Origin of the sequence: Flavobacterium aquicola, from assembly GCF_003385115.1 — a bacterium.
GTDB lineage: Bacteria > Bacteroidota > Bacteroidia > Flavobacteriales > Flavobacteriaceae > Flavobacterium > Flavobacterium aquicola.
Genome location: NZ_QUNI01000002.1, coordinates 1 through 57,671 on the forward strand (window position 1 = coordinate 1; position 57,671 = coordinate 57,671).

At 33.9% G+C, this 57,671-nt stretch carries 58 protein-coding genes (1 of these 58 running past the window's edge); 27 read left to right on the forward strand and 31 right to left on the reverse strand.

The genetic code is table 11. The features are described from left to right. The first annotated feature begins 447 nt into the window (after positions 1-447). From C8P67_RS22405 to C8P67_RS02630, 11 genes are all read left to right on the forward strand, one after another. The gene (locus C8P67_RS22405) at positions 448-582 is read left to right on the forward strand and encodes a hypothetical protein (RefSeq protein ID WP_262511444.1); all 135 of its coding nucleotides are present in this window, start codon (positions 448-450) and stop codon (positions 580-582) included. 854 nt (positions 583-1,436) lie between these two features. Beyond that, the gene (locus C8P67_RS02585; RefSeq protein ID WP_115810120.1) at positions 1,437-2,048 is read left to right on the forward strand and encodes a hypothetical protein; all 612 of its coding nucleotides are present in this window, start codon (positions 1,437-1,439) and stop codon (positions 2,046-2,048) included. Positions 2,049-2,208: 160 nt separating this feature from the next. After that, positions 2,209-2,673: a hypothetical protein gene (locus C8P67_RS02590; RefSeq protein WP_147298187.1), complete on the forward strand. Its 465-nt coding sequence runs from the start codon at positions 2,209-2,211 to the stop codon at positions 2,671-2,673. Positions 2,674-2,835: 162 nt separating this feature from the next. Next, the gene (locus tag C8P67_RS02595; protein WP_115810124.1) at positions 2,836-3,510 is read left to right on the forward strand and encodes a DUF6630 family protein; all 675 of its coding nucleotides are present in this window, start codon (positions 2,836-2,838) and stop codon (positions 3,508-3,510) included. Between the two features lie 153 nt (positions 3,511-3,663). Further along, positions 3,664-4,860, forward strand: a complete 1,197-nt coding sequence (locus tag C8P67_RS02600; protein WP_147298188.1) for a hypothetical protein — start codon at positions 3,664-3,666, stop codon at positions 4,858-4,860. Positions 4,861-5,018: 158 nt separating this feature from the next. After that, positions 5,019-5,615 carry a hypothetical protein gene (locus tag C8P67_RS02605; protein ID WP_115810128.1) on the forward strand — a complete coding sequence of 199 codons (597 nt, stop codon included), beginning with the start codon at positions 5,019-5,021 and terminating at the stop codon, positions 5,613-5,615. A 173-nt stretch (positions 5,616-5,788) separates the two neighbouring features. After that, positions 5,789-6,412 (forward strand): SMI1/KNR4 family protein, encoded by a 624-nt coding sequence (locus C8P67_RS02610; protein WP_115810130.1) that lies wholly within the window; start codon positions 5,789-5,791, stop codon positions 6,410-6,412. 185 nt (positions 6,413-6,597) lie between these two features. Next, positions 6,598-7,104: a hypothetical protein gene (locus tag C8P67_RS02615; protein ID WP_115810132.1), complete on the forward strand. Its 507-nt coding sequence runs from the start codon at positions 6,598-6,600 to the stop codon at positions 7,102-7,104. A 310-nt stretch (positions 7,105-7,414) separates the two neighbouring features. Then, a complete protein-coding gene (locus C8P67_RS02620) occupies positions 7,415-7,909 on the forward strand; it encodes a hypothetical protein (protein ID WP_170141398.1) in 495 nt (164 codons plus the stop codon). Between the two features lie 154 nt (positions 7,910-8,063). After that, entirely contained in the window at positions 8,064-8,663 is a 600-nt protein-coding gene (locus tag C8P67_RS02625) for a hypothetical protein (RefSeq protein WP_115810138.1), read from the forward strand. 194 nt (positions 8,664-8,857) lie between these two features. Further along, positions 8,858-9,244, forward strand: coding sequence for a hypothetical protein (locus C8P67_RS02630; protein ID WP_245980361.1), 387 nt, complete (start codon positions 8,858-8,860; stop codon positions 9,242-9,244). 64 nt (positions 9,245-9,308) lie between these two features. Here C8P67_RS02630 and C8P67_RS02635 read toward each other — a convergent pair whose 3' ends face one another. Beyond that, positions 9,309-9,887: a DUF4142 domain-containing protein gene (locus C8P67_RS02635; RefSeq protein WP_115810140.1), complete on the reverse strand. Its 579-nt coding sequence runs from the start codon at positions 9,885-9,887 to the stop codon at positions 9,309-9,311. Between the two features lie 208 nt (positions 9,888-10,095). On the opposite strand from C8P67_RS02635, the gene C8P67_RS02640 reads away from it, so the two are divergent. Further along, entirely contained in the window at positions 10,096-10,827 is a 732-nt protein-coding gene (locus C8P67_RS02640) for a DNA-formamidopyrimidine glycosylase family protein (protein ID WP_115810142.1), read from the forward strand. Continuing rightward, positions 10,824-11,555: a DUF72 domain-containing protein gene (locus C8P67_RS02645; protein ID WP_115810144.1), complete on the forward strand. Its 732-nt coding sequence runs from the start codon at positions 10,824-10,826 to the stop codon at positions 11,553-11,555. Before C8P67_RS02640 ends, C8P67_RS02645 begins: the two co-directional genes overlap by 4 nt. On the opposite strand, the gene C8P67_RS02650 is transcribed toward C8P67_RS02645, so the two are convergent. The 4 genes from C8P67_RS02650 to C8P67_RS02665 all read right to left on the reverse strand — a co-directional run bounded on the left by C8P67_RS02650 (position 11,552) and on the right by C8P67_RS02665 (position 16,424). Further along, the gene (locus C8P67_RS02650) at positions 11,552-12,406 is read right to left on the reverse strand and encodes an SDR family oxidoreductase (RefSeq protein WP_115810146.1); all 855 of its coding nucleotides are present in this window, start codon (positions 12,404-12,406) and stop codon (positions 11,552-11,554) included. The genes C8P67_RS02645 and C8P67_RS02650 overlap by 4 nt on opposite strands. A 99-nt stretch (positions 12,407-12,505) precedes the next feature. Beyond that, positions 12,506-13,378 carry a hypothetical protein gene (locus C8P67_RS02655; RefSeq protein WP_115810148.1) on the reverse strand — a complete coding sequence of 291 codons (873 nt, stop codon included), beginning with the start codon at positions 13,376-13,378 and terminating at the stop codon, positions 12,506-12,508. 462 nt (positions 13,379-13,840) lie between these two features. Next, positions 13,841-14,263, reverse strand: a complete 423-nt coding sequence (locus C8P67_RS02660) for a DUF2541 family protein (protein WP_115810150.1) — start codon at positions 14,261-14,263, stop codon at positions 13,841-13,843. A gap of 235 nt (positions 14,264-14,498) precedes the next feature. Beyond that, positions 14,499-16,424, reverse strand: coding sequence for an LTA synthase family protein (locus tag C8P67_RS02665; RefSeq protein ID WP_115810152.1), 1,926 nt, complete (start codon positions 16,422-16,424; stop codon positions 14,499-14,501). 192 nt (positions 16,425-16,616) lie between these two features. Between C8P67_RS02665 and C8P67_RS02670 the strand changes: the two genes are divergently transcribed. The 3 genes from C8P67_RS02670 to C8P67_RS02680 all read left to right on the forward strand — a co-directional run bounded on the left by C8P67_RS02670 (position 16,617) and on the right by C8P67_RS02680 (position 21,032). Further along, entirely contained in the window at positions 16,617-17,294 is a 678-nt protein-coding gene (locus tag C8P67_RS02670; protein ID WP_115810154.1) for a response regulator transcription factor, read from the forward strand. Further along, complete coding sequence (locus C8P67_RS02675) at positions 17,287-18,546, forward strand: sensor histidine kinase (RefSeq protein ID WP_115810156.1); 1,260 nt, start codon at positions 17,287-17,289, stop codon at positions 18,544-18,546. The genes C8P67_RS02670 and C8P67_RS02675 overlap by 8 nt, the downstream gene beginning before the upstream one ends. A gap of 74 nt (positions 18,547-18,620) precedes the next feature. Beyond that, positions 18,621-21,032 carry a TonB-dependent receptor domain-containing protein gene (locus C8P67_RS02680; RefSeq protein WP_115810158.1) on the forward strand — a complete coding sequence of 804 codons (2,412 nt, stop codon included), beginning with the start codon at positions 18,621-18,623 and terminating at the stop codon, positions 21,030-21,032. A 114-nt stretch (positions 21,033-21,146) separates the two neighbouring features. Here the strand turns inward: C8P67_RS02680 and C8P67_RS02685 are convergent, their stop codons facing one another. The 7 genes from C8P67_RS02685 to C8P67_RS02715 all read right to left on the reverse strand — a co-directional run bounded on the left by C8P67_RS02685 (position 21,147) and on the right by C8P67_RS02715 (position 27,217). Beyond that, positions 21,147-21,899 carry a COG4705 family protein gene (locus tag C8P67_RS02685; RefSeq protein WP_115810160.1) on the reverse strand — a complete coding sequence of 251 codons (753 nt, stop codon included), beginning with the start codon at positions 21,897-21,899 and terminating at the stop codon, positions 21,147-21,149. Positions 21,900-21,909: 10 nt separating this feature from the next. Further along, positions 21,910-22,674 carry a phosphatase PAP2 family protein gene (locus C8P67_RS02690; protein ID WP_115810162.1) on the reverse strand — a complete coding sequence of 255 codons (765 nt, stop codon included), beginning with the start codon at positions 22,672-22,674 and terminating at the stop codon, positions 21,910-21,912. A gap of 203 nt (positions 22,675-22,877) precedes the next feature. Further along, entirely contained in the window at positions 22,878-25,328 is a 2,451-nt protein-coding gene (locus tag C8P67_RS02695; protein ID WP_115810164.1) for a TonB-dependent receptor domain-containing protein, read from the reverse strand. Between the two features lie 175 nt (positions 25,329-25,503). Further along, the gene (locus C8P67_RS02700; protein WP_115810166.1) at positions 25,504-25,881 is read right to left on the reverse strand and encodes a DoxX family protein; all 378 of its coding nucleotides are present in this window, start codon (positions 25,879-25,881) and stop codon (positions 25,504-25,506) included. A 6-nt stretch (positions 25,882-25,887) separates the two neighbouring features. Next, entirely contained in the window at positions 25,888-26,391 is a 504-nt protein-coding gene (locus C8P67_RS02705) for an SRPBCC family protein (RefSeq protein WP_115810168.1), read from the reverse strand. A gap of 6 nt (positions 26,392-26,397) precedes the next feature. Next, positions 26,398-26,898 (reverse strand): SRPBCC family protein, encoded by a 501-nt coding sequence (locus tag C8P67_RS02710; protein ID WP_115810170.1) that lies wholly within the window; start codon positions 26,896-26,898, stop codon positions 26,398-26,400. 1 nt (position 26,899) lies between these two features. Continuing rightward, entirely contained in the window at positions 26,900-27,217 is a 318-nt protein-coding gene (locus C8P67_RS02715; RefSeq protein ID WP_115810172.1) for an ArsR/SmtB family transcription factor, read from the reverse strand. Positions 27,218-27,503: 286 nt separating this feature from the next. Here C8P67_RS02715 and C8P67_RS02720 point away from each other — a divergent pair, with 286 nt between their 5' ends. Beyond that, the gene (locus tag C8P67_RS02720) at positions 27,504-27,863 is read left to right on the forward strand and encodes a hypothetical protein (RefSeq protein WP_115810174.1); all 360 of its coding nucleotides are present in this window, start codon (positions 27,504-27,506) and stop codon (positions 27,861-27,863) included. Positions 27,864-28,071: 208 nt separating this feature from the next. Further along, positions 28,072-28,569, forward strand: coding sequence for a DUF6624 domain-containing protein (locus tag C8P67_RS02725; RefSeq protein ID WP_147298189.1), 498 nt, complete (start codon positions 28,072-28,074; stop codon positions 28,567-28,569). A 249-nt stretch (positions 28,570-28,818) separates the two neighbouring features. On the opposite strand, the gene C8P67_RS02730 is transcribed toward C8P67_RS02725, so the two are convergent. Both C8P67_RS02730 and C8P67_RS02735 read right to left on the reverse strand, forming a co-directional pair. After that, positions 28,819-29,823 carry an NADP-dependent oxidoreductase gene (locus C8P67_RS02730; protein WP_115810178.1) on the reverse strand — a complete coding sequence of 335 codons (1,005 nt, stop codon included), beginning with the start codon at positions 29,821-29,823 and terminating at the stop codon, positions 28,819-28,821. A 16-nt stretch (positions 29,824-29,839) separates the two neighbouring features. Then, on the reverse strand, positions 29,840-30,640 hold the full coding sequence (locus tag C8P67_RS02735; RefSeq protein WP_115810180.1) for an SDR family oxidoreductase: 801 nt from the start codon (positions 30,638-30,640) through the stop codon (positions 29,840-29,842). A 98-nt stretch (positions 30,641-30,738) separates the two neighbouring features. Here C8P67_RS02735 and C8P67_RS02740 point away from each other — a divergent pair, with 98 nt between their 5' ends. From C8P67_RS02740 to C8P67_RS02750, 3 genes are all read left to right on the forward strand, one after another. Further along, positions 30,739-31,167 (forward strand): winged helix-turn-helix transcriptional regulator, encoded by a 429-nt coding sequence (locus C8P67_RS02740; RefSeq protein ID WP_115810182.1) that lies wholly within the window; start codon positions 30,739-30,741, stop codon positions 31,165-31,167. A 106-nt stretch (positions 31,168-31,273) separates the two neighbouring features. After that, entirely contained in the window at positions 31,274-31,693 is a 420-nt protein-coding gene (locus C8P67_RS02745; RefSeq protein WP_115811016.1) for a VOC family protein, read from the forward strand. 151 nt (positions 31,694-31,844) lie between these two features. Further along, complete coding sequence (locus tag C8P67_RS02750) at positions 31,845-32,399, forward strand: DUF4142 domain-containing protein (RefSeq protein WP_115810184.1); 555 nt, start codon at positions 31,845-31,847, stop codon at positions 32,397-32,399. A gap of 108 nt (positions 32,400-32,507) precedes the next feature. On the opposite strand, the gene C8P67_RS02755 is transcribed toward C8P67_RS02750, so the two are convergent. From C8P67_RS02755 to C8P67_RS02770, 4 genes are all read right to left on the reverse strand, one after another. After that, positions 32,508-33,938: a TolC family protein gene (locus C8P67_RS02755; RefSeq protein ID WP_115810186.1), complete on the reverse strand. Its 1,431-nt coding sequence runs from the start codon at positions 33,936-33,938 to the stop codon at positions 32,508-32,510. Beyond that, entirely contained in the window at positions 33,928-37,098 is a 3,171-nt protein-coding gene (locus tag C8P67_RS02760; RefSeq protein WP_115810187.1) for an efflux RND transporter permease subunit, read from the reverse strand. The genes C8P67_RS02755 and C8P67_RS02760 overlap by 11 nt, the downstream gene beginning before the upstream one ends. Positions 37,099-37,223: 125 nt before the next feature. Continuing rightward, positions 37,224-38,306, reverse strand: a complete 1,083-nt coding sequence (locus C8P67_RS02765) for an efflux RND transporter periplasmic adaptor subunit (protein WP_115810189.1) — start codon at positions 38,304-38,306, stop codon at positions 37,224-37,226. A gap of 196 nt (positions 38,307-38,502) precedes the next feature. Next, the gene (locus C8P67_RS02770; protein ID WP_147298190.1) at positions 38,503-38,865 is read right to left on the reverse strand and encodes a hypothetical protein; all 363 of its coding nucleotides are present in this window, start codon (positions 38,863-38,865) and stop codon (positions 38,503-38,505) included. Positions 38,866-39,211: 346 nt separating this feature from the next. Here C8P67_RS02770 and C8P67_RS02775 point away from each other — a divergent pair, with 346 nt between their 5' ends. Then, on the forward strand, positions 39,212-39,781 hold the full coding sequence (locus C8P67_RS02775; RefSeq protein WP_115810193.1) for a pentapeptide repeat-containing protein: 570 nt from the start codon (positions 39,212-39,214) through the stop codon (positions 39,779-39,781). A gap of 72 nt (positions 39,782-39,853) precedes the next feature. Here C8P67_RS02775 and C8P67_RS02780 read toward each other — a convergent pair whose 3' ends face one another. The 9 genes from C8P67_RS02780 to glyA form a co-directional block, all read right to left on the reverse strand. Next, on the reverse strand, positions 39,854-40,339 hold the full coding sequence (locus C8P67_RS02780) for a hypothetical protein (RefSeq protein ID WP_115810195.1): 486 nt from the start codon (positions 40,337-40,339) through the stop codon (positions 39,854-39,856). A 169-nt stretch (positions 40,340-40,508) separates the two neighbouring features. Beyond that, positions 40,509-40,967 (reverse strand): VOC family protein, encoded by a 459-nt coding sequence (locus C8P67_RS02785; protein WP_115810197.1) that lies wholly within the window; start codon positions 40,965-40,967, stop codon positions 40,509-40,511. A 225-nt stretch (positions 40,968-41,192) separates the two neighbouring features. Continuing rightward, a complete protein-coding gene (locus C8P67_RS02790; protein WP_115810199.1) occupies positions 41,193-42,932 on the reverse strand; it encodes an alpha-L-arabinofuranosidase in 1,740 nt (579 codons plus the stop codon). 212 nt (positions 42,933-43,144) lie between these two features. Beyond that, positions 43,145-43,891, reverse strand: a complete 747-nt coding sequence (locus C8P67_RS02795) for a LytR/AlgR family response regulator transcription factor (protein WP_115810201.1) — start codon at positions 43,889-43,891, stop codon at positions 43,145-43,147. Beyond that, a complete protein-coding gene (locus tag C8P67_RS02800) occupies positions 43,884-45,584 on the reverse strand; it encodes a sensor histidine kinase (RefSeq protein WP_115810203.1) in 1,701 nt (566 codons plus the stop codon). The genes C8P67_RS02795 and C8P67_RS02800 overlap by 8 nt, the downstream gene beginning before the upstream one ends. Before the next feature lie 119 nt (positions 45,585-45,703). Next, a complete protein-coding gene (locus tag C8P67_RS02805) occupies positions 45,704-46,201 on the reverse strand; it encodes a GNAT family N-acetyltransferase (protein ID WP_115810205.1) in 498 nt (165 codons plus the stop codon). Between the two features lie 150 nt (positions 46,202-46,351). Next, positions 46,352-47,392 (reverse strand): GMP reductase, encoded by a 1,041-nt coding sequence (locus C8P67_RS02810; protein ID WP_115810207.1) that lies wholly within the window; start codon positions 47,390-47,392, stop codon positions 46,352-46,354. A 201-nt stretch (positions 47,393-47,593) separates the two neighbouring features. Then, the gene (miaE, locus tag C8P67_RS02815; RefSeq protein ID WP_100430265.1) at positions 47,594-48,187 is read right to left on the reverse strand and encodes a tRNA-(ms[2]io[6]A)-hydroxylase; all 594 of its coding nucleotides are present in this window, start codon (positions 48,185-48,187) and stop codon (positions 47,594-47,596) included. A gap of 155 nt (positions 48,188-48,342) precedes the next feature. Next, positions 48,343-49,617, reverse strand: a complete 1,275-nt coding sequence (gene glyA / locus C8P67_RS02820; protein WP_115810209.1) for a serine hydroxymethyltransferase — start codon at positions 49,615-49,617, stop codon at positions 48,343-48,345. A gap of 107 nt (positions 49,618-49,724) precedes the next feature. Here glyA and fahA point away from each other — a divergent pair, with 107 nt between their 5' ends. Both fahA and C8P67_RS02830 read left to right on the forward strand, forming a co-directional pair. Beyond that, a complete protein-coding gene (gene fahA / locus C8P67_RS02825; RefSeq protein WP_115810211.1) occupies positions 49,725-51,008 on the forward strand; it encodes a fumarylacetoacetase in 1,284 nt (427 codons plus the stop codon). Positions 51,009-51,153: 145 nt separating this feature from the next. Next, positions 51,154-52,338, forward strand: coding sequence for a hypothetical protein (locus C8P67_RS02830; protein ID WP_115810213.1), 1,185 nt, complete (start codon positions 51,154-51,156; stop codon positions 52,336-52,338). 78 nt (positions 52,339-52,416) lie between these two features. On the opposite strand, the gene C8P67_RS02835 is transcribed toward C8P67_RS02830, so the two are convergent. The 4 genes from C8P67_RS02835 to C8P67_RS22040 form a co-directional block, all read right to left on the reverse strand. Continuing rightward, on the reverse strand, positions 52,417-53,592 hold the full coding sequence (locus tag C8P67_RS02835) for a porin (RefSeq protein ID WP_115810215.1): 1,176 nt from the start codon (positions 53,590-53,592) through the stop codon (positions 52,417-52,419). A gap of 50 nt (positions 53,593-53,642) precedes the next feature. After that, positions 53,643-54,311 (reverse strand): carbonic anhydrase, encoded by a 669-nt coding sequence (locus C8P67_RS02840; protein WP_115810217.1) that lies wholly within the window; start codon positions 54,309-54,311, stop codon positions 53,643-53,645. Positions 54,312-54,567: 256 nt separating this feature from the next. Further along, complete coding sequence (locus C8P67_RS02845; protein ID WP_115810219.1) at positions 54,568-54,999, reverse strand: hypothetical protein; 432 nt, start codon at positions 54,997-54,999, stop codon at positions 54,568-54,570. 340 nt (positions 55,000-55,339) lie between these two features. Then, positions 55,340-55,486, reverse strand: coding sequence for a hypothetical protein (locus C8P67_RS22040; RefSeq protein WP_170141399.1), 147 nt, complete (start codon positions 55,484-55,486; stop codon positions 55,340-55,342). Positions 55,487-55,690: 204 nt separating this feature from the next. Here C8P67_RS22040 and C8P67_RS02850 point away from each other — a divergent pair, with 204 nt between their 5' ends. The 3 genes in view from C8P67_RS02850 to argC are tightly spaced (at most 50 nt apart) and all read left to right on the forward strand, a layout consistent with a single transcriptional unit that may run on beyond the window. Then, a complete protein-coding gene (locus C8P67_RS02850) occupies positions 55,691-56,320 on the forward strand; it encodes a GNAT family N-acetyltransferase (protein WP_115810221.1) in 630 nt (209 codons plus the stop codon). 50 nt (positions 56,321-56,370) lie between these two features. After that, positions 56,371-57,570 (forward strand): argininosuccinate synthase, encoded by a 1,200-nt coding sequence (locus tag C8P67_RS02855; RefSeq protein WP_115810223.1) that lies wholly within the window; start codon positions 56,371-56,373, stop codon positions 57,568-57,570. Further along, positions 57,563-57,671, forward strand: the beginning of a protein-coding gene (gene argC / locus C8P67_RS02860; RefSeq protein ID WP_115811018.1) for an N-acetyl-gamma-glutamyl-phosphate reductase. The gene runs 869 nt beyond the window's last position; only the first 109 of its 978 coding nucleotides appear in the window; the start codon lies at positions 57,563-57,565; the stop codon falls past the right edge of the window. Before C8P67_RS02855 ends, argC begins: the two co-directional genes overlap by 8 nt.

Here is a 57,671-nt window from a genome sequence, read left to right on the forward strand (position 1 = left end):
ATTGGTGACACACGAAAAACAAGCTTTGGAAGTGAATACAAACGAATATAGACAGCCCATAACAGCCACTACAACGGATTTGGGCAATTGGCTTATTGGAAAGTTGGTTTTGTATTTGGAATCATTTGGCAAATCCGAAGAATGGGCCTAATTTAGTCCCAAACCCGCTGTAGTACCAGAACGTTAGGGTGTATAGCTGTTGACGATCAACAGTCGTTTTTAATCAGAAACTTTAGTTCGGAAAATTCATAACGAAGTAGAAACCGAGCCGACGAAATCTGAACCGAAATCTGAACCGAAATTGGAAACGAAATCTGAAGCTTAATTGTTGCGGACAAAGAAACGTGAACTGCTTTATGGAAAACCGAAAGCGGAATTTTTTTGTCGATTTTTTTTGAGGTTTAATTATCGCTTTTTCAATCTTTTTCTCCAAAAAGCAGAAACTAATTGGAACGGAAATCGAAAAGCGGAAAAACTTCCGCAATTGGAATCGATAATTGGAACGACAATTCATTCGTGCTCAGCAATCGTCAAGCTACACACCCTAACAGCCACTACAACGGATTTGGGCAATTGGCTTAATTGAATGATGGTTTTTGTATTTGGATGATTTGGCAAATCCGAAAATAGGGCTTAATTTAATCCCAAACCCGCTGTAGTGCCAGAACGTTATGTGGGAGTTGTGCCGAAATTACGCAGATAAAAACAATTAGAAAATAAACTTTTGTTTCCGCAAGATGTAGACAAAGCAGAAGCGTGAAAATCCTAATTTTGACAAAACAATGCATTTAGATTAAGCAGAAACAACTTTATAGTGTTTGAATATGAAACGAATATTAGCATTTGGATTTTTAAATAGTATAATACAAACTGTATTTTATTCCTTCCTCCTTGCATTAGTTTATATAACGATAACGCCAAATCAAAAACTAGTTATTGGAACTATATTTCCTTTTATCATACTCGCTTTTTTTATCATTGTATTAATTCAAAACGTGCTAACTTCAATATTCAATAGAAAAATATTTACGTGGATATTTTTTATTTTATCGATAGGATTATTTTCGTTACCGATTTTTAATCCATTTAGAATATTGCTTTCACTCTTATTCTGCTTACTAATCGTTTTGATTTTATTAATTCCCAGATTCATTAAGAAAAACTTCGGGGCAATTGAAATGGAAAACGGAAAATTATGAAGCAAAAAGCAGAAGTGTGAAAGTTGGATTTTGCCAACAGAATCGTGAAAAATTTGCGGTTAAATTGTAATTTCGTCAAAACAACCCCCACATAACAGCCACTACAACGGATTTGGGCAATTGGCTTAATGGAAAGATGGTCTTGTATTTGGGATGATTTGGCAAATCCGAATAATGGGCTTAATTTAGTCCCAAACCCGCTGTAGTGCCAGAACGTTGGCAGTAATAATACAGAAAATGAAGAAATTAATTATACTTATTTCAATTATTATTTTTAGTTGTTCTCAAAAAAGGAATGAAATTGACAGTATTGAAATTATGTCTTATTACTACGACCTAAACGATAGTCAAACAGAACTTAAATCGGAACCAGTCACTTACTCTATAATTGACGAAAATGGGAATGCGGAAACAATTCAGAAAACTCCTTTTTCAAAAAATAAATACTTGCATTTTAAATCAACAGTTGACAGTAAAATAATTGACAAAATATCTTTAAATAGCAAAAATAAAGACGAGAAGTTTTATAATGAAAAGACTAAAAATCCAAGTGTAGAACTTTCTTGTGGTCCGATAATTAGAGTCAAAATAAAATATAAAAGTCAAAAAGAAATTACATTCAATTCTTCTGATTTTAAAACTAATGCAAAACATAAAGATTTTATTGAATTACAAAATTTGATAAAAAATAATTATGCTGAAAAGAAATTCAACAAAATTGAAAATTCGTCTGAATTAGAAAAAAAAATGAAAGCTTTTGAAAAGTATTCGATGAATAAAGACACATTAGAATTACCTTTTCCACCGATGCCTATGCCAAATAGAAATCCAATAAAGTTTACTAAATAAAATTACTACTGCCAACAGCCACTACAACGGATTTGGGCATTTGGCTTAATAGAAAGAAGGTTTTGTATTTGGGATGATTTGGCAAATCCGAAGAATGGGCTTAATTTAGTCCCAAACCCGCTGTAGTACCAGAACGTTGGCAGTAATTAACCACGACCTCATGAAAATTAGAACTTTTGCTTTTTTATTGCTTTTTACTATGATGAGCTGTGATGGAACTTTAGCAGATTTCAAGATTATAAGTTTCCCCACATCAAAAAAGAAACTTGAAATTGCAATTGATAGTTTATATTCCAATTATCCTGAATATAGAATGCCTGAAAAATGGAAAGAACATGACAGTTGGTCGAAAAGAGGTTATGACTTTTTGGAAAGTAGAATATTTTACTTCAAGAATGAACCAGAAGAAATGTATTATGTAACTTTTGTTGGAGAAGAAGAAACTTTAAAAGATACAACGCATATTGACATTGCAATCAGCTCAGTTTATAGACGACGTACAGGAAATTGGAATGAAGAAGATTTCGATAAAGAAGAAAAAATCAGAATCCAGACAAGATTCAAAAGAGAAATAATATCAAAGCTGGAAAAATATACTAAAACTAAAGCGAAAGAAGAAAATTAACTACTGCCAACAGCTACTACAACGGATTTGGGCAATTGGCTAAATGGAAAGATGGTTTTGTATCTGAATGATTTGGCAAATCCGAAGAATGAGCTTAATTTAGTCCCAAACCCGCTGTAGTACCAGAACGTTGGCAGTAATTGTAAATGAGACACAGAATAAATGATAAAGAGAATAATTGACATACTGACTTTTCCGTTTTACTTTATTTACCTTTTGATATCATTTCCATTCAAAATCGTAAAAATTATTATAGACGACAAAATTGAAAAGCGAAGTAATAACGATAGTAAATTGTCAGTTAAGTCAAATGACAAAGAACTCATTGAAATTGGGACAATAATATTCCCAGAACTCAAAACAGATTTTGAAACTTTTTTCAACACATTTCTAAAAGACAAAAAGAGATTTATAACTGAAAACAAAGAACTTTTAGAAGACTATGACAACTTTAAATTAGGCAAACTAAATCCAATAGAAGTCATTTACATTTTTGGAGACAGTAAGGAAAAGCTATTGATGACGGATTGGCATGGAGAAGAGAACGAAAGAGAAATTGAAAATTTCCTTGAAAACAAGTTGCAGATTAAAACTGATTTGAAAAATGTAAACGAAATTAGAAAGGGTGTTGATAAAGAAAAGCAAAGAGATGGTAAATTTATAATTGACCTCTTAAAGACCATTGACAAAGACTTAGAACTCTTAAACAAAAAACTTATTTTTCTAGACCTCGATTGGGACGCTTATGTTTATACAGTTATTGACCAAGTTTCATATAAGACTATTACCGACAAGTTTGGGACACATTTTCACGGGACAGAAAAATTGAGAAAATGATAACAACTACTGCCAACAGCCGTTTGGCGAGATTGGGGGGTTTTAGGCTGAATTTAAAGATGGATCTGCATTTGGAAAATTTGTGTTTAACCGAAAAATATCGCATTTTTAATCCCCAACCTCGCCAAGCGCCAGAACGTTATGTGCAATATTATGAAGATCCCGAACATAATCATATTACTATTAATAACAAGCTTTGTTTTTGGACAGAGAAGCAACACCATTTTCAATACAGGGACAAATGAATTTCAAAAGTTTTCGAGACAAGACTTCATTGACAAAAATCTAAAAAAAGTATCAGCGTATTCATATACCATAAATAAAAAAGGGAATGTAAAAAAAGACAGTTTGCTTCTTTATAGACAACAATTCGATATTTCCAAAAATAAACTTTTCGGAGTGAACAGTACAACAGTTTGTCAATCTCACGAACCCTCATTCTTGACTTGGTTTGAATTTGAAACTTACTACAACGACAGCGGACAAATAATTAAAGAAATTAGTAAACCAAAGAATATTGAAAAGAAAGTCAAGTATGGCTCAACTAAATACAATATCGTAACTGATGAAACCGATTATGAATACGATAAAAAGCAAAGGGAAATCAGAAAAACTTACAAACAAATTAACCATTATTACTCCATATCAAAACATACTAAGGACACACTCCATTTGCATACCATTGAAAGGCCAAAAATTGATGAGTATGTCTATAACTCAGACAATCAAAGAATACAATTGTTTCATAAGGTTGATAGTACGAGATATTTAAAAACTGAAAGTTATAATCCAGACAAAGATTCAAATTCAGTTAAATGTTCCTATTGCGTTTCTAGGTATTTAAATGATGAATGGAAATACAATTCAGCTAAAAAAATAACAGAATGGATTTTCTATACAAGCGAGAATTTAATTCACACGAAACGGAATTATTTTTATGACGACCAACAAAGACTAATTAGGCAGATTGATTCAACGGGTTGGTATTTTAAAACTATCAAACCATATTGGGAATCAACTACAACATTTCAATATTCAGACACAGGTAAAATTGTTACAAAAATCAACAATACAAAAGAGAGATTTGCCAGCTCAACACCAAAAACAACTTCATACTTTGACAATGACGATAGACTTATTAAACAATGTGTGTTTTCTGATACCACAGAAGGTTGCACACAATATTCTTTTGCTTACGAAAAGAATAAAATAGTCAAAAAAGGAATAATTTTTAACGACGGAACCATTAGTTCAACAGAGTTTCATTATAATGACAAAGGACTTTTAAGGGAAGAACGGACATTTATAAATAACAAATTGACAACATTAATTCGATACTATTATGAGTAGAAATACTGCACCTAACAGCCACTACAACGGATTTGGGCAATTGGCTTAATGGAAAGATGGTTTTGTATTTGGAATGATTTGGCAAATCCGAAGAATAGGCTTAATTTAGTCCCAAACCCGCTGTAGTGCCAGAACGTTATGTGACACCTTTGAAAAAAATGAAAAGAAAATACATTATCTGTTTTTTAATATTATTTACGATTTCGACAATAAATGCGCAATCGAAAAGACAATTTAAAAAAGTTCAAAACTCTGTAAATGAGCAAAAACTGTATGAACTAGTAATTGAAAAACTAAATACTAAAAAAAAGAATGGCTGTCTAATTTACAAAAGAAATGACAACATTGCAGTTAAATATTGTGACAATAAATCTGAAGATAAATATTTAGAATTTGATGAACTTGGAAAAATTAAAAATACGGACATTATAGTTGTAAATAAGTTTACTAATAATGAAGAATTTTATATTTTGATTAATCCTAAAAAAAGTAAAACACTTACTCTATATGGTTTTCCTCTTAGGATTGAAAACACAAACAAGTATTTAGTTTACAATAATCCAACAACAAATATTCCTTACTCTATCCAAATATTAGAAATGAAAAACGGAGAATTGAAACTTATAACAGAAATATTATACCCAAGCAATATTAGTATTAAAAAAGTTTTGAGAGTTGACGATTCCGAAATCTATATTTTGGATAATAATAATCAAACTTGGAAAACAAGTATAAATAAAAAAGGCGTCACATAACAGCTACTACAACGGATTTGGGCAATTGGCTTAATGGAATAATGGTCTTATATTTGGGATGATTTGGCAAATCCGAAGAATGGGCTTAATTTAGTCCCAAACCCGCTGTAGTACCTGAACGTTATGCGTCATTTTAGCGCAGAACAAAACGAAAATAAAAAACAGAAACTTAAATGGTAATTGAAAAAGAACTTATTTCTAAGCTTAAAAAAATTGATGGAAATGGGTTCTTCAAGAAAAATCCATTTCAAATATTTGGTTCCAAAGAACATAAGTATAAACTAAATAATTGTTTGTCAGAGGAAAAAATCTTAGACTTCGAAAAAACAAATCAAATTGAACTACCATTAGAATACAGAAATTTTATAAAAAACATTGGAAATGGCGGAGTTGGTCCAGCGTACGGAGTTTTTAAGTTAGAAGATTGGAATTTTGAACTTGACATTGAAAACAAGAATTTTCTAAATGAAAATTTTCCACATACCGAAAAGTGGAATTTAATATATGGCGGAAATGACGATGATGACGATTATACTGAAAGTGAAGAATTTAAAAATTGGGAATTAGAATGTTTTAATGAAAAACATATTTGTGGCAGTATTAGAATTTGTCATTATGGATGCGCAATCTATTATTTTTTGGTAGTTTCAGGATTAGAAAAGGGAAATGTATGGATTGATGCAAGAGCAAATGATGAAGGAATATATCCATTGATAACTGAAACTAAATCGAGATATAATTTTGCAGAATGGTATAATGAATGGGTAAATGAAAGCTTGAAAAAACTGAATAAATAAAAAAACGACGCATAACAGCTACTACAACGGATTTGGACAATAGGCTTAATGAAAAGATGGTTTTGTATTTGGTATGATTTGGCAAATCCGAAGAATGGGCTTAATTTAGTCCCAAACCCGCTGTAGTACCAGAACGTTATGTGTAACTTGAAAACAACTTTATCTTAAAAAAGAAAAGTATAAGTATGAAAAAAATTATATTTCTCATTTTAATTATTTTTATTTCAGTTGTAACCTTAAAGCGTTTCTTCTATCCTGATTTTAGCAAAATAAAAACAGAACTAACTTCAAAAGAATATGTTTATAAGACCAAGGAAAATTGGAAAATAACTTACAAAACAGATGTAGAATTTGACAAACAAAATAAAATAGTTTTTCCACGTACTGAAGTTGCCAAAATAAAACTATACACAGGTTATTTTAATTTCTCAAAAGAACTAAATTCAATAGATTCTAAAGAAGTTGTAAAAATACTTAATGACTCATCATCGTATGAATGGGGAGAAATTGGAACATTTGAACCAAACAAACATCTTATATTTTATGATAGTAATGAAAATATAATTGGTATTACAGAAATAGATTGGGCTATGCGACAGACGTACTCAGCTCCAATGAACAGAACAATGAAATGGGGATTTTTAACCTATAATGGTCGAGATAATTTTTTTGAAATATTAGAAAAATACTAGGCAACAAGCTACACATAACAGCTACTACAACGGATTTGGGCATTGGGCTTAATGGAAAGATGGTCTTGTATTTGGAAGATTTGGCAAATCCGAAAAATGGGCTTAATTTAATCCCAAACCTCGTGTAGCGCCAGAACGTTAGTGATAATGCAACAAAACGATGGAGAGATTTTCAATTTATAATAAATCAGATAAATTTTATTGGAGTAATAATCGAATTATTTATCCAATTATTTTAATTTGTTTGACTATCCTACTGATAAATAATAAAGGTTCAATAATAGAAAAAAATTCCCTTAATAATATTCTTTTGAGTATAATGTTCTTTGCTTTTGTCGGCGGAATGATTTTAAGACTTATTGCCATTCCTAAAACCAAACCTTTACAAGGAAATATTGATGGATTTTTAACTTTCGATATGAACTCAATTCAAATTGACAATGAAGTATATTCACTTGAAATGATTAAAAACATTAAGATTTCTAACGATGATTATTATGGTAAATTAATTGCCTCTACAAAAGGAAACTTAAATAGTCCGCGCTCAAACGGAGTTGATAATTATCTAAAAATAAAATTATATTCAGGAGAAATAAAAATGTGTAATTATGAATTATACAACTCTACTGATTTACAAAAAATAAGACGTGAATTAATAAACTATTATCTTAACGGAAAAATAGAGTTTGAAAATTTAGCAAATGTTCTTGGCGAAAAGAATCAGAAGGAAATCAAAGAATTAAAACTTGAAATAGAAGCAATAAGCACTATCACTAACAGCCACTACAACGGATTTGGGCATTGAGCTTAATGGAAAGATGGTTTTGTATTTGGGATGATTTGGCAAATCCGAAAATAGGGCTTAATTTAGTCCCAAACCCGCTGTAGTGCCAGAACGTTACAGGTAATGCGCCAGCAGAACACAAGAAAATATACGGAATATTTCAAACCAAAAATTTATGGATGATAATTTAGATGATTGGGATAAAAAACGAAAAGGTTATTTAGCAGTAGCTATAATTTGTTTTATTATTGGAGCGTATTTATTCATTAGGGTTCATAGTGATAGTTACGTAATTAAATCATCGAACCTTAAAACTATTGGAAACTTAATAGCCTCCGACAAACCTAAATTTGAAGAAATTACTGGAAAACATGCTAGAAAATGGATCGAATTTAAATGTGCAGAAAACAAATCTACTTTCAAAATTGCTAATTTTGATTATAGATGCGTCAACGATGATGAAGTATTAAATGAAATAAATGTTGGTGATACAATTTCAATTCAGATTTTAAAAGATGATATAGAAAATTTTGACACAGAAACAACTTGTGAAATTCATTCGCTTGTAAAAAATAAAAAAGAATATTTAGACATTGAATGTAGAAATAAAAAAGAAAATAAAGATTCAGAGAACGTATATATAATCTTATTCTCAGTGACTATAATGACAGGAGGAGTATATTGTTTAATCAAAAAACCGAAGTTTTTTGATGAGGTTGATCCATGTGTTCCAATTTGGATTATAATAATAGTACTTTTTTTTGTTCTACATTAAATTACACAAAAAAAGCACTACCTGTAACAGCTACTACAACAAATTTAGGCAATTGACTTGAAAAATAGCTAATCATGACTTTCTATCTTTAAAAATGAAAAAAGTATAACATAATCAAGCAAATATATAATTGCATTTGTTACAAGGGCTTTATCTTTAGAGGCTAATTTTAGTTAGCACTAAAATCTAAAAGTATGCTGAACATAAAACTACAAATGATATGGCTTTTTATTCTTGCCCTACCTATTGCCTGCATTACATGGACAATTACTCATGAAGAAATTTTTAGAGAACCAAGAGATTGGTGCATAAAATGCTCACAGAACAGGCATACCATAATCGAACGGAAGTTTTTTTATCTCTTTACCTGCGAATATTGCTTTAGCCATTACATAACTATTTTTTTTCTGATAATTTGTGATTATAAGTTATTGCTGCCCGACTGGAGAGGATATTTCATCGCTGGTTTTGCTCTTGTTTTTATTGCTAATATCTACATGAGTCTATTTATACTTTTAAGACAGGCAATAAAAAAAGAGAAAGCTGAAATTGCAGAAATTGAAAAGAATCAGAATATTTAAAACCATTTTCCAAATAAAAAAGCTGTTGAATTCAACAGCTTTTTTTGGAATCTAAATGTATGTACTACTTAATTTTTTCCTTTAGTTTCTTAGCCTGTTCAAAGTGCGTCAGAAAAGTGCTTGTTTGACGTGAAGCCCAAAGTTTAAAATCCTCATTGGTTGCTTTTTGTGAAATTTCAGTCATTTTATCAACTGCTTTTTCGTGTCCATCGACCATCATATCAATAAATTCTTTATCAAACTCCACACCTGATTTCTCATTTAATTTATCATAATCCTCTTTTCCTTCGTTACTGATTGCTGCAGGAAGTGTTATTGTATTTTCATTTGCCACAGCTTTTAGTTCTTCCAAAGCTTTGGTATGGTCATCAATAAGCATCTGTGCATACTTTTTGATGTCTGTACTTGCTGCTTTCTGCTTGGCCAGTTTTCCAATTTCTATCTCCTTGATATTTATTTCTGTTGCTTCTGTTAAAAATGATGCATCATCCTTAACTTCGTTATTTTCAATTTTTTCATCGTTGATTTCTTCTGCAGCTTCTACTGGATCTTCCCGCTTAGGCTCTTGCTTGCAAGAGTTCATTGTAAATAATAACATCCCTGCGCCTAAAACGACTTTACTGAAATTGATTATTTTTTTCATCTTTCTATTTTTTTAAGTTGAACTCCAAAGTTATTTTTTTCAAAACTTTAGAGCTTACAGCTTTTCATCAAAATCTTACAATATTACAAGGACAAAATTTAAAATAAATAGCATTAAATGCAAATAATATAATCTTACTCATAAATAATATAAGGTCCGAAACAGTATCCAGTATTACTTTTAAAATGAATTACAACATGTCAACCCTATGCCAGAAGGTCCTTCAATAGTAATCTTAAAAGAAGCCGTGCAGCAATTTAGGGGGCAGAAAGTTATTTCTGTTTCTGGTAACAGTAAAATTGACATGGATCGAATAAGTAATCAGACTGTAGTTTCTTTTAAAAGCTGGGGGAAACACTTTCTAATCTGCTTTGAGGATTTCACACTGAAAGTACATTTGCTGATGTTTGGAACTTATCGGATTAACGAACGAAAAGACAGCACTCCCCGATTAAGTCTCGTTTTTGCTAATGGTGAACTTAATTTATATACTTGCTCGATAAAAATTTTGGAGGGCGATGTTAATCTGCATTACGATTGGTCTGCCGATGTTATGAATGAAGATTGGAATCCCAAACTAGCAAAGGAAAAACTCTTAAAAATGCCTCGGCAGCAAATTTGTGATGCTTTATTAGATCAGGATATTTTTTCGGGAGTTGGAAATATAATTAAAAACGAAGTGCTGTACAGAACTTTTGTCCATCCCGAATCTTTGGCTGGTAAAATCCCCGCTGATTTAGTGAATACTATTATTGACGAATGTTCAAAATACAGTTTTGAATTTCTGGAATGGAAAAGAAATTTTGTACTGAGAAATCATTGGCTGGTTTATACTAAAAGGAAATGTTCAAGATGCAATCTGCCAATTCAACATCGGAAAACTGGACTAAAAAACCGCAGAAGCTTTTACTGCGAAAATTGTCAAAAACTTTATTTATGAAAAAAAACACATACATTGGCTGTTCCAGTTTTTCTAATTCCTATTGGAAAAAAATATTTTATCCCGAAAATATGCCATCTTCAAAATGGTTCGAATATTATTGCACTCATTTCAATACTTATGAAATGAATGGGACATTTTACAAATTCCCAACTTTGAAAACAATGGACAATTGGTATAAAAAAGCACCTGAACATTTTTTGTTTTCGGTAAAAGCACCAAGAGATATCACGCATTATAAAAAGTTTGTAGACTGCGAAGAACAGATTAATGATTTCTATGCAATTTGTGATAATGGTTTAAAAGATAAACTTGGTCCTATTTTATTTCAGCTGCCGCCCAGTTATCAATATTCAGAAGAAAAATTACTTTCCATCATAAAACAGCTGGACCAGAATTTTGATAATATTATTGAATTCCGTCATCCAAGCTGGTGGATTCCGGAAGTATGGACAACATTGGATAAAAATAATATTACGTTTTGCAGTGTAAGTCATCCCCAGCTGCCTGAAACTATTTTCACTGAATTTCCTGTAACTTATATTCGGTTGCATGGACGTCCTACTCTATTTTATTCTGATTATGCTATAGATGAATTAAACAAAATAAACGATATCATTTCTCAAAATACAGCTAAGCCCAGCTTTATTTATTTTAATAATACAGCAAGTACCGCTGGTATTCTAAATGCAATAGAGATGAAAAAATTAAGCCAACAAAATGATTAACCGCCAACCATTTCTCCGCCGTTTATATGAATAAACTGCCCTGTTACATAACTGCTGTCTTCACATGCTAAGTAAACATAAGCCGGTCCCACTTCTGATGGCTGGCCTGCTCTTCCCAATGGAGTATTTTGTCCAAAGGTTGCAACTTTCTCTTTATCAAAACTAGCAGGAATCAGCGGTGTCCAAATGGGTCCGGGTGCGACTCCATTGACCCGAATCTTTCTTTCTGCAAGCGTCGCCGATAACGATCTTGTAAAACTGACAATTGCACCTTTTGTACTGGCATAATCAACCAAATGACCACTGCCTCTATAAGCAGTAACAGAGCTTGTATTAATGATACAGTCGTTTTCTTTTAGATGCGGTAATGCAAATTTTGTAATATAGAAATACGGATAAATATTGGTTTCAAAAGTAGTATGCAGCTGTATGGCTGTTATTTTCTCCAGCTGTTCGTTAGGGAACTGCACCGCTGCGTTATTTACAATTATGTTTAAAGCATTATAAGCTTTTATGCATTTCTTCACAGCGCTTTCGCAGAATTTAATATCTTTTAAATCACCGCTTATAATGAGGCACTGTCTTCCTTCTTTTTCAACTAATTGCTTGGTTTTTTCAGCATCTTTATCTTCTTTTAAATAAATAATAGCAACATTTGCACCTTCTCTGGCAAAATGAACAGCAACGCTTCGGCCTATACCGCTGTCCCCACCAGTAATAAGTGCTATTTTATCTTTGAGTTTACCGCTCCCTTTGTAATTTTTGCGAATAATTTCTGGTTCTGGAGTCATTTTATATTCATAACCTGGAAGAACCTGTTGTTGTTTTGGGAATTTCTTTGCCTTTTCCATTGTTTTAAATTTTAATTTGATAATCCCTAAGAAACAAGAAAACAGCTTGATTAGCTGTTTTCTTTATATATATTGCGTGCTGTTCCAGCTAACTCAAATCTAAATTCTTTCTCTTTCAATTCTAATGTATAGTAAAAATTCATGTACTGATCTTGTAAACATCAGTTTGAATTCTTTTTGCAGTTTGTTTGTTACTGTCATTGCCTTTTGAACTATAAAGTCGGTTGTAAATAATTCCAAAGACAGGTTCTTGATAAAACCAGATGTGCTTTTAATATGATCTATTTGTTTTAACGTAAAAGAATTGATCGTCTCTTCTAGTTTAGAAAAACTGTCAGTCTGCTGTTCTATTTCCAATTCCACAATTTTTTCTAGAATACGGTTTACCTCCATATTTCGAACAATTCCTTTATGAGGCATCGTGTTGAGCTCTTCAATTTTTTGAGAAATTTCAAAACACTGCGGACTGACATCCAAATAGTTTTCTTCTATTTTAGAAAATGTCTTTTTTAATTTGTTAGCAAACACAGCATTTGGTTCGTATGCTGCATTATGATTTGTTCCAATTGCAATTACATTAAATTTAATCGGGACATGTTTTTCAAAATGCAGTATGCTGTTTACATTTGAATTACTTTTAAGAATACCTGTCTGCTGTTTTTTAATGCTTTTTCTCTTGCCATGTTCTCCAAAACTGTGCTGAAGACTTCCATCCATACAATACGCAAGGAAAACAGGCGAATTGTTTAACGGCTCGATACTCATTCTCACATTATCATGAAAAATCATATCAAACTGCATATAAGTCATTCCTTCAGGAAATTCAATTCCTTTAATATTTCCTTTAGCAAAAACGGATGCAAAAGATACATTGAATTCATCATTTCCAGACGATAATATACCGTTGAAATTATCTTTCAAATCATTAAAAACATCTTGTGTTTTTCCAGCTTTTAGGTAAATATTCTTCATGTTTAATGTATTTAATTGATCCTTGTTTTTACTTTCAGAAAAATTATAAAACAGGATTAAAAATTATCCTATTTTGATATACCCAAATTTCGCAATCCATTCAGCAATAGCGTTATATAATTTCTGAATAAAGTTTCATAATTTTTATAAACGAAATATTAGGCCAAATTATAACCGTACATTTTCAAAGAAACATGAAAAGCAAAAAGGGTTAGAATTTTTCATTCTAACCCTTTTTTAAATTGACAGATTATTAATCAAGTCAAATTAATTCCACTTCAAAATATAAGCCATACCTACCTAGCTCATATCATCGTTGGAATTGACCGTTTCAATTATAATTCCTTGACGCAGTATTAACTATAGATACCCCCATATCCCATAGTTAATGTTAAGGATTACATCTTGAATCGGCCTTTTTCTTAGCTTTATCGGCCACAATTAAGCGGAAGCTAAAGAATATTATTTATTTGGATTAGTTTTTAACCCCCATAATTCAACATGAGCTTTTTTGCTTTTATCATCACCAATAGTATGATAATAAAATTCCACTTTCGTAATGTTTTTTTCTCCTCCAAGATCTACGACAGCTGTTTCTCCCTCATGTTTAATTTCCTGACCAATTTTAACATTCTTAGTTTGATTATTATCAAAGAAAATATCGAATGATTCTAAACGTATTGGAGCTTCGGTAACTTTAATTTTTACAGAAGCAAAACGATTGGCTCCAACAATTATAATTTTATCAGTCTCTTTATCTAAACTGACAACTGTCTCTCCTATTTTGTGCCATCCGTCTTTATCACTGATAACTACTTTTGGTGTCTGTGCCCAAACACTGGCAGAACTTACTGCAAGGAGCAGCATTAATATAAACTTTTTCATTTTTTCTCTTTTTTAATTAGTTGCAAAATATTTTGAAAATGAATCAACAAAATTTAACAATTCAATTTTCCCTTTTTTGATAATCCAAATTTATACTAACGATACCTGTGGTGATTTACATTACTTTATGTAATCGTTATATAATTTTCATATCAGAACTAATTTTGTAGCAATCAAAAAAGCTCTTCGCATTATAAAAATGTCAAAGAGCTTTTAATATGTTTTTATAAGCAATTTATTTAAGTCTGTACTTTCGGTGGTTGTATAAATAGTATGGGACTATTACGTGTGCCAATGCATCCTTTGCTAAATTATCATCCAATTTTTGGGGTGTAAAAATAGTATCCTTTTCAACATGAAACTGTTGCGGTTTTTTATTGGGCTGCATAATGACTACTTCGTTTTCTACACGAAATGCATTGATATCATTAAACTGCATTATGGCTCGTCCCGGAATTGAACCGGAAAGTTGAAACAGATTTCTGCCCGCCATAGGTGTTTTTATATCCATACCAATTTTCCCCAGCAATGTAGGCTGTATATCGATTTGGCTGCACAGCTTTTTGTATTTCTCATCTTTTGGAACATTTGGGCCAATAATCAGAGCAGGAATATGAAATTTATTTATAGGAACAAGATGTTTACCATAAGTTCTGGTATTGTGGTCAGCAATTACAAGAAAAATGGTGTTTTTATAATATTCCTCTTTCTGAGCCTGTTTGAAAAATTGTCCAATTGAATAATCAGCGTACTTCATTGCATTATTAACCGTATTTTTTTGTTTATCGTAAAACTTAATTCTTCCATCGGGAAATTCGAAAGGCTCGTGATTTGAAGAAGAAAAAACCAATGAAACAAAAGGTTTATCTCCAAGGCTTTTGAAATAATTATTGGCTTTTGCCATTACATCTTCATCAGACCAGCCCCAAGTTCCGTGAAAAGCAGATTTTTTGGAATCAAAATCATCTTCATCAATAATTTTATCAAATCCATTACCGCTGAAGAAAGCTCCCATATTATCAAAATTGGCCATTCCTCCATAAATAAAACTGGTGTCGTATCCTTTTTGTTTCAATAATGAAGCAATCGTATAGAAATCTTTCTGCGAATTATTTAGCTTAACCACACTTTCTGAAGGAGAAGGCAAAAAACCAGTCACAACCGCCTCAATACCCCGCACGCTTCGGGTTCCTGTTGAAAATAAATTTGTGAATAACGTTCCTTCTTTCGTCAGTTTGTCAAACTCGGGAGTAAGTGGCAGGCCTCCAAGCGAACCTACATATTCGGCTCCTAAACTTTCTTCCAGAATAATCACAACATTGTAAGGTCTCTTTTTAATGCTATCCGCTTTTTGAATATGCAATAACGGAATAGAATCATCCGTAAAATCGGCTGGCTTTACATCCATGTATTTTTTCACTCTCGAAATAGCTTCGGCATAATCCATTTTTCCATACATTTTTTCAGGATTTATTTCGTTTTTCATGGAATACAAAGCAAACGTAACTGTATAAAACGAATTAAGCCCAAGCGAATTGGTAAGGTGATCGGTCGAAAAAATAGCATTACTGGCGTTAATCGGTCTTTTGGAAGTCAGACTTGACCTTGCTCCGAAAAACACAAAAAAAGCAATTAGAGGAAATACCAATAATTTGGTTTTATAATTGGTTTCTCTAATTTCAAAAAGCGGTTTTCTATAACGGATTAATGCATAAACAAATCCAGCCAAAACAATTATAGTAACAAAAATTGATGAAAGATAGCTTTTGAGCAAAGTTCCCACGACTTCCTTAGGATAAATCAGATAATCTATGAATAATTTATTCGGTCTAACGTCATATTCATTAATAAAATCAAGCGTTGACAATTCTAAAAAAAGAATCAGTGTCAAAAACAAAATGAAATAGACAGTCAAAAAACCTTGTATTTTCTTTAGAAAAGAGTCTGGTACCAAAGCAATCAATGCTACAGGTAAAAAAAGAAGATAGCACAACGCTATAAGATCCATCCTTAATCCTATCGGAAAAATCAAACCATAATTTGGTGTTTCAGTAACTCGGCTCTTAAAAATAAAAAACAATATAAAGCGGCTTACAGTTAGGATTGATAAACCAATTAAGAGAAAATTAATGAACGGTTTGGAAAACTGGATTTTTTTCATATTTGGGTATAATTTGGCAATTTAATAATTTCACAAAATAATAATTTAATTTTGAATTAATTCTGAATTAACATTAAAAAAAAAGAATATAGCTACAACAATATAATAAACTCAACTCTTCACAAGAGATTAAAGTATAGTCATTTTAATATTATTCAAATTTTCTTCAAAATTGATTTTGTAAATTGCGATATGAAAATCTTAATTATAGAAGACGAGCAGGAAATTGCCCAAAGCATTGCGGATTATTTCAAGACTAACGGCATTCAATGTGAAACGGCTGGCAATTATGCATTGGCTTTAAACAAAATCAATAATTACGACTACGATTGTATATTATTGGACTTAATGCTGCCTGATGGCGACGGATTTGATATTTTGAAAGAATTAAAAAGCAAAAACAAAACCGAAGGCGTAATTATTATTTCGGCAAAAGAAACTTTGGACACCCGCATTGAAGGCTTCAATCTCGGTGCCGATGATTTTCTAACCAAGCCTTTTCATCTCTCGGAATTGCTGGTTCGCATGCAGGCACTCATCCGACGAAAGAATTTTCAGGGAAGCAACAGTATTGTTTTCAACGAAATCACTATTGATATTTTCTCCAAAACAGTTTCTGTCAATAATCAAAAATTGGATCTGACCAAAAAAGAAATCGATTTACTGCTGTTTTTAATTGGCAACAACAAAAAAGTTTTGTCCAAAGGTGCCATTGCAGAACATCTTTCCGGTGATATGGCCGATATGCTCGATAATCATGATTTTATATACGCCCATATCAAGAATCTAAAAAAGAAACTGCACGCAGCAGGAAGCGGCGATTACATCAAAACAATTTATGGCTTAGGCTACAAATGGGAAAATGAGTAAAAAACTATTACATAAAACCACCAGCAGCTTTCTTGCATTTGCCATTGTCATATTGTTAGTGTCTGCACCCGTGTTTTACTACATCAGCCAGTGGCTTTACATTTATGAAACAGATGAAGTACTGCATTTTCATAAAGGAGCATTTGTCAAGGAGAGTTATAAAAACTTCACGGAAGAAGACATCAAAGCCTGGAACAGATACAATCATAATGTCATGATTGTTCCCGATATGGGAAAAACTAAAGATTCCATTTTTGGCAAAATGCTATATGATTCTATTGCCAAAGAAGAAGAACCTTTCCGTGTTATTTATGCTCCCGTAACTATAAATGGTAAAAAATACACCTATACCGAAAAGATTAATCTCGTAGAAATGGAAGGAATGGTAATGAATATTGCCATCATGTTCCTGTGCATTATTATTATCCTGCTGATAGGAATTATTTGGATCTCAAAAAGATCTGCAGCGAAAATCTGGAGGCCTTTTTACAATACACTCGGTCAAATACATGATTTTGAAATCGATAAAAATAAGTCCCCAAACTTTGCCTCTACTGAAATCGATGAATTTAATCAGCTCAATAACAGCTTGGAACAGCTGATCGAAAAAAATACTGTCATTTATAAAAACCAAAGAGAATTTGTAGAAAATGCAGCGCACGAACTGCAGACACCGCTAGCTTTGTTTCAGACCAAAATTGATTCTTTATTACAATTGGAACTGAATGAAGAACAATCCTCTATTATAAGTTCTTTAAACAATGATGTTTCCAGACTTAATCGTCTTAACAAAAACCTGCTGCTCCTTTCCAAAATTGATAATGAAAACTACCTCGAGAAAAGCACTTTCGTTTTAAATGACTATATCGAAAAACATCTTGATTTTTTCACTGAACAGGCCGAAGCTAAAAATAGCAGCATTACAACTGAATTTTCTACAGCTCTTTCAATTACAGGAAATCCAGCTTTGACCGAAGTATTGATCAATAATTTATTTTTGAATGCCATTCGCCACAATGAGAAAAACGGAAAAATAATCATTCGCATTCAGGACAATCAATTGATATTTTCTAATACAGGACAGACTCCATTAGCCATTGAAAAACTGTTCAATCGTTTTTCTAAAATAAATCCTTCCTCACAGGGAAATGGCCTTGGTCTAGCGATTATAAAAAAAATAACTGAAATCAATCAATGGGAAATCGAATATGCTTTTGATAACCAATTGCACAGTTTCAGCATTACATTTTAGAAATTCAGACTTCCTACAGAATCGATTTTGACATTTGTACTTTCTTTTACTAACTTAAAATAGTACCTAATAAAATGAGATTCAAAATAATTTTACTACTGTCTTTTATATTAACTCCTCTTTTTGATATAACAGCTCAAAACACCACAGCCACTATTTCTGGCTTGATTAAAGATAAAACATCCAAAAATCCAGTTCCATATGCTAACATTGTTTTAAAATCTGCTAAAGACCAAAAAAGTCTTTTTGGAACCGTAACTAACGAAGAAGGAAGATTTAATTTCACAAGTGTACCATCTGGTAATTATTCATTGGAAATCAGTACAATTGGATACAAAACAATAACGCAAAAAATATTCGTTGGAAACCTGTCAAATTTTCTGAATTTAAATACTATCAATATTGAGGAAGACAGTACTACATTATCCGAGGTAGTTGTAACTTCTAAAACACAAGAAGTCAGCGCCAAAATGGATAAAAAAGTTTTCTCCGTAGCCGATAATATTGCTCAAAGCGGAGGATCGGTTTTGCAGGCAATGCAAAATTTACCCGGAGTCACCTCACACGATGGTAAAGTACAATTAAGGGGAAATGATAAAGTAATAGTATTGATTGATGGCAAACAAACCGCTTTGACTGGGTTTGGCAATCAATCGGGATTGGATAACATTCCTGCTTCTGCTATTGAAAAAATAGAAATCATCAACAATCCTTCGGCCAAATTTGATGCTAACGGAAATGCCGGAATCATCAATATCATTTACAAAAAAAACAAACAAGAAGGATTTAATGGAAAAATCGGAATAGCATCCGGTTATGGTGCGCTTTGGGTTCGTAAAGAAAACCTGCCAACTATTACACCGCAATATCAGGTGACTCCAAAAATAAATCCGTCGCTGTCTCTAAATTATCGCAAGAACAAAATAAACACCTATTTACAAGCCGATTATCTCTACACCGAAAACCTCAATAAAAATGAATTCGTAACCCGAACGTATGACGACGGAACCGTAATCAATCAGCAGACCAAAAGAAACCGTGACACCCATTTTACAACCATAAAAACTGGAATTGACTGGAATTATAACGACCAAAATACCTTTGCTTTTTCGGGTCTTTTTGGAAGTGAAAAAATCATAGATCACGGAGAAGAGCCTATTTTTAATGGCGATTATTCTCAGCGTCTTCGTCTTTGGCAGTTTTTGGAAGACGAACTAAAAACAACCGTTATGGCGAGTGTTTCCTATGAACATAAATTCAAGGAAGCAGGACATAAACTGAATGCAGGAATTAATTATACCTATCACCGAGAAGATGAAAAATACTTTTTTACGAATGTGATGCCTACTTTTACAGGACAAGACGCTTTCAAACTGCTTTCGGATGAAAAAGTTGTAGATGTCAATCTGGATTATGTTCAGCCCTTGAAATATGGGCGTTTTGAAACGGGTTTTAAATTTAGACACAGAGAAATCCCAACTAACATGCAATTTTTCCCTGGAGAAAACTCTCCTATTGATGCAAATGCAGGCGGTTGGGCGACTTATAAAGAAATCATTCCTGCATTGTATTCCACTTACATTTATGAATCAAATAAAATAGAAGCAGAACTCGGTCTTCGTTTGGAATATGTGGATTTAAAATATGACGTAAATCCCAATCATCCTACTTACAAAAGTGATGGTTATAATTACACCGAGCCTTTTCCAAATCTGAGATTGGGTTATAAAATAGATGACCAAAATAAAATAACAGCTTTTTACAACCGTAGAGTCGACAGACCTAATGAAGTGGATATTCGTATTTTTCCAAAATATGATGATGCCGAAATTATAAAAGTCGGGAATCCTGCGCTTCGTCCGCAATTTACGAGCGCTTATGAAATTGGGTATAAAAAAAGTATGGAGAAAGGCTATTTTACGTCTTCACTTTATTACCGAATCGTAGATGGAACCATTACGCGAATTGCCACTACTGCTCCTGACAGTAACATCATTTATAACGTATTCCAAAACGCAGACAAAAGCACCTCGGCAGGAATTGAAGCTGTATTTTCTAAGGAAATAAATTCTTGGTATTCATTTAATGTCAACGGAAATCTGTACCAAAATACGATCGATGCTTTTACGGTGACCAATTTATATCCTGTGCCTAGCACCTATACTGGTGAGCGTCAGCAAATGGTTTCCGGAAATTTAAAATGGAACAGTACTTTACAACTGGACAAAACCCTTAAAGGTCAGGTATCGGTTATTTATCTTGCACCAGACATTATTCCACAGGGAAAAGTAAATTCAAGATTTTCTGTCGATGCAGGAATCAAAAAAACAATCCAAAAAGGCAAAGGGGAAGTTTTTATGAATGTAACTGACCTCTTCAATACGTTAGTAATACAAAAAGAAATTCAGGGAGAAGGATTTAGTTATAACAGCAAAGATTACTACGAAACTCAGGTAGTGCGATTTGGATATAGTTATAAATTTTAGATTTAGCTTCTAAAAAAATTGCCACATATTTAAAAGATTTTCACGGATTAATCTGTGTGAATCTTTTAAATCTGTGGCAATAAAAATTGTCGATTTTTAATCAGCTCAATTGATTTAGTTGAACTGTCTATTTTTCGTCAATTGTCCCGTTGCAATAACGACTATAAATACAACAACTAACAGCAAACTTGCATTAATGTTACCCAAATTCATTCCTTCTGGTTTTGTCAAATAATCGCCCATTGTTGCACCAATTGGATGTGTCAAAATAATCGCTGACCAATATAAAAGTTCTCTTGATATTTTTGTCAAATAAACCAGTCCGACAACAACAGAAAGAAGTAACAGCAAAAGTAAAGTACCTCCTTCAAAACCCAACGGTGTGTTGTGTGCCAGCAAATCACCAAATGCAGTTCCTAATGTACTTGAAGTTAAGATTGCTATCCAGTATAAAAACTCAGTACGTTTGTTCAGTCCGTTTTCTATTGTATTGGTTTTTGAATGGTATTTCCAAATACCAAATATAAACAGCAATGCAGCAGTCAATAGTATGGTTCCAAATGTGTATCCCTCATTTTCTGTAAATCCTAATTCCAAATGAAAGAAGGATCTGCTTATAAAATCGGAGATTGTTGTTCCGGCTGTACTTGCCAATGTGACCACCATCCAATACAAAAGCGGTTTCTGGCTATTTGAGCAAATTGAAATTATAAGTGCAATTAAGAAAAGTGTGATTAGAGCAATTGTTCCTCCGCCATAGCCTAAATTAAATGTTTGGGAAATTAAATCACCTGCGGTCTCTCCCATTGTGTTGGCACTAATAATTAATGCCCAATAAAAAAGATTTATTTGGGGTAAATGTTTCATTTATTAAAATTTAAAACTGCATCACTAAACCGCATCCCATTTGTTTTCCGTTGTAATAAGGGAGAACCATTGAGGAAACTTTATTTTCTTTAGTTTTAGTGCTGAAAAGTTTTCTATTGACATAAGGATAAATCCAATAGGCCACTTTGGTACTTAGAATTCCAATTCCTGCTCCAGCCGCTACATCGGTCAGCCAGTGCCTGTTGTTGACAATTCTAAAAGCTCCGGTTGCAGAAGCCACAATATAGCCGCTTACTCCGTACCAAATGGATTTGTCTTTGTATTCCTGCCAAAGAAACTCTGCTCCGGCAAAAGCAGTAGCAGTATGCCCCGAAGGAAAGGAATTATTCGAAGAACCGTCTGGTCTTTCGACATGTGTAATGTTTTTTAAAGAAAGAACCGCAACGCTCATCATAAGATAGGAACTGGCCAAAATAATGGATCGGTCTTTGAGGTTATTTTTACCTGCCACTCCGCAGGCATTTAAAGCATAAACAGAAGCGGCTGGTGCATACTGCATAATATCATCAATCGAAAATTTCTGGTCAATATTTTCAGTTACTTCATCCTGGACCTCAAGATTATACCCCTTGAGCTGATCGCTGTTCAAACCAATAACACCATAGCCAATTAATACTGTGGGAATGATTAACTGCTTATAGTTAAATTTTAGATTCTGCACAGTGTCTTTTACCACAATAGTATCAGTTACACTGTTCTGTGCTGTCATTAAATGTGCTGACAGTAATACAATCCAAAGGCTGAAATATCTCATTACAACTGTTTTAAAATCAATACAAAGTACAAATTCAATTCTGAATTAATTTTGAATTAGAATTTTTACCGATTGTTTTTGTAAGCTGGATTTTAATTTACTCTCGCGAAAACGCGAAGACGCAGAGAAATACAGCCATAACTTTGCGTCTTCGCGTCTCTGCGAGAATTATAATTAGATAAAAAAAAGCTTGCAGGAAATCTTTAATAAGCCGGCTCCTGAACTCCGTTATTTTCATTTTCACCTTTCTTGAACTCAAGTTTACCGAATTTATAACTAAATGAAATACCGAAAGACTGAACAGGAATTTCCTTTATATTCACCTGCGAGTAATTTGCGTCATAACTATTCGATTTTTGGCTCATATATTTATTAAAAGGATTCGTCATGGTGATTCCCAAACTTGCATTTTTATTGAAAAAGAGTTTTCTAAACGCCAAATTATAAAAGTAAGAAGCAGGACGGTCTCCCTGAACAATTTTCTGGGAAGAGCGGTAGTTTCCTGATATTTCCCCAAGCATGGTTGGATTAAATTGGTAATTTAGATTCAGATTTCCTCTGTAAATAAAACTGCTGACACTTTCAAAACCCGGAGTGCTGTTGGTCCTCTGCCCGCATTCAATATTGGAACGGATGGTTATTTTTTCGCCCATTGAAACCGATCCAAAAAGACTGGCGCCATACGTGATTTCAGTTCCAATGTTGTAGCGTGTTGTCAAAGTTACATCAGTATAATCGGTTCCGCTGATAGTAAGTGTGGGGTGAAATGTGGTCAAACTTTGAATATCATCAATGTTTCGGCGGTAGTAACCCGAAAAATAAATGTTTGTTCCCTTACTGAAATTTTGGCTGTAGCCTAATTCATATCGATTGCCGATTTCAGGTTTAAGGAAAGGATTTCCAGTGCTGATATTGTGAGGATCACTGATGTTGAAAAACGGATTTAAATCTTCATAATCGGGTCTTTCAATGCGGTAAGTGTAGGCAAATTTTATGGATTGATCTTTGCTAAACTTATGCTGAACAGTAAACGAAGGTGCAAAAGTATTGTAATCTGGTATAACCACTCCCACGAAATCTGCCGTAGTATTAGTGCGTTCATAGCGCAGTCCGGCTTTACCAATCAAGAAACTATTAAAAAAAGCAAAGGAACTGGAGACATAAACCGCATAGATATTTTGCTTGTATTTAAAAGCATAGGTTTGTCCCTTGTTGTTTATGTAGGAACTATCTGTGTCCAAAGTATCGGTAACAATATTGTTTTCTATATTTTGAAAATTTGCCTTAACTCCTGTTTCAAGCGTATAGCCTTCAGAGATAGGTTCTGCAAAATCCAATATAAGTCCTACTTGATGATCCTTGCCCGGATTTATGTTTCTAAGTCCTGATACCGGCTGAATATCTTCCTCATAAGAAGTTCGGTGACCTGAATTAATATCGCTTTTTCCGTTGCTTGATGTAAGCTGAAAATTCAATTCGCGATTTTCTTTCTCAAAAGTTTTTTTATAATCAAGACCCCAGTCTATAGCGTTTTCTTCAAAATTGCTAGTTGAATTCCGTTCACTTTTTATTTCCGACAAAAGAGTTCCGTCCGCCAGATAGGAAGTTTGGCTCTGCAGCGTTTGTCCAGTTGAATTATTGGAAAAAGAATTATAACTGAAGGATGCCGCTAATTCATCCTTTGGAGTAACACTCCAGTTCAAATTGATTCCGGTTCGGTAACCGTTTCGGTCAAAAGGATTCACGCCGCTTTGAAAAAGTCTGTTAATGCTGTCTCTGGCTTCGCTATAGGAAATACGCTCGCTGGAACTTTTCGTTTCAGTAGTTAATTGTTTGTTCCCGCTAAAAAAAATGCCAGCCCCAAAATTCCCGCGACGGGCATTAAAATTAAAAGATCCGTTTTCTAAACGTGTTCCAGCCGAAAGATTGATACTGCTGTTAATTCCTTCGACTTTATTTTCTTTCAGGAGGATATTTATAATGCCGCCAGTACCCGCAGCGTCGTATTTCGCACCTGGACTGGTGATAACCTCAATGCTTTTTATCTGGTCTGCAGGAATGGTCTGCAGTGCATCCGAAATACTCGCGCCAAACATACTGGAAGGTTTTCCATTGATCAAAAAACGAATACTTGGATTGCCCTGAAGTTCAATTTTTCCGTCAATGTCAACGCTGACCATTGGAACATTTTTCAAAACATCGGTGGCAGTGCCTCCCTGACTTGTAAGGTCATTTGCGGGACTGTACACCAATTTGTCTATTTTATTTTGAATTGTCGAAGTCTTCGAAACGATTTTTACTTCGTTAAGCTGATTTGATACTGGCGAAAGTAAAATAGAACCAAGGTTCAACACTCCTGCTTTCGGATTTATAGTGGAATTTATGGTCGCTGTTTTATAACTAATAAAATCTACAGTAATGCGATAATCACCAGCAGGAAGGTTATTAATTGAAAAAGCGCCGTTTTTATCGGTACTCAAACCATTAAACGCTTTGGTTTCCTTTTCTTGGTAAATATTAATAATTGCCATTTCTATAGGCAGTTTCGTTTCGGCATCAATTACTTTGCCGGTGATTTTGCCTTTATTCATGACTGATTGTGCAAATGATGCAAAAGAGAATAAGAGGGCAATAATAAAAACTGGATAACGCATATTAAAAATTTATGCTGTAAAAATAGTACCTCAAATCTGAATAAAGTCTGAATATGAAAATTTCTAAAGTAATTATCTTTATTTGTCACAAAAACAGAGAATCATGTTTTTATCGTAAAAAAAAAGCCCTAAACACTTTACAATGATTAGGGCTTTGTGAAATATCAATATTTTTTTATTCGAACAAAGCCGAATATTTCTCTTTGTTTTGAAACATAATCAAAATCAAAATCGCACTTAAAACCAAAGCAAAAGGCAGACCGCTGGTATCCTGAACAATATTAGTAAGGACAATTCCAACCATAATAGGTAAAATCATTAAAGCACCAACAGCTCGTGTTTTTGGTATAATTATAAGTAAACCGCCCAAAGCTTCAACCGCTCCGACTAAAGGCATAATCCAGCCTATTTCGGTAAATGCTGCCATTGCTTTCTGCATTTTTTCGGGCAATTGTTCCGGCATTGGCATATAATAAAAAAACTTATTGAGTCCTGCATTGATAAACATAAGCCCGAATAAAAGACTTAAAACGAAGAAGATTTTGTTTTTCATAAGTATTTAATTTTTAGTGTTAGCAAATAGTTCGTCCAGTCCATTTAATGCTACGGTGAATCCTTCTTTGAAACCCATTGCAAGCATTTGTTCTAGATTGTCTAATGATTTATGTTTGATAGCAATAGTTACAAAAGTAGTATTTTCTTTATCATCAAAATCAATATTCCACTCAGATCGGGGAATTTCATTATTTATATTTCCTTCGTTATCACAAAAACCGCTTAAAAACTGGAAATTGGTTTTGGGAGAAATAGAGGTAAAATCGGCTAATGCCCAATGCTCCTGCCCTTCTGGTCCGCACATGGCATATAATCTTCGGCCTCCTTCTTTAAATTCCATTGATTTGGTTTTCGTAAACCAAGGTTTTGGTCCCCACCATTTGTCCAGCAGTTCGGCTTTAGTGTAAGCATCCCAAACCAAATTTAATGCAGCAGCAAATTCTTTTTTAACATACACTGTGCTGGTTTTTTTATCCACAGTAAAATCGAATGTCAGATTAGTATTCATGGCTGATTATTTTAAAGTTAATAATAAATCGTCTAATCTTTCAAGTGTTGAAGTTAATCCATCTTTCATTCCCATATTAATTACTGCTTCCAGATCTTCAAGAGAATTATAAGTAACAATCGTTTCTACAACGGCGTTTTCATCTTTACCAGTAAAGCTTACTAACCATTTTGCCTGCGGAAAATCAGAGTTAATATCACCCGCTTCATTAGAGAATGCATCCAATGCTTTGTAATACTCAATAGGTTTTATTTCGGTATATGTCGTTAAGCCCCAATATTCTGTTCCATTAGGTTCTACCATTGCATAATGCCAATGACCTCCTTCACTAAAATCCATCGATTTGGTTTTGGTCGATAAAGGTTTTGGTGCAAACCATTGGTCTAATAACTCTCTTTTAGTATAACAATCCCAAACCAATTGCTGATTGGCAAGAAATTCCCTTCTTACGGTAATCGTATTCTTTTCCTTGTCTACAAGAAAGTCGAATTGTAAATTGCTGTTCATCTTACTTAGTGTTTTTAATAGTTAATAATAAATCGTCCAATTGGTTAAAACGGGTTTCCCAAATCTTTTTGAATTGCTCCAGCCATTTATCTATTTCTTTCATTTTCTCTATTTGGAGACTATAATAAATTTCCCGTCCCTGCTGTTCCTGCTTTACTAACTCGCATTCAGCTAATATTTTTAGATGTTTTGAAACTGCCTGCCGTGTCGTATCAAAATGTTCTGCAATGGTATTGGGCGTCATAGCCTGCAGTGCAATCAGCGTAATAATGGCTCTTCTTGTCGGGTCGGCTATTGCCTGAAATATATCTCTTCTCATCTTATTTTCTGCTATTGAGCAACCATTTGATTGCAAATATATATGCAACTTTTCGGTTTCGCAATTTTTTTGATGATTTTTTTAGATCAAATGAAAAAACTTTGAAACAAATTGTTGTACTTAGAGATTACCTCATTCGAAATTGCTCCAAAACGTAAAACCAGTTTCTATAGTCTCTTGAATAAAAGAAATAATATTCCGAAAAGATTATTACAACAAAACCAGTTATCTAATAATTGATAAGATTAAATAAACTATCTTTCAACGACTCTATTTCAAGTAATACATGACTATACAAGATTTAATCGGCGAGTATGCCATTTCCGGAAGCAATCAAGACAACACAGCCGAAATGACCTATAAGGGTATTTTGACTTTATCACTGGACGAAAATAACCGAATAATTGCCCAATGGCTTATTAATAATGAGCAAGTGCAAAAAGGGAAAGGTTTTTTTAAAGACAACATTTTGGTAATTAATTTTAGCTACAAAGGCGGTGATAACAAAACATATAAAGGCGTGGCTGTTTACAAATGCATAACCAAAGATGTATTGGAAGGTTTTTGGTCCGAAAAACATGGAGATCCGCTCTATTTAGGAACCGAGCATTGTTTAAGAATAGAAAGCGCTGAGTTTTTAAATTAGACTTTTATCTTTTATCATAATAATATACTATCAAAATAATGGATAAAACACTAAACTTAATCCTGATTTACAATATCTTACACCGAGCATGTGTAAGTTTAGCAAAAACCTTCGAAAAATGAAACGACAAATGACAAAACTATTCTCAGTAACAATTTTAATGATATTTTTATTTTCCTGTAAATCCAAAATTCAATATACTGAAGAAATGAAATTGAATTTAAAAAACATGTATATAAATGACCAAAATGTCCAAAAATATGATTTAAAAAAAGCAGAGAGAAAAGGATACTCTGATTCGATGAAGACAGAATGTAATAAAGTATTTGAAAAAAATTTAATCGTAGTCAAAAAGTACTTCAATGAAAATGGCTTTCCTGGTATTAAAGAAAATGGAAAAGAAACCGCTTTACATTTTTGGCTAATTGTTCAACACGGCGACAACGATGTGGCTTTTCAAAAAAAAGTCCTAAAAGCAATAAAAAAAGAACTTAAAACCAAAAATGCAAGTAGTCGCAATTATGCATATCTATACGATAGAGTTCAAAAAAATGAAAATAAACCTCAATTATATGGAACCCAAATGATTTGGAACTCTCAAGGAGTTAATAGTCCATATAAACTAGAAGTTCCAGAAAAAGTAAATCAATTAAGAGCAGAGATGGAATTGGAACCAATCGAGGAATATATAAAATCTTTTCAATAATAAAGGCTTTTGCTAACAGGTACTACAACGGATTTAAGCAATTAGTTAATGGAAAGACGATTTTGTATTTGGGAAGATCTGGCAAATCTGAAAAATGGATATAATATAGTCTCAAACCTCAATAATACTAAAGTGCCAGGCTGTGAAAAAAACTTTCAAATTCAGAAAGTACTCTAAGACCAGAAGATAATTTTAGTTTTTTTTTCACAGACTAACATTAGCTGTTACTTTACAGAATAAGAAACAAAACTATTTAATTTTAATCACAACTTTTCCTTTTGAACGTCCTGTTTCAACATAAGATAATGCTTCGTTTGTCTGCTGAAATGGAAAGATTTTATCAATAACAGGTTTTATAACTCCAGCTTCAATAAGTTTTGTTATTTGGCTTAACTGCGTGCCTTCTGCTCTCATGAACAGAAACACAAAATTGGTGTTTAATTTTTCTGCTTTTTTCTTTACTCCCAAACTAATTAATTTCGTCACTAATTTTAAATACCAAGGCAAACCGATTGCTGTAGCAAATTCAGGCGTTGGTGGACCAACTAATGAAACCAGCTGCCCTCCAGGCTTTAAAACTCGTAATGATTTTTCTAAAATTTTCGTATCTCTATTACTATGCAGAACCAAATCATACTCTTTTAGCTTCGTTTCAAAATCTTCGGTTTTGTAATCAATAATAAGATCGGCGCCAAGTAATTTTACTAAATCAATATTCTTTGCACTGGTAGTTGTGGCCACAAAAGCCCCTAAATGTTTTGCCAGCTGAATAGCAAATGTACCTACACCACCTGAACCAGCCTGAATGAAAACTTTTTGTCCTTTTTGTATTTTTCCTATTTCAACAAGAGCCTGCCATGCTGTTAAACCAACCAAAGGAATAGAGCCAGCCTCTTCCATTGAAAGATTTTTTGGTTTTATGGCTACATCATTTTCATCAATAGAAATGTATTCGGCAAAAGTGCCTACTCTATAATCTGACGGACGAGAATACACTTCATCACCGACTTTGAACTTGCTAACTTTTGAACCTATTTTAGTTACAACACCAGCCACATCATGTCCATTTACAAATGAATGCTTGTAAGGCAGAAACAGTTTGAACTCACCATTTCTAATAAGTGAATCTAATAAATTAACACCTGCCGAATGAACTTGTACTAATACATCACTTTCATTTACAATTGGTTCTGCCCAATCTGTTAAATGTAATTTTTCTTTTTTTCCGTATTTTTTTACTATGAATGCTTTCATTATTTTATTTTTAAATTTAAACTTTATTTAGTTGCTTAAGAACATTTTTCTCTAAAATTCCATAAGCAAAATGCTGCAGGTTTATCAAGGCAGAAGTTCCTTTACCTACAATGTTTCTAAATTTTGGTTTCTCTGTTTGAACTACTTTAAGCACTTTTTCTGCAACCATTATAGGATCTTCAGCCTGTTCTGCCAAATTGGCTGAGAATTTTTCAATGTTATTTCTTAACGTATTGTAATCTTCAATTTTCTTTAAACTTGTAGATGAGTTGTCTAAAATACTTGTTTTAAAAGCTGCAGGTTCAATCATAGCAACACTAATATTAAACTCATTCAACTCATAGCGTAAAGATTTGAAATAACCTTCCAATGCGTGTTTTGAAGCTGCATAGTAAGCTGCATTAGGAAAAGATACGAGTCCTATAATTGACCCCACAGTTATTATTTTACCGAATTTTTGTTTTCTAAAATGGGGTAATACGGCGTTAGTTACCTTGATGGTTCCCCAAAAGTTAGTTTCCAATTGTTGCCTTCCCAACTCAATAGGTGTTTCTTCTGCAATACCTGAGACTAAAAAGCCAGCATTATTGATAAGAATATCCAAATGCCCTATTTCCTTAAAAATTCTTTCCGAAAAAGTATTTATCGATTGTTCCGAATCAAGGTCTAATGCTATCATTTTGAAAGATAACTTACCCGCATACTTTTCAGGGTTACGGCTTGTACCAATTACATTGTAACCCTTTTTTTGTAACTCGTTTGCGATAAGTAAACCAAAACCAGAACTTGCACCTGTTACTAAAATATTTTTTTTCATTTTTATTTGTTTTAATTTTATTAGTAAATTTGCTTGCTAAATGCAAGTACAAATATACAAACAACTTTCAAAATGCAAGTTAAAATTTAAAATATTTTATGGAATTGAATAAAAAAAGATCAGACTGCCCACTAAGTGGCTCTCTTGACGTGTTTGGAGACAAGTGGTCTTTACTCATTATCAGAGACTTAATGTTCGGGAATAAATGTACATATAACGACTTTTTAAAATCGGATGAGGGTATTGCTACCAATATTTTAGCATCAAGACTGAAAGGACTTGAAGAAAATGGTGTAATTGAAAAAACAGCTCACCCCGACAGCAAAGCAAAATTTTTGTACAGATTGACACCAAAAGGAATTGACTTATTACCTATGATTATGGAAATTTACATTTGGTCGGACAAACATTATGAAATGCCAGCCGAACTAAAAGCAACAATCAAAGAAGCGAAAAAAGACAAGGACAAATTTGTAAAACAGATTACAAAAGAATTGAAAACCAAAATGACCGAGAAAAAGCAGTAGTTAGCAGCTTTTTTATAATAAAAAAGGAAAGGTAAATTCGAAAACCCTTCAATACTAATCCAAAGTGACCAAAAATAAAAATAAGACAACCAAAAAACACAATAAAATGGCAAAACAAGTATTTATCAATTTAGCAGTAAAAAACCTTGAAAAATCTACGGCCTTTTATACCGCATTAGGATTTACAAACAATCCTCAATTTTCGGACGAGACGGGAAAATGTATGGTTTGGAGTGAAAACATTTTTGTAATGTTATTGTCCCATGAAAAATTTTTAAATTTCACCAATAAACCCATTGCAGACACCAAAATCAATGTAGCAGGACTTTTTTCATTATCTGTAGAAAGTGTCGATGAAGTAAACAGTATAATAACTAATGGTCTCAAAGCTGGAGGAATTGAACCCAACGAACTAAGAGATTATGGATTTATGGTACAGCGTACCATAGAAGATTTTGACGGACACACTTGGGAAATTTTCTTTATGGATATGAGTAAGTTCCCAACAGAACAGCCGAATGAATAGAAGCCAATATCATTAAGTTAAGATTATTTTTTTTTCGAAAACTTAAGCTGTTAATAATGTAATATTTTAGCAAAAAACTATAAAACTTTAAGCATCTTCTTACTATAACTTTGTTTAAAACAATATTTTTAAACTTTAAAAAATAGAAAAGATGAAAAAGATATTCAATTTAAGTAAAATAATTTTATTCGCTGGACTAGTATTATTAACAATGAATTCATGTAAAAATGAAACTAAAAATTCTAAAGACGTCGCTAGCGTAAAAAAAGATTCGACTTTATTGCACGCTGCAACTTCTATAAAACTATCCGAAATACAAATTGGAAAACTGGAATTAATGAATGGATCCAGTGAAGACGTAAAAAAATTCGCAGAGACTTTACTTGCAGATCACAAAAAATCATTAAATGATTTAAAGATGCTGGCAATCGACAAAACAATTACTATTCCTACCTCAGTATCAGTAAATGATGAGGGGAGTAAAGAATATGATAGTTTAAATAAAATATCTGGTGCAGATTTTGATAAAAAATTTATTGATATGATGACCGAAGGACATAACGAAGCAGTTGATAAAATGACTCAAATTTCTAAAGAAGCAACTGATGATGATATTAAAGAATGGGCTTCAGAACAAATTGTTTTATTAACAAATCACTATAAAGAAGCGAAAAAATTGCAACAAAAAATGGATTCAAATACTTAGATATTTGGTTACAAAAATAAAAAAGCCCTAAACATTTAAAACTGTTTAGGGCTTTTGGCAACTAAAAAAGTGGTATTATAAAGTTGTACTGCCAATATTATTTGAAGATTATTTCCATCCTCCGCCTAAGTCTCTGTACACATATACAGAAGCATTAAGCTGTTCTTTTTTGGTTTCTATCAGTTCGAGTTTAGACTCCAAAGCATCACGCTGTGTCATTAAAACTTCAAAATAATCGACTCTAGCCGACTTGAACAGATCGCCTGCCACATCAATCGAACGGTTCAAAGCATCAACCTGCTGTGATTTTAAATCATAGCTTTTTTCTAAATTATTGATTTTAGAAAGCTGATTCGCAACTTCGATATAGGCATTCAGAATCGTGCGCTCATAATTATACAAAGCCTGAATTTGTCTTGCATTTGCAGAGCTGTACTCGGCTTTCAGGGCATTCCTGTTAATTAATGGAGCTGCAATATCTCCTGCTAATGAATACAATAACGACTCTGGAAGCGTAAACAGATATGACGGCTTGAAAGCATTAAATCCTATCCCTGCTGTAATGTCAAGCGATGGATAAAACTCGGCACGGGCTGTTTTCACATCCAATTTTGCTGCTTCAAGTTCCAATTCGGCTTGTTTGATATCGGGACGATTAGCCAGCAATTGAGCTGGAATTCCTGAATTTACGGCCGATGGCACTAAACTAGCAAAATTAGTTTTGTCTCTCTTTATTTCCTGCGGATACTGCCCTAACAAGAAATTGATTTTATTCTCCGTCTCTTTTATGTTCTGAAGAATATCAAACTCCATGCTTTTTGAAGCCATCACCTCAGCCTGAAATTTCTGAACAGCAAGTTCAGTTGCTCTTGAAGCTTCTTTCTGAATTTTAACTATTTCCAAAGCATTGCTCTGCAAAGTGATATTCTGCTTTACAATCTCCAATTGGTTGTCTAAGGCCAATAATTCGTAATACGAATCGGCAACCTCAGCAATAAGATTGGTGATTACAAAGTTTTTACCTTCCACGGTTGCTAAATAACGGCTCACTGCTGCTTTCTTAGAATTACGCAGTTTTTTCCAAACATCTACTTCCCATTTTGCATAAGCGCCAATTTTAAAATCACTCAGCGGATCCGGCATTTCTTTTCCAGGCATGATTTCGGTAGAAGCATCACCTGCTCCTTGGCTGGTGTAGCGTCCTACTTTTTCAATTCCTGCTCCTGCTGCCAGCCCAACCTGTGGTAACAGCAGTCCTTTTTTTACACGAATATCATTTTTGGCAATTTCAATTTCCTGCAGCGTGATTTGTAACTCCTGATTATTTTTCAGGGCAGTATCAATCAGATTCACCAAGTTTGGATCTTTAAAATAAGTTCTCCAAGGTGTGGCAGAAATATTGGTTGTATCGGTACTTTTATCGAAAGACTGCGGCACGGCTTTTTTCTCTGCCAAAGGTGCGAGAACTGGTGTACAGCTTACCGCTGCCAGGCAAATGCCCAGCGGGATAATATATTTAAATGACTTATTATACTGCATGATGATCATCAAATTCTTCAGTTAATGGATTTTCTTTTTGATTTTTAACATAGGTAAATCTTTCAGCTATTCGGCCGAAAACATAATACAGTCCCGGAATTATAAATACACCGCAGATTGTTCCTATCAGCATTCCTCCTGCTGCTGCAGTTCCAATGGTTCTGTTACCAATTTTACCAGGACCAGTCGCAAAAGCCAACGGAAGCAAACCGGCAATAAACGCAAATGAAGTCATCAAGATAGGACGAAACCTTGCTTTTGAACCTTCCATAGCCGCTTCTAAAACTGATTTTCCTGCTGCGTGCCTTTGAATAGCAAACTCTACAATCAAAACGGCATTTTTACCCAATAAACCAATAAGCATTACCATCGCAACCTGAGCGTAAATATTGTTCTCTAAACCTGTAAATTTCAGTAAAAGGAAAGCACCAAATATACCTGCAGGTAATGATAGAATCACTGAGAAAGGCAGAATAAAACTTTCGTATTGTGCTGCTAAAACCAAGTAAACAAAACCTAAACAGATAAGGAAAACCCAAATCGCCTGATTTCCCTGTGCCACCTCATCGGCAGAGATACCTGCCCAATCGATATCATATCCTCTAGGCAGTTTTTCGGCTGCTACTTCCTGAACAACTTTAATAGCAGTTCCAGAGCTGTATCCCGGCGCTGCAGCACCACTAATCTCTGTAGAAGTGTACATGTTATGTCTGGTAATTTCCGAAAGACCGTACACTTTTTCCAATTTCATGAAAGCAGAAAAAGGAACCATTTCATCGCGACTGTTTTTTACATAAAGCTTTAAAATATCGTCCGGCTGTGCACGATATTCAGGTGATGCCTGAACGATAACTTTATAGTTGATTCCGTATTTAATGAAACTGATTTCGTAGTTACTACCTACCAATGTTGACAAGGTATTCATTGCATTTTCGATAGATACTCCTTTTTGCTGCGCCAAATCATTATCGACTTTCATCATATACTGAGGAAAACTGGCACTGTAGAAACTGAATACATTCGATAATTCTGGACGTTTGTTCAATTCTTTTACAAAATCAGAATTAATCTTTTCCATTTTTTTGTAATCGCCCGAACCTGTTTTGTCTAATAAACGAAGCTCAAAACCTCCCGCAGCTCCATAACCTGGTACCGCTGGCGGTTGGAAAAACTCAATATTAGCACCAGGAATATCTTTTGATTTTTCTTCCAATTCAGTCATTACCTCCTGCACAGAATGCTTACGGTCGCTCCAGTTTTTAAGATTTATCAAACAGGTTCCTGCATTCGATCCAGTACCTTCGGTCAAAATTTCATAACCAGCCAATGAAGAAACGGATTGAACTCCTTCTACCCCTTCCGCAATTTTTTGCAGTTTCTCCGAAATATTATTGGTTCTTTCCAAAGATGAACCTGGAGGTGTTTGAATAATCGCATAAAACATCCCCTGATCCTCATTTGGAATAAATCCTGAAGGAACGGTACTGCTCACAAACCAAGTCCCTGCACAGAATCCTAAAAGCACTACAATCGTAACCGCTCTTCTGTTTACTATCTTCGCAAGTACATTTTGATATTTGGTCTGTGTAAGGTTAAACATATTGTTAAAACCATCTACAAATCGGTTTATAGGTGTTCTCTTTTTCGGTGCTCCGTGATTATTGGTCAGCATCATTGCGCAGAGTGCCGGCGTTAACGTTAATGCCACAACTCCCGAAAGTACAATCGCAGTTACCATCGTAATAGAGAATTGTCTGTAAAACATACCAACTGGACCAGACATAAACGTAACAGGAATAAATACCGCCACCATCAGGAATGTAATCGCAATAATAGCTCCCGAAATCTCGTGCATTGCTTTTTTAGTCGCTTTCAAAGCCGAGAGATGTTCTTCTTCCATCTTGGCATGGACGGCTTCGATAACCACAATCGCATCATCGACGACAATTCCGATTGCCAAAACCAATGCGAAAAGCGTAATTAAGTTTAAGGAAATATCAAAAAACTGCATGAATGCAAATGTCCCTATTAACGAAACCGGTACTGCAATAGCAGGAATAACTGTAGATCGCCAGTCGCCCAAGAAAAGGAACACAACCAATCCCACCAAAATAAAAGCTTCAATCAAGGTGTGAATTACTTTTTCGATAGAAGCATCAAGAAATTTAGAAACGTCATACGAAATTTCATAATCCATTCCTTTTGGGAATTTTTTCTTGATGGTTTCTAATTTGGTCTTTAAATCTTTAATAACCTGATTCGCATTACTTCCAAAAGACTGTTTCAGTACGATAGCAGCTGATGGTCTTCCGTTCAAGTTCGAGTAAATATCGTACATCGAACTTCCAAATTCAATATTGGCAACATCTTTCAAACGCAGAATTTCTCCGTTTGGATTGGATTTCAATATGATATTACCGTACTGTTCTTTGGTAGTAAACCTTCCTGAATATTTCAATACATATTCGAATGCCTGTGAACGTTTTCCAGATGCTTCACCCGTTTTCCCAGGCGAAGCTTCCAAACTCTGGCTGGACAATGCTTCCATTACTTCTTCAGCAGAAATTTTATACGCCAGCATACGGTCTGGTTTCAGCCAGATACGCATCGCATATTCGCGAGTTCCTAGAATATCTCCTGATCCAATACCATTTACCCTTTTTAATTCGGACAAAACATTGATATCGGCATAGTTGTACAAGAACTTTTGGTCGGTATTTTTATCGGTACTAAAAAGATTCACATACATCAGCATACTCGGAACCTCACGGGTGATTTTCACACCTTCTCTAACTACCAATGGAGGCAGTTTATTAGTAACCGAAGCCACACGATTCTGCACGTTAATAGCAGCTTGGTTAGGGTCTGTACCTAAGTTAAACACGACCTGAATACTGGCTTCACCGTCATTTCCTGCATCTGAAGTCATGTATTTCATTCCAGGAACTCCATTCAAAGCTCTTTCTAAAGGAATAACAACCGATTTAATCATCAGCTCCCCATTAGAACCAGGATAATCTGCGGTAATATTCACCATTGGCGGTGATATGGACGGAAATTGGGTGATCGGCAGATTCAGCACCGACAGCACCCCTAAAAAGACAATTATAAGCGATATTACTATCGACATAACAGGTCTTTGTATAAATTTATCAAACATTTGTTTCTATTTTTTTTATGATTAAACCTGTTTCGCAGTATTCAGTTTTCAGTATACAGGTTATTCAAGACTGAATACTAAGATTAAATTCAGAGACTGTAAACTGAGATCTGAAAACTGACAAACTACTCCGCTTTTAAGCGCAAATGAGTAATAACCTCTTGAGGTTCTTGATATTTGTATTTAATTTTATCATTGTCTTTTACCTTCTGAACACCTTCCAGCAAGATTTTGTCGTTTACAGTTATTCCGCTGTCAATCATGTATAAATCTGGGATTTCACCTTTAATTGTAATTTCTCTAGAGCTAACCGCATCATTTTTATCCACAACAAAAACATATTTTTTATCCTGAATTTCATAAGTAGCTTTTTGTGGAATCACGATTACATCATGAAGCGGTGATTCCATTAGTATCTTTCCAGTTTCTCCGTGTTTCAATAATTTACCTGGATTAGGGAAACGTGCTCGGAAAGCAATATTTCCGGTTTCATTATCAAATTCACTTTCGATAACTTCAACATTTCCTTTTTCTTTAAATGTTGTGCCATTGGCTAAAAGTAACCCTACTCTGCTTTGAGCTCTGCCTTTAATATTTGTTTCATAATCCAAGTATTCAGGTTCAGAAACATTAAAATAAACAAACATCTGGCTGTTGTCTGAAAGGCTGGTAAGTAATTCGCCTTCGTCAATAAGACTTCCTAATTTCTTTGGGATTCTATCGATAGTTCCGTCAAACGGAGCTCTAATTTCGGTAAATGATAAGTGAACTTTTGCAAGTGCAACTTCAGCTTTTGCCTGATCTAATTTGGCTTGAGCAACAGCCTGTTCATTTTTTGAAACTATATTTTTATCTGCTAATGTTTTAGCATTTTTAAGTTCAATTTCAGCCGCTTTTTCTTCAGCCTGCGCGCCCAGTAATTCTGCTTCATAGACTTTTGGCATAATACGGAACAATACTTGGCCGGCTTTTACAAACTGGCCTTCGTCAACATAAATATTCTGCAAAAATCCTTTCTCCTGAGCTCTGATTTCAATGTTTCGGACAGAGCGGATTTGAGAAACATACTGCTTCGTAAATGAAGTGTCAATCTTTACAGGATTAGTAACTTCAAAAGTTTCGGCTTCTTCTTTTTCTTCTTTCTTGCTTGTACAGCTAGTGAGGGACAACACGGCAAGTATGCCAGTGAACATGATAATTCTCTTCATAGTATAAAAATTGGTAATTAAGCGAATGGAAAATTTAGGAATACAGAAATTCCCAAGGTCAGGAAATGACCATCAGTTACTAAGGCGAAACTTAAGCTGTCCGGAATGAAAACACTTAATAAACCAACATTATACAAGATTATATAAACATTGGACATCCCTAAATCACACCTTTAGTAAGTGATGTGAAATGGAATCAAATTCTGAAAACTCCTATTTCAAGATAAATAGGATTATCATGGCCGTAATAAGGCGCAAAAAAATTAAATTGTTTGGAGTTATCCTTGTAGTGCACTTGACGGGAGAATGTCAAATACCAATTTGCCAATAAACTTTTACCAGCAGTTAGATCTTTAATGGAATTGTCAGCGCTGTGAAGTTCTTCATCTAAATCAGCGTCAGCTTCTTCAATCAAGACGCTTCCTGCTTCCGCTTTTTTTACTTTTACCTGATGTTTTTTTACTAAATCAAAAGAAGGTGATTCAGAAATAATCATTTTTGGAGATGTCTCTGCATGCAGATATTGTCCTCCGCCTAACAGCAGAAAAAATAAATACATAAAATATAAAGTGACTCCTCTCATAATGACCCCAAAAGTAATAAAAGAATAAAATAAAAAAACTTTTTTTTGAGCATCGTTATTCGAAAAAGCTATCGAAATCGTTTTCTTTAAGTGATATTTTACAATAATTTATGTTTTATTAACAGTCTGAATCATAATTTTAGTAGTTCAAAATTTACAAATATTACTTTTTAAAATCCGTTTTTAGAAAATTATTGGACACAAAACAACAGGATGCCAAGAGAAATGTTTCAATTTTCGTCACATAAATATTAAATCACATGCTTTTTATAAGCAATAGAAATCGTTTCTTTGCTAATAATTCATAAATTCAATTTCTTACATGCCAGAATATTTTTTCGATCAAGAATACAACAGCCACACTTATGGTATCGATGAAATCAATTTCAAAGAATTTGAGTGCTGTACTTTTAACAGCTGTACATTTTCTGACAGTAATTTTATGGATGTAACCTTTATTGACTGTATTTTTAATGACTGTATTTTCAGCAGGGGCAGAATAAATCATGTGGCTTTGAGAACCGTGACTTTTAACCGATGCGAAATCAAAGAAGTTAATTTTGCAATGTGCAGTAAACTTATTTTTGAAGTACAGTTTAACGATTGTGTATTAGACTTTTCTAAATTTTATACGCTGAAAATAAAAGGAACACCATTTGTAAACTGCAGTCTCATTGCCGTAGATTTTATGGCTGCCGATCTGACCGAAGTTCTTTTTGAAAACTGTGATTTATACCGCGCTGAATTTGCGAAAGCTAATGCTAGTAAAGCCAATTTCAAAACCAGCCGTCATTATACAATAGACCCGAAAACTACTAAATTAAAAAAAGCCATCTTTTCATTAGACGGCTTAAAAGGACTGCTTTATAAACATGATATTATAGTGAAGTAATGCTTTGAAAAAGCACAAAGAAATAACAGACAGCTATTACAGCTATCTCAAACGCAGACTTTCAAGAGTGTCCTAACTAATAAATTCAAAATGGTTTCCTTCGGTGTGTAAAATGTGTTTGGCTTTTTCGATTTCATCAAGAGCACCTTTTACAATCACAACAAATTTGCCTTCTTTTACATGTTCCTGGCATTTAATTACTTCCTCTTCTCTTAATCCTGTAAAAGATAAGAGCGAAACCAAACCACCTGCCACTAAACCTATATCAAGTCCAGCGATAATCCCCACAAGGGCACCTGCTCCATACAAAAAACCAAAACCAGGAATAGCAAAAACACCAATACCGCTAAGCAGTCCTACCAATGTTCCTGCGCTCATCCCGACAATAGCTGGTGTTTTGTTTATCGTATCCAGTGATTTAATTTCAATATGATCTTCTACAACTTCGGCTTTGCCCAACAGCGAAACCTGATTCATCGAAAAGTTCTCCTGACTCAGCCGTTTTATAGCGTTGACAGCTTTATCATGGGTGTCGTAAACTGCAATTTGTGATTTCATAATATATAATTTTAAGTTACTTATAACAGTTAATCTATATCATACTATCCTTAGTAAAGTTACCATTTTAAGCTGTATATATGGCAGGAATTAACTTTACAAATACACAAAATTTCTTTCTTTTAAACTTATTTACAACATATTACAAAAACCATCCATTCAGCGCATCTTATTGAACCATTTCGTCAAACTTTTTCTGCATTTCTTCAAAACTTACATATTCCTTATGAGTGGCTATCATCCATTTATAACCAAAAGGATCTTCTACCTGCCCCGTACGGTCTCCATAAAATTCATCTTTCAGCGGCATCTTTACTGATGCTCCGGCATCGACAGCTTTCTGAAATACAGCATCCACGTCTTTAACATACAAACCAAAAGTTAAAGGGTTTCCGCCAATAGTTTTTGGGCTTAAATTTCCCCAATCGCTGTTCTCTTCAGAAAGCATTAATAAAGAACCTTCGATAGTTATTTCTGCGTGAGCGACTTTGCCGTCTGGATGCAGTAATATGCCTTTTTCAATTGCGCCAAATGCTTTTTTGTAAAATTCTATGGCTTTATGGCAGTCTTTAATTGCGATGTAGGCATTCAACGTATGTGCGCCTGGATAAACGTGTGATGTTTCCATTATTTAAAAAGTTTTTATTTAATACTATTTGATTATCAATACATTAAAATTACTGTTTTCTAAATTACAATTTGTCACAACATGTAAATTATGTAACAGAAGTCATTTATAATACAAATTCAGGATTTGCTACAGAATTGTTTTCGAGATAATAGCGCATAAAAAAACCGAAGCTTTGTTGGCTTCGGTTTTCAATTATTATTTGGACTTATGCAAATACAAAACTTATTTTTTATCAATGATTAAATAAACACTTGACCATGCAGGAACAATAACTTTTATACCTTTATCCGTGGCTGCCGATCTTGCCTTTATCGTTTTATAATCTTTTGGTCCTCCAGCAATATTAGCTGTTCCCTGATCGTTGACTTTTACTTTTCTTGAGAATTCTCCATTATCATTTTCGCCGGATAATGTATACCAGTAAAAACGAGATCCAACTGAAATATTCTTAGTTTTAATTTCTACATTCTGAGCCGTTGCAGAAGCATTGATTAAAGTAACATTGGACTGGCCAGAATCATATATTGAACCATACGCCTTAATATCCTGATTTCCTGCAACAGTAGTCGGAACTAACTTATCTCCCAAATATTTTTGAAAGAAATACATATGATAAAAAGAAGGTCTCGGTGTCCAATCATCTATTCCTGGTTCACCTCTGCTAAATAATCCATGATCATTACCATTATCCCAGCCGTTTGCCAAATCCCATCTTGCTGCTAAACCATAATTATTTTTTATCGCTTCAGCCTGAACAATTACTGCAAAAAGACCGCTCACATTTGAAACCTGCTGTTTTTGATCCTTTGCCCACATATTCCATTCTGTAAATGCAAAAGGTTTTGAAACAGCGCCATTAATTTTCAATTCATTACTAACAAACGACATCATTTCTGAAGGAACTGTTGATGCTGCCTTAATTACGGTAGCAGCAGTAGAATTTTCGTTATAAGGTGTTATATAATTATGAACAATATAATAATCAGGAGCTGTTTCGGCATTCGAATTAATTTCAGGCAGCATCTTGGCATTCCATGTTTTGGTATTTTCAACTTGATAGGACTGAGTTGGAGATTCCTGCATTACAGCTCCAATTTTAATTTCTTTTCCAATTGCTTTTGCCGCTTTGCGCATTTCTCTTGCAAATACCTTAAAATGCTGCGCATAAAGTTTTCCTGTCAAAAGTTCTGGCTGTCCGTCTTGATTTCTTGAAACATCAATACGATATCCCGCTTCCCAATCGGCATAGTTTTCATTACCAATTTCCCAATATTCAGTACGGCCATTATCATAAGTTACCCAATCTGCAGCCAATTTAGCGGCATCCATAACAGGATCTTTCCCAGTTCCATATCTAGCATAACCATAATTACAGGTAATAATCCCTTTGGTATTTGTGTTAGATAGCATTGTATAATAATCATCAATGGTAGGTCTCCAATTTTCATTTGTTTTACCAAATGTAAATCCTTGTTTTTTCCCATCCTTATCAATATAACCATCTGGAATTCCAGGAGATTTATCATCTACAGCATTCCAAAAATAACAATCACTGCCGCTTCCTCCCGGCAATCGCACTATATGCGGTTCTAAATTTGTCATATCAGTTACAAAACTTGACACATTTAATTTTCCTGACCAATTATTTGCATTTTGTCCAAAAATTGAAATCGGAACTTTCGCAATTATTTTTGATGCATCAATAGTTACTGTTACAGATGCTGAAGAAGGTATAGCTGCTTCTGTATAAGCTGGAGTTACATACGTTTTAGCCTGCCAATGATCAAGAAAAAAACCAACAGTACTGGCAACGCCAGGATCTATAGGTTTTACAATCTCAGGTTCTGTTACTGGTGGTGTAGTAGTTACCGGATCACCGTCATCACTGCTTTTTGAACAGGAAATTATAAAAATCCCAAGTAAAAGAAAATAGCAGTTTTTAAAGATAGTTTGTGGCTTCATTTTTGGTTATTAGTTATTGATTTATAGTATTGTAAATCTATTTTTAATATAAAACCTTAACTAATAGTAATTTCTCAAAAACCAAAAATAAAATTACATTATTCTAATAAAAAATAATCCTAAAATACATTATTCCTACTAAAATTTAAAATCGTTTCCCACAATATACTCCCGACCCTATTCAATCCTAAATTTATTAGATAAAATTAGATTTAAATCAAGGCTTTTTTGACCAAATCTTTCTTATTTCGGGAAACAGGAATTCTAATCTGATCATAAAGCAGCAACGTATAATTATCTTCTTTGAGCAGACTTTTTACATGCTTTTTATTTACCAAATGCGATTGATGACAGCGAATAAACCCGTAAACACTAAGCATTTCATCGTATTCATAAAGGGGTACCGTAGAAATTATCGTTTCGCCTTCATCAGTATAAAATAATGTATAACTGTTTTCGCTTTCGCAGCGGACTATATTTTTAACATATACAAAACGGGTTTCTTTGAGGGACGAAATAGCAATCCGATGATCGGAACTATTATTACTTTCTTTCAGGTGATGCAGTAAATTTTGGAGCTGCAGATTTTGATTTTTATGTTTCAGCCTTTCGCTTGTTTTTGCAACTGCTTTTTTTAGCTCTTCAATATCGATTGGTTTCAAAAGATAATCAATCGCAGAAAATTTAATCGCCTGGATTCCATATTGGCTGAAAGCGGTCACAAATATTACTTCAAAATCATACAAATTAAGTTCCTGCAAAACCTGAAAACCATCCTTTTCAGGCATTTGAATATCCAAAAAAACCAAATCGGGCTGACTGCTTTTAATTAATTCTATTCCCTCATTAGGATTCGTCGACGAGCCTGTAACAATAACTTCCGGACAGTATTTTTCCAGCAACCGCTGCAGATTGATAATATTGTTTTGTTCGTCGTCGATGATTATTGCTTTAATCATTTTTAAGCCAGTTTTTATAAAAAACAGAAACTTGGGTTCCTGATAAATCACTTTGTATTCTCATCTCAATTTTCATCTTTTTTGAAGATTGATTAAATAACGTAATTCTGTCTTTAACCAGTTTTAAGCCAAAACCTTTCTGCTCCGCTAATGTATCAAATCCTTTTCCGTTATCTGCTAATTCAAATAGTAAATCATCTTGTTTTTTTGAAACAGTGAGTATAATTTCAGCATTTTCTTTATTAGATATTCCATGTTTTATTGCATTTTCTATCAAAGGCTGAATCAAAAGTGGAAGTGTCTGCGTTTCGTAAACATTGATCTTTTCATCAATTGTCAAACGAAACGAAAAAGGACTTCGCAGCTGTTCTAACTCAATATAATTTTTGATGGTTTTTATTTCGGTTTCGAGGCTTTGTGTTTCCTTTTCACTTGAAGTAAGTGTGCTTCTAAGCAATGAACCAAAACCAGCCAAATATTGATTGGCTTTTTCTATCTGATTATCATTAAGCAAACCTTGAATAGATCCTAAAGCATTGAATACAAAATGCGGGTTAAGCTGCGCATACAGCATTTTGATTTTTGATTTTTGTTCCAATTGCTTTCTTTTGGACACTTTTTTCATCCAAAAGATATAAACAAGTGAAAAAATCAACAAAGAAAACATTCCAACAACAATTTTAAACCATAGCGCTTGATACCAAGCAGGAGCTGTATAATATCTATAAACGGCAATATGCTTAGGGTCGTCTTTGTAACGAACTTCTAGTTTATATTGAGTTCCTGGTTCTTTCGATTCAATGAAAATAATACCATTCGATTTTGTCCATTCCCCAACTTCTGAATTCACATTGATACGATATTCAAAACTATCATAAGTTCTTTTTTTTCTATTTGGTTTTCTGAAAACCAAACAAAATTTTTCGTTTTTATAATGTCGACTTCTATTTCCTATAACTCGTTGTGGAAAATCTTCAGGCCAATCATCATACAAATTTGTGTCATCAAAAGTGCTATCATTCTGAAATTGGTCTAATGTCACTTTCATGAAATTTTCAAGACTTGTTCGATTTTTAAAGCCTTCTGCCTTTTCAATTATAACAAAAGGCTTTTTAGTCCCTTCTTTCTTTTCAAAATTCCATTTTAAAAAACTCTTTTGTCCTTTTTTTCTAATTAGAACTACAAGTTTATCTCCGTTTATCAATGAGTCCGTGTAAGGAATATAACCATTTTCAATATGTCCATTGGTACCAAAGGGAGAAAAAACACTGTCACTAAATTTTTTTGTTTGTGTGACTAAAGTCCAATCTTTTAGGATTTTATTATTTTTTAAAACCTGTATTTCCAAGTTTTCTATTTTATATAAATCTTTATTTGCTTTGAGATTATCAATGAAAATACTTCCAACCATAAATTGGTTATTGTATTCGTTTGAGACTGTTATTTTAATATTGATTTTTTTTCCTAATAAATCACTAAAATACTCTCCATCGGACAAATTCCAATAAAAACCATTTTTATGTTTTTTATCAGAATCCGTAAAATAATAATTCGAAAAGAAATTATTTTCAAATCTAACAGTTGTTTTGTCCAGAACAAAATAACTATTAGCAGCGGGTTTTCCTGTTGTCCTTTTTGATTGCGCGATACTTAACGAAGAAACAAATAGTAATAAGTAAATAAAATATTTCATAATTTTGATTTTTTAGTGAATAATACATTTTTATGAAGCAAATGTAAATGCACTATTGCTAAGAAATCTGGGTTTTTTGAATTGGGTCAGATTCGTCTTGAATCAGACAAAAAAGCAAATTAGAGTTTTTTAATCATCACAAAATCTTCCATGAGATAACCATTTCCGATTTCGATATTGACTTCATCAAAAATTTCAAAACCAATTTTCTGGTAGAAATGCAATGCTTTATTGAACCGGTTTACGTTCAGTAAAAGGGAATCCGAATTATTTTCTAAAGCCCGTTTTTCGACAGCTTCAATAGCAATTCTGCCTATTCCTTTGCCCTGCGTTTCGGGCAGAATATAAATTTTGTGGATTTTCGTTTTATTCTCGTTCTGATAATTATGCTCAATTCCGATAAATCCCAAAACAGTTTCTTCTTCGGTAATTAAATAAAACAACTGTTGTTTTTCATTAAATTGAGCTGTTAAAGCTTCATCAGAATAAAACAAATCCATCATGTATTGTACTTGTTCTTGAGATAGAATTTCGCCATACGTTATTGGCCAAGTTTTATAAACAATATCCTGAATTGTTTTTATATCGCTGTTTACAGCTTCTGAAATTGTAATCATATTTAATAAGTCGAAAGTTTAAATGTCGTAAAGTCAAAAGTCTCTAAATAGAAAAAAATCTTTAATAGAAGAGAAAATAAAACTATTTTACAAATTGACAAAGCGACAACATATTTTGTACTGATACTTAGTAAAAAAGTATTCTATAAATTAATTGGTAAAAACTTGATTTTCCTGTTCACTTACCCGTATAAACGTGGTTCGTTTGGTAAGTTCTTTCAGCCGTGAAGCGCCTACATAAGTACAAGTGCTTCGCAGACCTCCCAAAATATCCAGCAGTGTATTTATAACTTTACCTTTAAAAGGCACCTGAACTGTTTTTCCTTCGCTTGCTCTGTATTCGGCAACACCTCCAACGTGTTTATCCATTGCGGTTGCAGAACTCATGCCATAAAATTGTTTGAATTTTTGTCCGCTGATTTCAATTAGTTCGCCTCCACTTTCTTCATGTCCGGCCAGCATTCCTCCCAGCATCACAAAATCAGAGCCTGCGCCAAAAGCTTTGGCAACATCGCCTGGAATTGCACAGCCTCCATCGCTGATGATATGTCCGCCCAAACCGTGTGCCGCATCGGCACATTCAATAATTGCCGAAAGCTGCGGATATCCGACACCTGTTTTTACACGGGTTGTACATACTGAACCGGGACCGATTCCGACTTTTACAATATCGGCACCGGCTATCAATAGTTCTTCGACCATTTCGCCTGTGACCACATTGCCGGCAATAATAACTTTATCGGGATATTGTTTTCGGGTTTGTTTTAAAAACTGAACAAAGTGTTCCGAATAGCCATTTGCTACATCAATGCAGATAAATCGAAGCAGCGGATTTGCCTTTATAACAGCTGCAATTTTTACTGAATCTTCTTTTCCGGTTCCTGTGCTTATCGCAATATATTTATAGAAATCCGGCGAAACTTTCTGCAGAAAATCATTCCACTCCTGCGGAGTATAGTGTTTATGAATGGCTGTGAACAGCTTTTCTTTGGCCAAAACTGCCGCCATTTCGAAAGTCCCGACAGTATCCATATTTGCTGCCATAATTGGAATTCCTGTCCACGAACCTGTACTGTGCAAAAAATTAAAATTCCGTTCCAGCGAGACTTCCGACCTGCTTTTCAAAGTAGATCTTTTGGGTCTGATCATGACGTCTTTAAATCCTAATTTTAAGTCAGTTTCTATTCTCATGGCTATAGATTTTGGTTACTCTCAAATATAGCCATTTTGAAAGCTGACTCGGTAAAAACGGACAAAAACTAATTACCCATTTATCAACAAAATCTAGAGGTTTAAATTTATTTAAAGTTTAATGTTGTTTAAATTTTAAACTTTTGAATTCCTTTTTGCAAAAGCTAAACCTTAAACTTTTAAACCTTTAAACTAAAAAACCTATCCGTGAATAGTTTCTCCTTTTCCGTAATTCGCAATAATAGATTCTTCATAAGCAAGCCATTCTCTCCAGCGTTTTTCAACATCAATTCCAACTCCGTATTTCCGAGCATAGGTTATAAATGTTGTATAATGTCCCGCCTCACTTTCCATCAGTTCTCTATAAAAAACAGCTAGTTCTTCGTCTTTAATATTTTCAGACAAAACTTTGAAACGCTCACAGCTTCTGGCTTCAATCATAGCCGAAAACAACAATCTTTCTACAAGACCCGAAACTCGGCTTCCGTCACCGCTTTTTTTCATGTACAAGTACAATTCATTTACATAATCGTCTTTGCGCTCACGGCCTAATTTCAGTCCGCGCTTGATAATGATATTGTGCACCTGCTCAAAATGATCGATTTCTTCTTTGGCCAAAGCCAATAAATCTTTTACCAAATCCTGATGCTCCGAATTATTGGTAATTATCGTAATGGCATTGGTAGCCGCTTTCTGCTCGCACCAAGCATGATCAGTAAGAATCTCTTCTATATTTTTTTCTACAATATTAACCCATCTTGGGTCGGTTGGCAGCTGTAATCGTAATACGCCCATTTTTTTAAAGTCTTAAAGTTTTTAAAGTCTTAAAGTCGAAAATTAGAAAATCATAAAGTCATAAAAAAACAAAAGTCGAAAGTCAAAACCAAGACAGAATATTAAATTCAAATCCAAGACTTTCGACTTTCGACTTTAAAACTTTATGACCTAGGTTAGAATACGAAGATTGCTCTTTCGCTCATCATTTCGTCAACTTCGCTTGCTACCGCTTCGATAACATCTTCGTTTGTATGGTCAGATAAAACTCTGTCGATTAAATCAACAATAGTTTCCATATCTTCTTCCACAAGACCACGAGTTGTAACTGCTGCAGTTCCCACACGGATACCTGAAGTTACAAATGGTGATTTATCATCAAATGGAACCATGTTTTTATTTACAGTGATTTCTGCTTTTACCAATGCATTTTCAGCATCTTTTCCAGAAATATTTTTGTTTCTAAGGTCAATCAGCATCATGTGATTGTCTGTCCCTCCAGAAATGATATTGTATCCTCTTTTTACAAAAGCATCAGCCATTGCGTTTGCATTTTTTTGCAATTGCAAAGCATACGTAAAGAACTCATCTTGTAAAGCCTCTCCAAAAGCTACTGCTTTTGCTGCAATGATATGCATTAAAGGTCCTCCTTGATTTCCAGGGAAAACAGCTAAGTCTAACAAAGAAGACATCATTCTGATTTCACCTTTTGGAGTTTTCAATCCCCATGGATTTTCAAAATCTTTCCCCATTAAAATCAAACCACCTCTTGGTCCACGTAAAGTTTTGTGAGTTGTAGTTGTTACAATATGACAGTGAGGAATTGGGTCATTCATCAGCCCTTTTGCGATAAGCCCAGCTGGATGAGAAATATCAGCCATCAAAATTGCTCCAACGCTATCAGCTATTACTCTAAAACGTTCAAAATCCATATCACGAGAATATGCCGAAGCACCCGCAACGATTATTTTTGGCTGTTCTTTAGTAGCTATTTCTTGAATTTTATCATAATCTAATCTTCCCGTTTCTTTATCTACACCATAGAAAACTGGGTTATAAACACGTCCTGAAAAGTTAACAGGAGAACCGTGAGTCAAGTGACCACCGTGAGACAAATCGAATCCTAATATTTTATCACCTGGCTGTAAACAAGCGTGGTATACAGAAGCATTAGCCTGAGAACCAGAGTGTGGCTGAACGTTTGCATATGCAGCACCAAACAATTCTTTGGCTCTGTCGATAGCAATCTGCTCTACAACATCAACTACTTCGCAGCCTCCGTAATATCTTTTACCAGGATAGCCTTCAGCATATTTATTTGTTAAAATAGAACCAGCTGCTTCTATTACTTCGTCACTTACAAAATTCTCTGAAGCAATAAGTTCTAGCCCGTGAATCTGTCTGTCTTGTTCTTCTAAAATAAGGTCAAAAATTTGTTTGTCGCGTTGCATTTCTTTGATTTTCGTTAATTTGACGCAAAAATACAAAAAAACGTTTGGTAAACAATTAGATTATAATATATTTGACAAGTAATTTTCAACAAAACAATACCATTATCATGCCAATAACAGCCAACGACACTAGTAGAAAATCATGGTTAGAGGTACAGCCCGACAGCGACTTCCCTATCCAAAATATTCCGTTTGGAGTTTTTCTTACCAAGGAAAACATTGTGACAGTAGGCTCTAGAATTGGTGATTTTGCAATCGACTTAGGTGCTTTACAGCAGTTAAATTACTTCGAAGGAATTGAATTGACAGATGATATGTTCATGCAGGATACTTTGAATGATTTCATTTCCGACGGGCAGAAAACATGGCGTTTGGTCCGAAACAGAATTGCAGAAATTTTTGATGCCACAAATCCTGAATTAAGAGACAATACCAAACATAAAGACATCGTTATTTTCAAGATGGAAGATGTAGAAATGCAGCTTCCTGTACTGATTGGCGATTACACCGATTTTTATTCGAGCAGAGAACATGCAACCAATGTAGGCAAAATGTTTCGTGATCCCGAAAATGCTTTACTGCCAAACTGGCTTCACGTTCCTGTAGGATACCACGGAAGAAGTTCTTCTATTATTCCGTCTGGAATTCCTGTTCACAGACCGATGGGACAGATTCTGCCAAACGGCGAGACTTCACCTGTTTTTGGACCTTCACGATCAGTTGATTTCGAATTGGAAACTGCTTTCATCACGACCGACTGCAATATCATGGGAGAAACTATTCCCATTGCCGAAACCGAAGATTATATTTTCGGAATGGTTTTAATGAATGACTGGAGCGCACGCGATATCCAAAAATGGGAATACGTACCGTTAGGACCATTTTTAGCGAAAAACTTTGCCACTTCTATCTCTCCTTGGATTATTACAATGGATGCCTTGGAACCTTTTAAAACTAAAGGTCCAAAGCAGGAACCAACACCTTTCCCTTATTTACAGCAAAAAGGAAAACATACATTCGATATTAATCTCGAAGTGGCCATTGCTCCCGAAAATGCAGAGCCTACGGTTGTTTCCAGAACCAACTTTAAATATATGTATTGGAGTATGAGCCAGCAGTTAGCACATCATACCTCTAATGGATGCCGTGTTAATTCAGGCGATATGATGGGATCGGGAACTATTTCGGGATCAACTCCGGACAGCTACGGTTCCATGCTTGAATTATCATGGGGCGGAAAAAATCCAATAACACTAAATGACGGCTCTCAGCGTAAATTCATTAATGACGGTGACACTGTAATCATGAAAGGATACAGTCAAAACGGTCAGGTTCGAATTGGTTTTGGCGAGTGTTCAAGTAAATTACTACCTCCATTTGTAAGACAATAAACAAACTTATTTTATACAGACCGGCAATTGTTTAATTGTCGGTTTTTTTTTGAAATATTTTGACCAGAATACTTTAAGGAATAGTAAGTTTGCAACAATTTATTTTAGAGCCTAAAGGATTCAAACAATTCATTACCCCCATTCAATGAAAAAAATTACTTATATAATTACATTTTTTATTCTGCTAACCTCCTGTGGAGTAAAACAAACTCAAAATAATGTAACTTCTGGAAATTATGATACTGCAATTGATATTGCCATTTCTAATTTACGAACTAATAAAGACAAAAAAAGCAAGCAAGAGTATATCTATTTGCTCGAAGAGGCTTTCGCCAAAGCTAAAGAGAGAGATTTAAACACTGTCAGTTTTTTAAGCAAAGAAAATAATCCAAACGATTTAGAGAAAATCTACAATACTTATTTGGCTTTAAATGACCGTCAAGAGAGAATAAAACCATTGCTTCCGCTAAAGTTAATCAAAGAAGGACGAAATGCCATTTTCCCATTCGATGATTATACTAGCCAAATCATTAACAGCAAAAAAGCTTTATCTAATCACTTGTACACTAATGCAAAAGCTTTGATGCTGACTAAAAACAAAATGAATTACCGCAGAGTTTATGATGATTTAATCCATTTAGACAAAATAAATCATAACTACAAGGATATTGCAGACATGATGGATGAAGCTCAGTCTAAAGGAACTGATTATGTAATTGTAAACACTCTAAATGAAACCGGCATGATTATTCCTGCTCAGCTGCAGGATGATTTATTGGATTTCAAAAGCTATAACCTAAATGATAAATGGACGATTTATCATAGTGAAAAACAAAAAGACTTCACTTATGATTACCGCATGGTTATAAACTTCAGATCAATCTTAATTTCACCTGAACAAATAAAAGAAAGAGAATTTACAAAAGAGCGTCAGGTCGTTAATGGAAAAAGAAAGCAGCTTGATGCCAATGGAAAAATTGCTTTGGACAAGGATGGAAAACCAATAATGATCGACAACATGATCACTGCATTTGTAAAAATAAACGAAGTCAGACAATTCAAATCGTGCCAGATAACAGCCAAAGTGGATTACTTTAACAGTAAAACCAAACAATCGCTAGGATCATTCCCAATAAGCAGTGAATTTGTTTTTGAAAATATTTATGCATCGTACAAAGGTGATACTCGTGCCGCTGATGATGGTTACAGCCAAAATTTTTATAACAAAGCCATACCTTTCCCAACCAGTGAACAGATGATTTATGATACTGGCGAAAATTTAAAAGCTAAAATCAATGGGGTTATTACTGAGAATCCGTTTAAAAAATAAACCGTTGAATTACAAAGAAAAAGGAACTCCAGATACGAGTTGCTTTTTCTTATTTATACCGATAAAGTTTTTTTTTAATCACAGAATCAGCAGCGGCGCAATTATACCAAAACTAAGCTGTCCTGTTGATCCGTTTTTTACTCCAAAATTATCTTGCGCATAAGCAGAATAATTGTTTCTTTTCGCAACATAACCTGCGTAAAACTTTATGTTTATATCCGAAAATGGAGAGTATTCAACTGTTGGAATAATACCATACGTAGTCACCATAAGATTATTTTCACTTGAATTGGAAGTACCTTTCCAATACGCATTATCATTCATTAATGTAAGCAGCAGATTCAGTTTTGGACGCACCATATACTCTGCTCTGATCCAGTTTTCAACATAAGAAACTTTTTCTGCTGCATAAGGATATTTACTTTTTATAATATTAGTAACCACGCATTTTTGATCCAAATCCTCTTTGCTATATTGGAAATCATAATACAGGACTAATTTATTATTTTTGTATTTATTCCCAAGAGAAATAAAATTTCTACCAGCGTTGTCAGCATCTATAAAATGACTGTAACTGTAGGTTGTCTCTAATTTTCCTTCAAAAAAACTGCCTTTCCAATTCCCTACTGCTGCCAAAGGTGTTTCTGTCGCAGTAATTCCGGGAGGTGCTGTAGTTCCATATTGATCCTGAAACGTTTTGGTCCTGGAATTAAGCAGCTGAAAATTGAACTTATTTTTATGATCATCTAACGCATAAGAAAGTGAAGCTCCTACCAAAAAATTTTCATTGTAATTATTAATCGTATTATAAGATAAAATCTCTATTGGATTCATCAGCAGTTCATAACCGCCCCAATCGCCTATCATTTTCCCAGCACTCAGTTTGGTTTGCGAGTCTAAATCAAAAGTCAAATAAGCCATATCCACCGAACGGTTGACATTGTCAATCGTGTTGGTTTCGGCAGTTTTGGTATATCGGTTACGGAATCTAAAGAATATTTTCTCATGGATTTTTCCTTTTACTTCCAATCGTAACTGATTCATAGAAAAAAGGGAATTCGTATGACTGCCATCCAAAAAATAATTATCAAAAGCCATACGGGTATTAAAGATAACATCTACGTCTTTTAATAAAGATACTTTGGAAGCTGGAATCAAAGGCTGATAGATTGGATTTGTTTCTTGGATTTGTTTTTGTCCAAAAGAAATGACTGGCAGCAAAACTAATATCCAGTACTTGAAAGACTGTTTCATTATGTGGTATTTTGACAATTCTAAAATTCAATTATTTTTCAACAAACAGACTATTTTTTGATTTCGGAATCAAAAGTTACCTTACCATTTTCAATATCATATACCGCCCCAATAATTGTAATTTTCTTTTGATGATAGCTTTCCTTTAAAATTGGTTCAGCCTTTTTCAAAAACTCAACACCATGTTGCACATTGGCATTTACAGCATTATCGATGGATAATTTATCTTCTTTCACAAGCTCATTTTCTTCTTTCTCACTTTCGATATATTCCACTATTTTTTTGATATGATCCTCGTGGTTATAATTCCCTTTTGAATCAATAAAAGCCTTAATCGCTCCACAACCTTTATGCCCCATCACGACAATCAATTTACAGTCTAAATGCTCTACGGCATACTCTATGCTTCCCAATTCGTAATCCCCAATAACATTTCCAGCAGTTCTAATCGAGAAAATATCGCCTAGACCTTGATCAAAGACAAGTTCTGCCGGCACTCTGGAATCCGAACAGCTCACTACAACAGCAAACGGATGCTGTCCTGCTTTTAGTTCTCTTAATCTTTCGAGTGTTTCATCAGGATGCATCGGTTTTCCCGAGACAAATCTTTTATTACCTTCTTCAAGTTTTTGCAACGGAGATAAATTAGTGTTTTCAGTGTGATTACAAGCAGATAATACGCTTATAAATAGTAGATAAAGCAGTACTTTTTTTAACATGATGTTTCTTTTACAATAAATTTAAGTCAATCCTAAAACTTGAACCAACTTATTCTTCTCAATGAGAAGGCAAATTTAAAAACATCAATTCGGGCAAATATTGATATTTATCATATTTGACGGATTAATTTCATGTGAAATTTTGTAGAAAAAAAAGAGATTTTGCTCTTTTTTTAAGATTAATGCATCACAAAAAAGAAACAGCCTCACTAAAGTTTAGCGAAGCTGTTTCTTTTATAATACCACAAAAATTAAGTCAATACATTTCAGGTGTCAAAACCACTTTAAAAAGCATTTTTTGATTATTATCTCTGTAAATATAGGCCACTGTAGTATTGTTGCTTCTAAAAGCTTCCAGACTTGGGTTTGTTTTCGAACTGCTTAAAATTTCCTTTTCTACCGATGTTTTTAGTGCTTTAACATCAATATTTTCTTTTAGAACACGAACTAAGATAAAATCATACTGCACCGTATTATCAGGCAACAAATTGACGCTTTCCATACGAATATCATCGCTGATCATCATTGGACAAGCATTGTTATAATTAGCTACTAATGGAGCAATTTCATTTCCTACCATTTTATTTTTAAAGTAAAAATGCTGCGCAAAAAATATTAGAGCAATAACAAAAACGATTTTAATTACTTTTCGAATGAGTATTCTTTTTTTCCTTTTCTTATCTTCCATTTTTTATGTGCGGTGTTTTTACGAATTTACTTTTAAAACACCAATGATTAGTCTGTTTCAGTAAAATTTAGAAAACCCAAATCAGCGATTAGTAACCTACAGAATATTATTGATGATCAAAACTTCTTTCTTTCGTTTCCAAATATACCAAATATCACTAACAAATTTTAAACGAACATAGTTTCCATATTCATTGTGACAAAATTTTAAAAAAATAAAACTTTCCCAAAAAAGAAAAAACATAGTCTGAAATACAGTTTTTTAAATTATTTTTTCTTTTTATTACAAAAACTATTCTATTTGTTAAAAATTTGACTTTTACAAAAAAATCAGCCAGCTGTTAAAAAATTAATCGTACTTTTGCACCAATGAAAAAAATAGAAACATATAAAACAGTTATCTCTCGGATAATAACACTTAGGACTTCTCCCGAAGTACGGATGCTATAGTTATAGCCTCCATTGTGAAATCGTATTATATCATTCATTTCTTATTTTTATCGTTTTGAAATTATTTCCATTTTTATTTGGATTAATACATCCAAAAGAAATCACCAAACAAATTTTATCTCTCTGTAATTCAATTATTTGGATTGCCATTTCTTGTAATTGCTTTATATTTGGCATTGCAGAAAATGAGCAGACCAAACTCTGTTACAGCACATTTTTTAACCTAAAATATAATTCTTGAAATGAATATTTCTATTGTAGTAACTCAGGAAGAACATTATAAGTATGCGCAGGAAATATGCGATACGATAGAATCGTCTGCCCTGCTGAGAGGTACTGGAATTGCCAAAAGAACGCCGGAATACATCATAAAAAAGATGGAAAAAGGTGATGCTGTGATTGCACTTAACAACGAGATTTTTGCCGGTTTCTGCTATATCGAAAGCTGGCAGCACGGTCAGTTTGTAGCTCACTCTGGTTTAATTGTACATCCAGATTACAGAAATTTGGGATTGGCCAAAAAAATCAAATCGTTTGTATTTGACTATTCGCTAAAAAAATACCCTGAAGCCAAAGTTTTCGGAATCACAACTGGTCTTGCAGTAATGAAAATCAATTCGGACTTAGGATACAAACCAGTTCCATTTTCGGAATTGACTAATGATCCTAGTTTTTGGAAAGGCTGTCAAACCTGTACCAACTTTGAAATCTTGAAAAGTAAAGATTACAAAATGTGTCTGTGTACCGGAATGCTTTACGATCCGAAGGAAAAACCTAAAGATCCGCCAAAACATCCATACAACGTAAGAATCTGGAATCGTTTGAAAGAAATTAAACAAGCGCTTTTTTTAAAAAAAGAAACCAAAAGTTAAAAATATAATTATCAAATCGGAGCTTTTCAAACTCCACAAAACAATATAAAATGGGAAGTAAAAAAGTAGTATTAGCTTATAGCGGAGGATTGGACACATCATATTGTCTTAAATATTTGAAAAATGAAAAAGGATATGAAGTTCATACTGTATTGATCAACACTGGCGGTTTTGACGATGCTGAATTAAAAGCAATCGAAGACAGAGCTTATGAACTAGGAAGTGCAAAACACGCTAACTTGACTATCCTTGATAAATATTACGACAAAGCTATCAAATATTTGATTTATGGTAATGTATTAAAAAATAATACTTACCCATTATCAGTAAGTGCTGAAAGAGTTTTTCAGGCAATCGAAGCTATAAAATATGCCAAATCTGTTGGCGCAACTGCTATTGCACACGGAAGCACTGGTGCTGGAAATGACCAAATTCGTTTTGACTTGATTTTCCAAACCATCGCTCCTGAAATCGAAATTATTACTCCTATCCGTGACTTGAAATTATCTCGTCAGGAAGAAGTTGATTATTTAGCAAAAAATGGTGTTCATTATTCTTGGGAAAAAGCACAATACTCTATCAACAAAGGATTGTGGGGAACTAGTGTTGGAGGAAAAGAAACATTAACTTCAGGACAGCCGTTGCCTAGCGAAGCTTACCCATCTCAATTACAAAAAACTGGCGAAGAGAAAGTAACTTTAGAATTCAAAAAAGGGGAACTAGTTGCTGTAAATGGTGTTGCTGACAAACCTTCAAACAACATTGTTACTTTAGAAAAACTAGCCAATGCTTACGCAATTGGAAGAGATATCCACGTTGGTGATACCATTATCGGAATTAAAGGAAGAGTTGGTTTTGAAGCAGCTGCGCCGCTAATCATCATCAAAGCACACCATTTATTAGAGAAACACACTCTAGGAAAATGGCAGCAATATTGGAAAGAACAGCTAGGAAACTGGTACGGAATGCTTTTTCACGAAGGCCAGTTTTTGGATCCTGTCATGAGAAACATCGAAACCTTCCTTGAAGACACTCAAAAAACAGTAAACGGAACGGTAACTGTTTCGTTGAAACCATACCATTTCTCATTGGATGGAATCGAGTCTGCTAATGATTTAATGAACACTGGTTTTGGACAATACGGAGAAATGAACAATGCCTGGACATCTGACGATGCGAAAGGATTTATTAAAATTTTAGGTAACGCACAGAATATATTTTCATCTGTAAACAATGAAAGCTATGATTAATGTTGGAATAATAGGCGGATCAGGTTATACGGCTGGAGAATTAATCAGAATACTGATGTTTCATCCAAATGCCAAACTTGATTTTGTTTACAGCACCACCA

Bases quoted from the DNA above. Each gene is read 5' to 3' on its own strand.
- C8P67_RS02795 (WP_115810201.1), bottom strand. From the start codon at position 43,891: ATGATTAAAGCAATAATCATCGACGACGAACAAAACAATATTATCAAT.
- C8P67_RS02855 (WP_115810223.1), top strand. From the start codon at position 56,371: ATGGGAAGTAAAAAAGTAGTATTAGCTTATAGCGGAGGATTGGACACA.
- C8P67_RS02700 (WP_115810166.1), bottom strand. From the start codon at position 25,881: ATGAAAAACAAAATCTTCTTCGTTTTAAGTCTTTTATTCGGGCTTATG.
- C8P67_RS02850 (WP_115810221.1), top strand. From the start codon at position 55,691: ATGAATATTTCTATTGTAGTAACTCAGGAAGAACATTATAAGTATGCG.
- C8P67_RS02730 (WP_115810178.1), bottom strand. From the start codon at position 29,823: ATGAAAGCATTCATAGTAAAAAAATACGGAAAAAAAGAAAAATTACAT.
- C8P67_RS02780 (WP_115810195.1), bottom strand. From the start codon at position 40,339: ATGAAATCACAAATTGCAGTTTACGACACCCATGATAAAGCTGTCAAC.
- C8P67_RS02805 (WP_115810205.1), bottom strand. From the start codon at position 46,201: ATGATTACAATTTCAGAAGCTGTAAACAGCGATATAAAAACAATTCAG.
- C8P67_RS02630 (WP_245980361.1), top strand. From the start codon at position 8,858: ATGCTGAACATAAAACTACAAATGATATGGCTTTTTATTCTTGCCCTA.
- C8P67_RS02740 (WP_115810182.1), top strand. From the start codon at position 30,739: ATGGAATTGAATAAAAAAAGATCAGACTGCCCACTAAGTGGCTCTCTT.
- C8P67_RS02670 (WP_115810154.1), top strand. From the start codon at position 16,617: ATGAAAATCTTAATTATAGAAGACGAGCAGGAAATTGCCCAAAGCATT.
- C8P67_RS02835 (WP_115810215.1), bottom strand. From the start codon at position 53,592: ATGAAACAGTCTTTCAAGTACTGGATATTAGTTTTGCTGCCAGTCATT.
- C8P67_RS02775 (WP_115810193.1), top strand. From the start codon at position 39,212: ATGCCAGAATATTTTTTCGATCAAGAATACAACAGCCACACTTATGGT.
- C8P67_RS02710 (WP_115810170.1), bottom strand. From the start codon at position 26,898: ATGAACAGCAATTTACAATTCGACTTTCTTGTAGACAAGGAAAAGAAT.
- C8P67_RS02675 (WP_115810156.1), top strand. From the start codon at position 17,287: ATGAGTAAAAAACTATTACATAAAACCACCAGCAGCTTTCTTGCATTT.
- C8P67_RS02785 (WP_115810197.1), bottom strand. From the start codon at position 40,967: ATGGAAACATCACACGTTTATCCAGGCGCACATACGTTGAATGCCTAC.
- C8P67_RS02845 (WP_115810219.1), bottom strand. From the start codon at position 54,999: ATGGAAGATAAGAAAAGGAAAAAAAGAATACTCATTCGAAAAGTAATT.
- C8P67_RS02705 (WP_115810168.1), bottom strand. From the start codon at position 26,391: ATGAATACTAATCTGACATTCGATTTTACTGTGGATAAAAAAACCAGC.
- C8P67_RS02800 (WP_115810203.1), bottom strand. From the start codon at position 45,584: ATGAAATATTTTATTTACTTATTACTATTTGTTTCTTCGTTAAGTATC.
- C8P67_RS02680 (WP_115810158.1), top strand. From the start codon at position 18,621: ATGAGATTCAAAATAATTTTACTACTGTCTTTTATATTAACTCCTCTT.
- C8P67_RS02770 (WP_147298190.1), bottom strand. From the start codon at position 38,865: ATGTATTTATTTTTTCTGCTGTTAGGCGGAGGACAATATCTGCATGCA.
- C8P67_RS02665 (WP_115810152.1), bottom strand. From the start codon at position 16,424: ATGAAAAAAATCCAGTTTTCCAAACCGTTCATTAATTTTCTCTTAATT.
- glyA (WP_115810209.1), bottom strand. From the start codon at position 49,617: ATGCAACGCGACAAACAAATTTTTGACCTTATTTTAGAAGAACAAGAC.
- C8P67_RS02765 (WP_115810189.1), bottom strand. From the start codon at position 38,306: ATGAAGAGAATTATCATGTTCACTGGCATACTTGCCGTGTTGTCCCTC.
- C8P67_RS02625 (WP_115810138.1), top strand. From the start codon at position 8,064: ATGGATGATAATTTAGATGATTGGGATAAAAAACGAAAAGGTTATTTA.
- C8P67_RS02720 (WP_115810174.1), top strand. From the start codon at position 27,504: ATGACTATACAAGATTTAATCGGCGAGTATGCCATTTCCGGAAGCAAT.
- C8P67_RS02600 (WP_147298188.1), top strand. From the start codon at position 3,664: ATGAAGATCCCGAACATAATCATATTACTATTAATAACAAGCTTTGTT.
- C8P67_RS02605 (WP_115810128.1), top strand. From the start codon at position 5,019: ATGAAAAGAAAATACATTATCTGTTTTTTAATATTATTTACGATTTCG.
- C8P67_RS02645 (WP_115810144.1), top strand. From the start codon at position 10,824: ATGAAAAAAAACACATACATTGGCTGTTCCAGTTTTTCTAATTCCTAT.
- C8P67_RS02585 (WP_115810120.1), top strand. From the start codon at position 1,437: ATGAAGAAATTAATTATACTTATTTCAATTATTATTTTTAGTTGTTCT.
- C8P67_RS02690 (WP_115810162.1), bottom strand. From the start codon at position 22,674: ATGAGATATTTCAGCCTTTGGATTGTATTACTGTCAGCACATTTAATG.
- C8P67_RS02635 (WP_115810140.1), bottom strand. From the start codon at position 9,887: ATGAAAAAAATAATCAATTTCAGTAAAGTCGTTTTAGGCGCAGGGATG.
- C8P67_RS02750 (WP_115810184.1), top strand. From the start codon at position 31,845: ATGAAAAAGATATTCAATTTAAGTAAAATAATTTTATTCGCTGGACTA.
- C8P67_RS02810 (WP_115810207.1), bottom strand. From the start codon at position 47,392: ATGAGAATAGAAACTGACTTAAAATTAGGATTTAAAGACGTCATGATC.
- fahA (WP_115810211.1), top strand. From the start codon at position 49,725: ATGCCAATAACAGCCAACGACACTAGTAGAAAATCATGGTTAGAGGTA.
- C8P67_RS22040 (WP_170141399.1), bottom strand. From the start codon at position 55,486: ATGAATGATATAATACGATTTCACAATGGAGGCTATAACTATAGCATC.
- C8P67_RS02715 (WP_115810172.1), bottom strand. From the start codon at position 27,217: ATGAGAAGAGATATATTTCAGGCAATAGCCGACCCGACAAGAAGAGCC.
- C8P67_RS02650 (WP_115810146.1), bottom strand. From the start codon at position 12,406: ATGGAAAAGGCAAAGAAATTCCCAAAACAACAACAGGTTCTTCCAGGT.
- C8P67_RS02755 (WP_115810186.1), bottom strand. From the start codon at position 33,938: ATGCAGTATAATAAGTCATTTAAATATATTATCCCGCTGGGCATTTGC.
- C8P67_RS02640 (WP_115810142.1), top strand. From the start codon at position 10,096: ATGCCAGAAGGTCCTTCAATAGTAATCTTAAAAGAAGCCGTGCAGCAA.
- C8P67_RS02790 (WP_115810199.1), bottom strand. From the start codon at position 42,932: ATGAAGCCACAAACTATCTTTAAAAACTGCTATTTTCTTTTACTTGGG.
- C8P67_RS02840 (WP_115810217.1), bottom strand. From the start codon at position 54,311: ATGTTAAAAAAAGTACTGCTTTATCTACTATTTATAAGCGTATTATCT.
- C8P67_RS02685 (WP_115810160.1), bottom strand. From the start codon at position 21,899: ATGAAACATTTACCCCAAATAAATCTTTTTTATTGGGCATTAATTATT.
- C8P67_RS02615 (WP_115810132.1), top strand. From the start codon at position 6,598: ATGAAAAAAATTATATTTCTCATTTTAATTATTTTTATTTCAGTTGTA.
- C8P67_RS02830 (WP_115810213.1), top strand. From the start codon at position 51,154: ATGAAAAAAATTACTTATATAATTACATTTTTTATTCTGCTAACCTCC.
- C8P67_RS02660 (WP_115810150.1), bottom strand. From the start codon at position 14,263: ATGAAAAAGTTTATATTAATGCTGCTCCTTGCAGTAAGTTCTGCCAGT.
- C8P67_RS02655 (WP_115810148.1), bottom strand. From the start codon at position 13,378: ATGAAGAATATTTACCTAAAAGCTGGAAAAACACAAGATGTTTTTAAT.
- C8P67_RS02725 (WP_147298189.1), top strand. From the start codon at position 28,072: ATGAAATTGAATTTAAAAAACATGTATATAAATGACCAAAATGTCCAA.
- C8P67_RS02590 (WP_147298187.1), top strand. From the start codon at position 2,209: ATGAAAATTAGAACTTTTGCTTTTTTATTGCTTTTTACTATGATGAGC.
- C8P67_RS02735 (WP_115810180.1), bottom strand. From the start codon at position 30,640: ATGAAAAAAAATATTTTAGTAACAGGTGCAAGTTCTGGTTTTGGTTTA.
- C8P67_RS02745 (WP_115811016.1), top strand. From the start codon at position 31,274: ATGGCAAAACAAGTATTTATCAATTTAGCAGTAAAAAACCTTGAAAAA.
- C8P67_RS02610 (WP_115810130.1), top strand. From the start codon at position 5,789: ATGGTAATTGAAAAAGAACTTATTTCTAAGCTTAAAAAAATTGATGGA.
- C8P67_RS02760 (WP_115810187.1), bottom strand. From the start codon at position 37,098: ATGTTTGATAAATTTATACAAAGACCTGTTATGTCGATAGTAATATCG.
- C8P67_RS02595 (WP_115810124.1), top strand. From the start codon at position 2,836: ATGATAAAGAGAATAATTGACATACTGACTTTTCCGTTTTACTTTATT.
- miaE (WP_100430265.1), bottom strand. From the start codon at position 48,187: ATGGGCGTATTACGATTACAGCTGCCAACCGACCCAAGATGGGTTAAT.
- C8P67_RS02695 (WP_115810164.1), bottom strand. From the start codon at position 25,328: ATGCGTTATCCAGTTTTTATTATTGCCCTCTTATTCTCTTTTGCATCA.